Source organism: Fictibacillus sp. UD, from assembly GCF_043558025.1.
Taxonomy (GTDB): domain Bacteria; phylum Bacillota; class Bacilli; order Bacillales; family Fictibacillaceae; genus Fictibacillus.
The window spans coordinates 460,179-513,797 of record NZ_JARUHH010000002.1; the positions used below are offsets into that span (position 1 = coordinate 460,179).

Genomic DNA, 53,619 nt, shown 5'->3' on the forward strand with positions numbered 1-53,619 from the left:
ATTTTAAAAGTGGAACCAAGTGAAGGTCCTGTAAACGCAATCTCCACTTGTGTAAAAGGAAAGTTCGGCTGGGATTTTGTAAATAGCGAAGAGCGACTCACTACCCCGCTCATTCGAAAAGACGGCGTGTTTGTGGAATCCACTTGGGACGAAGCGTTAAATGTAATCGCTGATAAGATGACATCGATAAAAGAAAAGCACGGCAGCAACGCACTTGGTTTTGTTTCTTCATCTAAAATTACAAACGAAGAAAACTATTTGATGCAAAAGTTTGCCCGTCAGATCATTGGAACGAACAACGTGGACAACTGCTCCCGTTATTGCCAGTCTCCTGCAACGGATGGATTGTTCCGCACGGTTGGTATGGGTGGTGATGCTGGTACGATTCAAGATATCGCACAAGCAGGCCTCGTGATCGTAGTTGGTGCGAACCCGACAGAAGGTCATCCCGTTCTAGCCACTCGCGTGAAGCGTGCGCATAAGCTTCATGGACAAAAGTTAATCGTAGCTGATCTTCGCAAACACGAACTTGCTGAACGCTCTGATATTTTCATGAGTCCGAAGCAAGGAACAGATCAAGTTTGGCTTATGGCCGTTACGAAGTATATGATCGATCAAGGCTGGCATGATCAGAAATTTATTGAAGAGAACGTTCATTACTTAGAAGAGTTTAAAGACGTACTCGAGAAATATACGTTAGAATATGCCGAGGAAATTACAGGTCTATCGCAAGAAACGATCATTGATGTTGCGAAAATGATTCGTGATGCAGACGGCACATGTGTCCTCTGGGGTATGGGTGTTACGCAAAACACCGGTGGAAGTGATACGTCTGCTGCAATCTCAAACTTGTTATTAGCAACAGGTAACTATCGCCGTCCTGGTGCTGGCGCTTATCCGCTACGTGGCCACAACAACGTTCAAGGCGCATGTGACATGGGTACCCTTCCCGCTTGGCTGCCAGGTTATCAGCATATAACCGATGATGTTGCTCGTGCTAAGTTTGAAAAAGCGTATGGCGTTACGATTGAAAGCAAACCTGGTAAGGACAACATTCAAATGGTCGAAGGAATCGGTACTGGCGAGATCAAATCGATGTACTTGGTCGGTGAAGATATGGCCTTAGTGGATTCCAACTCCAACCACGTTCATGAAATGCTGAGCCAGCTTGAATTCTTTGTCGTTCAAGACATTTTCTTAACAAAAACAGCACAATACGCAGATGTCGTATTACCTGCAGCTCCTTCTCTTGAAAAAGAAGGAACGTTCACGAATACAGAACGCCGCGTTCAACGCTTGTATCAAGCACTGCCAACAACAGGCGGATCGCGTCCGGACTGGGAAATCATCCAGGCCATCGCAATCAGAATGGGTGCTGATTGGAACTACAGCCATCCAAGTGAAATTTTTGAAGAGATGGCAGGGCTTGCTCCACTTTTTGGTGAAGCAAACTATGACGTGCTAGAAGGCTGGGGCAGCTTCCTATGGGGTGATTTTAGCGGAAAGAGTACGCCGCTTCTTTACACAGAAGGCTTTAACTTCCCTGATAAAAAGGCGCGTTTCGCATTATCTGACTGGATGCATCCAGCTGAGTTTCCGGAAGAGTTCGATCTTCATATCAACAACGGACGTATGCTCGAACATTTTCATGAAGGAAACTTAACGAACAAATCAAAAGGGATCCAGCACAAGGTTCCAGATGTGTTTGTTGAAGTATCACCTGCTCTTGCAGAAGAACGCGGTGTGATCGACGGATCGGTTGTTCGATTGATTTCTCCATTTGGTGCTGTGAAGCTAAACGCACTCGTTACCGATCGTGTGAAAAACAACGAGCTGTATCTGCCGATGAACTCGGTAAACAACGAGACTGCCATTAACTTTTTAACGGGTCCTGCGGTCGATCACCGAACACATACACCCGCTTATAAGCAGACGAAAGTACGTATGGAGATCATCAGCCGTGAAGGTGAAGTGAAGCTTCCTGGCAACAATCCGAGAAATAAAAAACGTTATCCGCAGAACGGTGTAGAAGTTCAGCGAAAATGGAACCGTCCAGGCTATGTTCACCTGACGGATGAAGTGTAAGGGGGCGGATTTCATATGGCACAACCAACGACCGTTGTAAAAAAGAACGTCAAATCCGAGGAGCAGATCCAGCAGGAAAAGCTTGCCGAACTGCAAAAAGCGTTGGCAGAAAAAGATGCTGCGCTCACAAAGGCGCTCGATTTTATTGGGGAGCTTGATAAGATCGGCGCATTGGAAGCTGCCAACTCCATGCTTGTAGCAAAAGACAAGATTGCGAGTATCGCACTCGGCCAAGCAACCCGGGAACCCGTGACGAACATGATCAACAACCTGATGGGTGCTGCAGGCGTACTGACTAAGATGGATCCTGAAGTGACAGGGAAGCTGCTTGATAGTGTCGTTGCCGGGGTGAAATCAGGGGAAGATTTTGTGGAGAGCGATAAGAAAGTCGGCGCGTTCGATCTTGTGAAGTCGCTTAAAGACCCTGATATTAACCGCGCGATTGGCTTTGGTCTTCACTTTTTGAAAGGCATGGGGCAAGAATTGAAGAAGTAATCATGAGAGAAGGTGACGCTCCGGGTGGGGCGTCACCTTTTATTATAATTTGATTGTCGAATGGACAGTATTTTGGTAAAAGTGGACAGTAAATCTCCAGAAGTGGACAGTATTCTTTGGAAACTGGACAGTAAATCTCCAAAAGTGGACAGTATTAAAACCGCAACAGCTTAATCAACCGCTCTTTCCCTACCGAATGAAGAAGTAACGGTATGCGCGGACCGTTGCTGCTGTTCAAAACAAGCTGATAGATGATGCTGAACAACCTTTTTTGGTTGTTTTTCTTCATTTTTTGATCATCTACATGACAAACATCGTATATTTTCCTCATCAGCTCGTCATCTGGCAGTCCAGCTTCATCTTGCAAAACATCCACAAATCCTTTAAGCCACCCTTTCTCCCTATCAGTCAGTGAACCAAAGCATTCTGAATTCTTTTCTTCATTAACATGAAGCACTCTCTCAGGACACCAGTTTCTCAGCCAATACTCCGCCCCCGCACAAACTTCTCCTACCTCCTGCAACGTATACTCCTCACCTGTTCTTCTCAATACGTCACGCACTAATGATACTTCAAAATTCACAAGCGGCAAGATGCTCGCCACATGACTAAACCTTGGCGCTCGTCGTGTTACAGAAGTCATAGATGACAACTCCAGAGCAGCTCCTATCTCTTCTTTCAGCAGCCGTACTTCAGCATGACTATACCTCTCATATTCCGTATAGTTTCGGATCACATCTTCATCCAAGCCGATATGAAAAGGAGCGTTCGGTTGGTATTTTGCAAACATGAAAAGGATCACTTCAGGTGTATAGATTTTCAGCAGCTCCCCTGGTGTAATGTTGTTTCCCGAAGAACTCGACATTTTAGCACCGGTGCCTTTAATGCTGATAAAATCATACGGTTCATACTCTGGCGCTTGATGGTTAAAGATTTCAGAAACAATTTCCTTTGAAACTCTGTAGCTTCCAGTAGCGGACGAATGGTCCCTCCCACCTGGTTCGAAAACCACGTTCTCCATCATCCATCTCATCGGCCAATCCACTTTCCAGTTCAGTTTGATGTTTGCAGCAGCAGAGACTTCAATAGAATTTGAATGACCACATGAACATGTATAATTCAGTGTTTCATTCTGAAAATCTTTAACGTATACCGTATCTTTTCTGCAAACTTCACAATACACATTTATCGGATAAAAACTCTCTCGCTCTTCAACACTCGGTTCACCTGTTTTAAATGCCGTGAGAATATCATATATTTGCTTGCGATTGTGAAGAGTGTGGACAATTTGTACATTGTATCTTCTTGATTGGTACTCCTCGCTTTGATAGATAAACTCAGGAACGATACCGAACTGATCCAAAGACTGTTCAAACTCTTTTTCAAAGTGCTCAGCGTACGAGTTATGGCATCCAAACGGGCAAGGAATTTCAGAGTATGGCATGCCTATATATTTCTCAAAAGACGCGTCCACGTTCTTTGGGACTTTACGAAATCGATCAAAATCGTCCCATGAAAAAATGAAACGTGTTTTCTTTCCCAGCTTTTGCAATGCTCTCACCACAAAATAAGTCGTAACTACTTCACGAAAATTCCCGATATGAACCGAACCAGATGGGCTAATGCCAGACGCACAAACAAAAGTCTCACGATCTGGATTTTTTCTAATTAATTCTTCTGCTATTCGATATGCCCAATGCATAATGTAATCACTCCTCCATTTTTATAAAAAAGAAAAACAAAAAGCCCTCACCCCCAAGATTATTCATCTTGAGGACGAGAGCTTATTTAGCATTCGCGGTACCACCTCAGTTTGTTAACATGTCGCCATATCAACCTCTTCAGGTACGGCAATGAACAACAATCACTTGCGTATACCCTATCTCTGTAACGGGAGATCCCGTTGTAGTATCAGCAATGATAATTTTGCATCCGTACAAAGCTCGGAGTCTTTTTTCATTAAGATGATTATTGCTCTTTCTCACCAACCAAGAGCTCTCTGAAAATAATATGTCTTAATTACTTTTCTCTTCATAGCCATAAATTGTTAAATTTTTATTAGTATAAGCAGTTTTATGGTAGTTGTCAAAACAATTTTTTATTTGTTTTTCTGAATCTCAAAATAAGAAAGATTCCTATACAGACAGAGAAAACTAATAAGCCAACATACAAATACGTATAATCGTTATCGTCATTTTGAACTGCTTCATTACTTGTTTTCACAACAGGCTTTTCTGATTGTTTTTTGAGAAACTCCTCATAATACGCTCTGCTTGTAATATTATGATGTTGCACTTTACCATCGGAAATCTGGATCATTCCATTAGGTCCCCCGACCGGTGTTAAGAAGCTAAATTCCTTATTTTTTTCAAGAAAGAGCAAAAACTCTCCGCCATCTTTTTGAAACTCATCCGCCCAACCTACGTCATATCCATCAATGCCTGCCCTTATTTTTTGGGTCACATCTCCTTTAAACACCTTTTGGACATTGAATTCATAACTCGTAAAAACCATATTTCTTCCTTGTGGTTTACTCGTAAAATCATACTGTCCCATTACAATCACATCAGCTCTTTTATGAACTTCCTCAGGTTCAACTTCCGCCCAGCTTGTTGCATGAGCTTGAGTGTTTATTAACATCATGGATAAAAACATTCCTAATAAAATAACCGCTATAGACTTTTTCATTTTCAACCAATCCCCCTTTATGAATTAGTCGATCGCCATCATTTTTAAGTTTCATGATGGATAAAATGTTTACAAGTCTATACCTTTGGCTTTCCCGACACAATATGCCAATGAAGATGTTTAGAGTCTTGGTAATTTCCTATGTTGGTAATTACTTTACAAGCTCCATGTTCTTTCGTCACTATAGCTGTTACTTCTTTAATCACTTTTATCATTTCGAGTATCAGTTCGTTATCCTCTTCTTTAAGATCAAGAAGAGATGTAATGTGTTTCTTTGGTATCGTTACAATATGTATCGGGTAAAAGGGGCTGGTATGATAATAAGCCAAGACATTTTTCGTTTCTAACACTTTTTCTACCGTAGTCTTTCCACTCAACACTTCTTCACAATAAAAATCATTCATTGATATTTCTCACTCCATTGCTTTCTCTAGTCTACAATGTACAAGGTGAGCACAGATAGCTCACCTTGTTTTAAGAATAATTCACATTATACGTTGGTTTAATAACTCCGTTTTCAAAGTGTTTCAAGTCTGTAAGTTCCAGCTTAATATGTGGTTTCACTTCACCAAACAATAGCAACCCTTCACCAATCATCACTGGATTCACTTTCAAAACTACCTGGTCTATCAATCTTTCATTCAACAACGAACCTGCCAGCATGCCACCACCGCAAAGCCACAGTTTACCCAATTCCTTTTCTTTAAGGTTCTTAACAAATTCCACAGCATCGCCACTAATAAGCTCTACCTTTTCATTGGATTCAAACTGCATAGAGTTAGAAAAGATGTAATGCTTTAAGTCTTTAAAAGCACTTGGCTCTCCTGGTTTCAGACCAAATTGAAATCCATATTCATACGTCTTCGAGCCCATAAGAACAACATCATACCCCTTAACATCTTCCAAAAAGTCCGTTACATGATCGCCATTATACAAAAAGATCGAATCATCCGCTTTTCCATCGATATCCGCGATAAAGTGATCCACTGTAACTGCAATATGATAGATTAACTTCGCCACTAAATCACACCTTTCAAGAAATTATGTGATGGTTCCCGCATTCCTCTCACTATAACTCTATTATTTTAGAAAAGGTCTGATCTTCGGAAAAATCTTAACAGCCGTATTGTAAAATACATCCTCATGATGTTCCTCAGGTATGATTTCTTTTACAAAATCAATGTAAGGCTGAACCGGCACAAGCGGCCAATCCGTTCCAAACAAAAACTTTTTATAGTTATCCGTAAACGTTAACGCGTGTCGCAAATGGTTGAAGAAGCGAGGTGAATCTTTGTATCTTGCAATATCTTCCCGTGTTCCAACGACAAGGCCTGAAAGATCGGCATACATATTGCGATTCTTGTAAACAACTTCTGCTCCGTCCAGAGTCCACGGATCACCGAAATGAGCCATCATAAAATTCACATCACGGTGCATTACCGCTACTTCATCCAGCGTCAACGGATGTGAGTACTTCAACAACCCTCTCTCAGAATACGTATCTCCTGTGTGAAAGACGACTGGCAATTCATACTTGGCAGCTAGCTTGTAAACCGGCTGATACACTTCATCATACGCGTAATACGGATAATATCCGAGGTAGATTTTGATGCCGACAACCTCTGGCTTTTGTACCGTTTCTTCAAGTTCAGCTAACTCTTTTTCACCGAGATGGTACGGATTGATACCTGCACAATACACGACGTTTTCAGGAATCTGTGAACCTAGATCGATTCCCATTGGCGTTGGGGCTAGAGGGTCTGGGAAACCCTCTACCTCTTTTTCCGTTAATCCCATCGCAATGCCTAGTACAACGCCCGCTTCCTCATACTCTTTTACGATTCCGTCATAAGAATAGTCCAGTTTGGACAGATTGGTTGCTGTATGTTTAAAGCTCTCAATATTTGAAAAATGCATGTGCGCATCAATGATTTTCATGGACTCTTCCTTTCTAGCAGAATGTGATCTTCTTTAAATCTTCTAATGCTGTATCTGGAATGACTTTATCATTAAAAACATAGAACGCTGGCGACGTAACATGGGTTGCGCCGTGTTCAAGGTTAAGCTTTTCCGCATATCCAAGCTCAATTACTTCCAAGTTGATATATGAATCTAGAAACGTCGCGTTTTGATTTGCCACAATCTGCATCAGGTTTTCATGATCGTCCGAACCAAAAACAACACTGCGGTCAATTGACATCTCCTGCTCGCCTTTCCCGCCATAAACCATCGCCCACTCACCGCTTTCACTTTGAAAACTTCCCCAGCTCTTCGTAAGCTCTGGTCCAGGTTTTAAGAAACAGCCTGTGTAAAAGTTTTTACCTTGTAGATAGCTTTCCATCTTTTGAACAATTTCCGTCGTATGACACAATACCGGAACGCCTGGCAGCAATAAGAAATATTTATGGATTTCGAGCCCTTTGAACGTCTCATGCTTTTCATATAGAGTGGATACTTTTAAACCCTTCCACACGTTTCCTTTGTTGTCCTCTTTCTCTACAAAATCAACTGTGCTCTTCTCTTTTAATAAAGAATTAAGACTCGTGCCTTCAACAAGACCCGCAATTCCGCCAAACCAGGGGTTCCACCAAGATTTTGGTGCAGGCTTTGGAAACGGCGAATCCATCCATTCGTGATTTTTGTACTGAAGAGAGAATAGTGATGGCGCGAACTGTGCTGAAGCAGAAATGGCAATTTCACCATTATTCACACTTAGCACTTCAAGGTCATTTTTCACCGTCTTTTCAAACTGAACCGGCATATCCTTCATGACGAAAGCCGCTGATTGTCTCGTAATATCGATAGAATCCAAATTCATTTTTGACGTTAAAACATGAACGCCTTTATCGTTTGGCACTTGTATGTCAAACTCGGCACTCGTCATTTCTTCATCTGACGCAAACAGGTGACTTTGAAGAATCTCGTCATTCAGTTTCATTTCAATAAATCCGTTAAAAAAGGAAGACTTGTAATCTTGCGCTACAGCCTTGATCTGATTGCCACTTACAAAAGGATTTCCATTATTAACAGAAAGCGTCATATGATTTGTTAAGCTCAGTGATGGCTTATCATTCTTTTGCGTCGCATATTCTCTGAACGACTGCCACTCTTGAAAGGCACCGATCGTTAACGTAACAGGTTTTGTCTCGACCTTTTGATGAGGAGCAAGCTTTCCAAAATTATGTTCAAAGTACATAAACCAGTTTGAGAATTGTACCTTTTCTTCAATTGGCCATGAAATTCCTCTTGGGTTTTTCTGCCCTCGTAAGAAGATCCAGTTCTCAGATAACTTATTGCTGTTCCAATAAGTTAAAAAGGAACCCATTGAGTCGTTTAGCTCAATATACTTTCCTTCATACGGCAGAACTGCTCGATCAAGCATACGGCACATGATCGGAGAATTTAACCAAACTTCATCCGTAGATTCCGCTTCACTCGTATTGGTGATCTCATAATGCTGTTCAACTAGACCTTCGCTATATAGCTTAACGATAGTTGCTAGCTGGAGACCTGGAAACGCCTGTGACTGAAAGGTTGCTCTAAATCCTGCAAATCCGTCATCTAAAAAGCTTTCAACTTTCTCCGGAAGAAGGCGAGAGATTTCTTCTGAAAACGGCTTACCCAATTTCGGCACCATAAAAGCCATCTTATAATCCACATCGCCTTTTCCTGGCATAATCCAATTGTTGAATTTATCAAGTATTAATTGATATTGTCCGTTGTACACGTGATAATAAGCGTCACACTCACCTGTTAGTTTTGCTCCGATCCCTTTTAGTGCAATGCCTATCTTTTTCGTAAAATGAACAGCACTACCATCCTTCTTTGTTGCTGTTATCGGTAGATCTGCCGAATAAAATCCGTGTTTCAATAAGGTGAATGGTACAGGTACAGACTGTTTCGCTTTTGGTGCTAACGTAACACTTATACCGCGATTGTCGATTTGGACCAACTCTGATGGTGGCAGTTCAAAGCTAAACGTCACTTCTTCATTAAAGTTGTTTTCTAAATTCAAATATAGCGTAGAAGATTTCCCGATAAAACTAAGGGTATCAGGTAACGCAGAATCCAATTTAACCGGATACTTAGGTCGAATTCCTACCTTAAATTGTGCTTTTTTACCGTTGATTGTAAGCTGAGAAGTCACAGCCGGATGCGTCCTCCACACACTTTGATCTTCAGAAATCGGATTCACCATAAAAGGAATCTCAATGCTTTCCTCTTTTTGGACACTGACTTTTGTTGAAGATTCAAATTGAATATTCTTGTCGTTCATCCCATCAATCTCAACAGCTAACGGCTTACCCGATTTATTTACGATGTGGTATTGAATTTTATATTGAGATCCAAAAACCAGATTAAAATTCTCTACCGTAGCTGTGATTTTATAATCGTCAGTTTCGATGGAACGAAGACCTCTTCCAAAGCGCTCAAACTCCATTTTCAAATTTCCAAGGGTATCATGTTTCCACGAATACTCATAAAAATGAAAGTCGTTTTCTTTGTTGCCGTCTGGAACGGTCTCGATCTTTCTAGTGCTGTTTTCGTACCATCGTCCGTCAGCAGCAAAATAATCTTGAACAACTTCAGTCTGTAAAACAGATGGCATAAAATTCATTAAGTGAGTCGTATCATCTCGGTCTTCCCAGAAGAATCCGCATTTTTTATAAAGCGGAACAGCCTTCGTATTTCCTGGCCATGTGTAAAGATCCAAACGCGGCCACTTCATTTCAATCGCCTTTTGAAGTGTCTTTAGTACGAGCTTCTTGCCTATCTTCTTACCATGATAGTCGCCTCTAACGTTCAATAATGGAATGTAGAGTGCTCCTTCATCTTCCCGGTATTCACCCAGACTGCAATAGCCCACTACTTTGTCACCATCGACGGCCAAATATAAATGAAGGTTCGTTGAGTTGGCTTCCTGTTTCAGAACTTGCTCAGCTGTCATGATTGTGTTGCCGCCGCCCCATCCGTCTTGGCTTTTATTCCACATTTCAGCCACTCTAGCCGCATAGCTCGAATCGTATTCTACAATCGTAATTTGATCGGTCGTTTGCGTGTTCAATACTTCCATTTTTCTTGCCTCCAGTCGATTTTAAGAATTCTTCTCGTTAGTTACTCCACCTTTTTTTGCGTGATTTTTTAAATTGAATCATGTTCAAACACTCCTTTTTAAATGTAAAAAAGCCACCCAAAGTTCTTGGGTGACTTTTCGTGATTTGGCTAAATAGCACAAAAAGGCCCCAGAATGCATACACATCCTGAGGCTCTGGTTCACATATCAAATAGTTAGATTGAGATCCCATAAAGAAGGTTGTGTATTGGACAATATGAAATTGTATTCGCAGTTTCAAAAAATTTAATCATGTCCAACGCCTCCTTCACTTGTAATTTTTTCCTTACCTCCATCATTGTAAAACAGATGGATATAAAAGTAAATATAATTTTCAGAATATTTATTTGCCTAATAAAAAGAACAGCATCATTGAAACGCTGTCCTCATTGTATTAACCACGAAACCTATACGCTGGCATTCCCTTCACGCCTGGCTTTATTTTGAATACCCCGCCTGCTTCTGGAAAACGATCTAGGTTTTCTGCACTTGTGTTCTTTCTTGCAGTTGTCACATACAGTTCATCCAAATTTTCTCCTCCAAACGTACACGAGGTAACGTTTAAAGATGGAATAGGTATGGATAAAAGTTGTTCGGCTGTAGCTGGATTCCAGCGAGAAATTTGCGCGCCGCCCCAATGAGCAATCCATAGCATACCGTCTTCATCAATCGTCATGCCATCAGGAGCACCGACACCTTCTGGAAAAGCGATCACTTCAGTCGGATTCTCAATGTGACCCGTTTGTAAGTCATAATCAAATCTTGTAACTTTCTTTGTTGGAGTGTCAATGAGATACATAAACGTTTGATCAGGAGACCACGCCAAACCATTTGAAATAGTAAGGTTGTCCTGTTTTTTTTCAACCTCTAACTCTGTACTTAGACAATATAAGGAGCCCGCTTCTTTTTCTTCACTTAAACTCATCGTTCCTGCCCAAAAGCGTCCGAACGGATCACACTTTCCGTCGTTAAAACGATTTTCAGGTAGATGACTTTCTGGATCAACAATGGGGGTGAGTTCTTCAGTCTCAAGATCTAAGAAATAAAATCCCTTTTGTAGAGCTACGACTAATCCACCGTACTGTCTTGGCGCAACTGTTCCAACCATCTGATCCAGCCGAATCTCTCTATTTTTATGAATGCGCGGATCGTAAACATTTACTTTTTTATCTAGAATATTAACCCAATATAGGACTCCATGATCCGAGTCCCAGCATGGCCCTTCTCCTAAAATAGCTTTTGCGGGAATAATTAGTTCTGCTTCACTATTAAACATGATAACCTCCTACAAACTGTAGTTGTATGGATATGTACATTTACATAATCGGAAAAATTATTAATATCATTATAGCATTTAATAATCATCATACAGCCATAGACATGCCATGATTCATCATACACAATCATATTAAAGAATTAATGAGGTGGTAGCTGTGAAAAAATACAAGCTTCTTTTATTTGATTTAGACGATACACTTTTAAATTCAGATTGGTTTAAGATTGGACTCATTCAAACACTTGGCATACATCCAATCACTAAAGACTTAGATGCTTCTCTTTTTCTAGCACAAAAACTTCAAGTTTCCAGTCACTTAATTGCTCTGTTGAAAAAGCGTTTGATCACACCATTAAATTTCCGAAGAGCCAGGTGGCGTCATGCCTTTTCACATTTTGGACTAACAATAGATGATAAACAAATTGATGAACTAGATACACTCTTTGTAAAAACAGGGTTATTGTGTATTGAACAATCTCCAACTCTCATTACAATGCTTCATGAATTAAAAGCGCACTATGAACTTGCTATTGTAACAAATGCACTTTATGATCCGCGCCAAAAAGTACAGCAAATGGGGCTTTCAGAGGTGTTTTCGCCTGAATCCATTTTCCATGGGGAAGAACTAGGATTAAGAAAGCCTGATCGAGAACTTTATTATGCACCTTTGGAGCAATTTGACCATCGTCCAGAACAAACTCTTTTTATTGGAGATTCCTGGACGCATGACATTGCTGGACCTATTGATTTCGGCATGGATGCGATCTGGATCAATGCACGTGGAAGTAAACCGTTAACAGAACATAAACCCTTTGCTATTGTTTCAGATGTGATGGAAATTAGAGAGATTTTACTTTATGGTGAGCACGCGACACCGTTTAATTCCTGAAATTCAAAGAAAAGTGGCGGATCCCCCGTCACTTTCCGAAATTATTCTCTTATGCGGTTTCCTTCACCCGTTCCATACTTTTAAACTGACTTTCCTTCGTTAACTGGTGAGACAATCTGGATAGTGTTGCCCCAACAAGATAAGCTTGTTTGATTTTCTCATTTTGTTTGATAGATGTAACAGACATCTCTTCTGAACTCGCCAGTGTTTCTTGAGAAATGCTAGAGAACTGAACGGCAGCTGTTTCTATTTCAGGCAGAGCCACTTTTAGTTCTTTTAGAGCGACACTCATATCACTCATTCGCTCATTGTTCTCTACTACAGACTTCATCAAGTATTGAATAAACCCAGTAGTATTCTTAACTTGTTGTAGATGAAATTGGTTCGTCTCACCAAGAATGTGTGATTCCTCGATTGCTTGTAAAGCTGTTTCATTCATTTGATTAACAGTTGCAATAATATCAGAAGCTGCTCTACTCGATTGATCGGCTAACTTTCCAACTTCATCTGCAACTACCGCAAAACCTCTTCCCGCCTCACCTGCTCTAGCCGCTTCAATCCGAGCGTTTAATGCAAGCAGTTTGGTCTGTTCAGATATATCTTTGATGGTAGAGATCACGTTTTGAGAATGGTTCGAATAATTCCCCATCTCATCAATGATTTGGTTTAAATGTGCAAAACGATCATGATTGCTATGAATCTCTTCAACTAGCTTCTCCACTTTTTCTTGACCGGAGACAGCATTTTGATTCATAGAAGAAAACTCCGCCATAACTGACATTACCGTATGGTTCAGCTCATTCACTTTTACTTGCATATCTGTAAAAAGATGTACGCTATGCTCAGAGCTGATGGCTGTTTCTTTTGCGCCAACCATCACGTTTTCAATCCTTTTTACCAATTGTTCATTATAGTGATTCGCCTCACTGTATGTATGTTCGAGCTCAACTCCTTGAGCTGTCAGTTCACTAGAAATATGCTGAATCTGAGCATGCACGTTTCTGATAAACGTCATCATCTGGTTGAAGCTCTCAATTAATCTTTGAATCTCGATATGTCTGGATTGATAGTGCACATTATGTTGAAAATCACCCTTCTGCACACGTTTCATCACTGTACTTAGTGCTAATAACGGGGACGTGATACTTCTGATCAAGAAGATGATTACAGCGGCTGTTAATAGGATGCTCGCGATTACTGCAACAGCGATAAAGTTTCGTAACTCATAGATCGGCTGCATATAGCTTTCGGTTTCGACGGCGATCACATAAATTCCGTTCAACTCTTGAACTTTTTTAAACGCCAGAGTATATTCCTTGCCCATGATGTCTGTGTGTAGCACACCATTTTCAAGCTCACCAATTTGCTTTTTACTAGCTGAGGACAAAGTAATTCCATCTTTTCCGTTCGTTTTATATGGTGTTACCGTTTCATTATTTAATAAAAATAAACTTGCTGTCATATCGTCTTGATGAAGACCGACGTACTGTGTATCGATACTCTCACCCAAACGCTTATTGAACATGTCTTCATCTCGTATGAAGCTGAACTTAAGATTTTTCGCAATGTCATACGTTGTTTCGGTTTCTCGTTCTAAACGGTTTTCAATAATAGTGCGTGTTGTTTCTGATGCCTTATTGTAGCTAAACATTCCAACGATTGAGATGGTTATAACAACAAGTGAAAGCATCATCACTAACAGCTTTGTTTGTAAGTTAAGTCTGACTTTAAACGTAACAGGAAGCTTTTTGTTCTGAAAAACTTGTAACCTTTTAATCTGATGTACTACCTTCTTCAAACTGGCCACCCCTTTTGTCTATGTATAGAAATTATGACAATATTTACTAAGGAGTGGTGTTAAGGTTTGGTAAAGAGTTTGTAAAGGTTTAAAGTAAATGAACAAGGATTTCTATGTAAAACAAAGAATAAACTGTTATGAAGCTGATGAGAGGTTGGTGAGGATGAAAAAGAAACTCATTTTGGCTGTTATTTTATTTGTTGGCTTTGTTTCTGGTTTATCAATCTTCTCCAAAGAGACGGTTCCAACTTCAAATGAAACTTCAATAAAAGCTAGACCAACATCGAAAAGTGACACAATTGTTTATTCAGGAGAAAACGATTTTTGGAAAGCGGCATTCTCTATGAAAAAATCCCAAAACCAATTGATGCTTACACACATAGCAAATGATAACAAACTACCGCAAGAACTTACCTTCACACTAAGTACAGCTTACGAGCAATCAAAAAAGAAAGTGGAGATTGGAACTTACAAATTGTCCTTTAAGAGTTTCCCTAACCAGTTTTCCGTTACTTTTGATGGAAAGAGTGGGATTCCCTCAGAAAACCAGAAACTCGTTTTAAAGATTACAGGTATAGATCATTATCAATTTTTTAATCTTTTTAAGGAAAAGTAAGTGCTACTTATTTTTTATCTCTTCTAAAAGGGATATCATTTTCTCGTTTTGCAAAATAATTGTTTCATTCTGTTTCCTTAATTTCGCTGCGTCAAATAAAAATACAACTAATATAATTAAAATAAAAAATCCCATCGTTTCACCTCTTCATTTTTATATTAAAATGTTAACATAAATATCCAATTCAATTGTAAGGAGAACGAAAAACATGAACCCCACTTTATTCATCTCACCGCCTATTCTAGAAAATGAAGTCATACTGCTGATTCCTATGAAGTATGATCACTCCATTCCACTATATAAAATAAATCACACGGACAATTGGAAGTTTATGCTTAATGTTATCCAATCACAACAGGATATGGATCACTGGGTAATGCAAGCCATCGAACTTCGTGAAAAAGGGCTGGCCTTACCATTTACAGTTGTACTAAAGAAAAACAACCAAATCGTTGGCACGACCCGTTTATACGAAATAAACACTGCTCAACGGTCATGTGAACTAGGCTCTACCTGGTACGGAAAGGATTATCAGCGTACCTTCATAAACTCGGCCTGTAAACAAATTCTACTCACCTATTGTTTTGAAACTTTACATTTTATTCGCGTGCAGTTTAAAACGGATGAGAGAAATATTCGTTCACAAAGAGCTATAGAGCGATTAGGTGCTGTTAAAGAAGGTGTGATGAGGAACGAACGCATTCTTTCAAACGGATATATTCGAAATGCCGTTCTTTATTCAATTACAAAAGAAGATTGGAGCCATGTAAAGCAAGGGTTTATTGATAGGGAAGCGTATTATCTTTCTAATAAAACAGTATAAAACTAAAACGAGCACAACATATTTATATAAAAAAGCCTGCAGTACTCTATCTGCAGGCTTTCGTATTAATCGTTCGTATGACTTGGTTCTTCCGGTATTAAGATATGTCCGTTCTTTTCCTTATTCAACATCACTTGCAGGATGGATGACGTCAACTGGCTTGTCTGATACGGTTTGATCAAGTACCCTGCTGCACCTAAATTAAAGCCTCTTTGCTTTTCATCAAGTGCTGAGGAAATAAAGATTGGAATGTCCTTAGTGATCGGATTACTTTTTAGTGATTCGATCACTTGCCAGCCATCCATTTTACCTTCTAGTAAAATATCAAGAACAATCGCTTCTGGCTTGGTTTCTTCAACCATCTTCACTGCATCTTCACCCGTGTTAAACTGTGCGATATGAAATCCGTGCTCCATTAACTCTTCCGTTATCAGCCCTGCGAGGTGCCTGTCATCCTCAATGATGATGATATCCACCTTTTGTCTCTTCGTCTGAGTAAGAGAGGCATTCACATACACATCATCAATCACCGGGAACATTACGGTAAACGTACTTCCTTCACCTAAGTTAGATTCAACGGAAATATGACCTTGGTGTACTTTAACGATCTCTTTAACGATGGCAAGACCAAGTCCTGTTCCGCCGATCTTCCTGCAGTCAGAGTTATCCACTCTGTAGAATTTCGTAAACAGATTACCAATTGCAGATTTAGGAATTCCGAGGCCTTCATCTTTTATATCTATGATTAGATGATTTTCATTATTGCGTAATGTGACCAGAACTTTTCCGCCTTCAGGTGAATATTTTACAGCGTTTGAGACCAAATTCATGAACACTTGAGAAAGCTTGTCTCGGTCACCGAATACCGATAGCTTTTCCGTTTGTACATCTATTTCAAACACATGTTTATCACTATTCACTCTTTGTATGTCGATCACGTCCTGGATAATCGGCAAGACAGAATGATACTTTTTATCGAACTCTTGGTTTCCGCTCTCCATTTTCTGAACGTCAAGAAAATCGTTTATCAGTGAGGTCAGCCTGAATGCTTCTTTGTGAACGGTCGTCAAATATTTCTTTTGACGTTCTGGCTTTAGTTCACGCGTAAGCATCAATTCTGTAAAACCTAACACACTCGATAAAGGCGTACGCAATTCATGGCTTACCGTAGTAACGAATTCTGACTTCATCTGGTCTACTTCGAACTCTTTTGTAATATCACGATACACAATGACCGTTCCCAGCTTCTTATCATTTTGAACAAGGCTTTCGGAATAGATTTGAATCATTCTTTTCTCTTCCCCGTCCATTTCAAAAATATAAGAAATACCGGTCTCGTTTTTTTCGTGTACAGCATTCTGGATAAAAGAGATCAAGTCATGAGCGGAATGAACCCTTGACTTAAGATGCTTGCTCCACTCTTCATACTCCATACTTGTTAATTGGTCTGGATCGTCACAGCTCATGAGTTCACAAAACTTTTGGTTCGCTTGAATAATAGTGCCATCATTATCAATGAGCTGAATGCCCTCATGTATGCTGTTCATTACATTTTTAATGGTAATTCGTTGCTTTTCACTGTCTTCATACAGATTCAATTTTTCAAGAGAGAGTGCCACTTGTCTTGCAAGACCTTGGTATTCTGCAATCTCATCACACGAATAAGAAGAACCGATTCGTGTGATGACCATTACAGCTAACAATTCACGTTTTCCTGAGAAGATCGGTATATATAGATCACCTGATTTGAACGTTTCTTCAATATATCCTTTTTCTGAAACAAAACTGTCTCTCATTACTTGATAAGATAAAGTTGTATCTTCTATGCGAGCGAGCATTCCCGATTCTGGAAAATGAGATAAAAACTGATTTTGTTCGCTTTGTGATACCCCGACCGAAGCAATATCGTTTTCATTAACAAACCAGATTAATCCTTTGCTCGAATAAGTGATTTCTACCATGTTTTCCACAATGCTTTTTAACAGAGACTTTTTATCCAATGTATTTGAAATGGAATGAATAAACGAATTCATCCTCATCAGCATTTTTTCATTTTGTTCCGTAGTAGATAGAGCATTTCGAAGCTTTTCCTGCTGTTCGTTCAATTCATCCTGCTGAGCAGCAAGCTCTTCGTTCTGTGCGATTAATTCCTGCTCGTTGTCTTGAATGCCTTTGATCATCTTTTCAAACGCTTTAGACAATACACCGATTTCATCGAGCCGGTCGGTGTAAGGAATTTGACTTACATGTTCACCCTTTGTAATCTGTGCTGAAACATCTGCAATTTCTCGCAACGGGCTTCCAAATCGTTTAATCATCATACGAATCAATCCTAAAAAGGCAAGAACCATAAAGATTAGAAACGAAAAATAGATAAGCTGACTCATGCTTGTTTTTTCATCTTTTGTACTGTACGTTCGGTCAATGTCTTGCTGAATATCTTTTTCAAAATTCTCTAAGGATGCGAGCACATCATTCACTTTTTGTGTCCCGCCATCCTCTTGAGACATTTTAATAATTTCATCAATCTGTCCGTTTCTCCTGTATTCAATGGCTTTGGGCAGCAGCTCATTGAAATAGCTGTCTGTAAACGATGTTACATTTATTAAAACTTCTTGGTCTCTAGTAGACTTGTATTCCTTCTCAAACGTTACGAGATCTGCCTTAATTTCATCTTGCTTATCTCCAATGCGTTGAATAAAAGTTTCAGAGCCGAACGCAAAAAAACCTCTAGAGTCAAACATGATTGCGTTTAAGTTCTCTTTCAAGTTAGACACAAAATTTAATTTTTCTTGTTCTTCCGAAATTTCTTGATCAAGGGAGTTCGTTAGGTTTATATGATAAAGTCTAAGCGACACCATTCCAGCAAGAAGCAAGAAGACGAACACCAGATTGATGATAATTACTTGTCTGCCAAGACTTCTTCTAAAGTAGTTACTCACCTAAAATCTCTCCTATCGTTTCAAGGAGCTGCAGAGGACTGAACGGCTTTGACATAAAATAATCGGCACCAGCTTCTTTTATACGGTCACGATCTGATTGCTGATTTTTGGCAGAAAGAATCATTATCTTAATTTCCTTTTTCATCAATACGTTTCTTGTCTTTTCCACCACTTCCAACCCTGTCAGATGGGGCATCATATAATCTAAAATCACCAGATCATAATGATTTCTCTGGATCATTTCGTATGCTTCTCGACCGTCAGATGCTTCATCGATGACGTATCCTTCGTCCTCTAATGTATCAAGAACGAGCATTCTTAAGATTTCCTCATCTTCAGCTAAAAGAATTCTCGTCATACTTTCACTCCCCCGATCCTTTTACATACATTTTCATATGTTTTTTGCATGCTAAGTGAATCATAACCTTTGCTACCGTTTTTTCACCTGGTTGAATTCGCTATCCAACTAACAAACTCAAAGCTTCTTTGCAATCATTAAAATTTTTATGAATCTATTTGATTTCTAAAATCGGTTCGCATATATACATATCGGCTGTCGCGCGTTACATGTAAAGCTATTAAATGATCATTATTAGCAGGACTTAGTTAATAGGGTGACTGATTCTATCACCATTCAGAATCGATTTCATTAACGGCAAATATACTTTCCAATAAAATGTACTTCCCTGTCCGTCATCAAGAGTAATGTGCTGTTTGATCCAACTCAATCCCCAAGTTTGAAAAAGGTTCGGAAGTTCTGCTTGATCTGCATAATCTCCTGCAAAATATGTGGAACTGTATAGAGTGTTTTGATGATGAACGACGGCTGGAAATGTTAATGGAATTTGATACTTGTTTAATTTGTTCTCCCCTGAATCTGTCAGCTTCAGTTGATAATTAGCCATCACTTCTGCCTCATTAAGCGGGCTTATCACATCAAACCAATAATGATAAGGTACAGCCGCATCCAAGCCATACATCTCTTCACCCTTTTTTGAAAATGAAAAAACAGTTCCTTTTTGCTTCATGTCTTTAGAATCTAAAACTAGCATCTTGCCGTTTTCGTGAGCAAACAGTATACCGTCGTCTTTAAAATTCCATTCTCCATATTGTTCCTTGTAATTACTCTTCACCCATGACGGAACTTCCTTACCATTTAAATCTAAAAAATAACGACCGATCCAACCCGTCCATTGAACGTTTAACAGCTTGGAAATCCCTTCACGCGCTTCTTTGCCAGTAGGACTTGCAAACGTGTTAAACTCTGCAATTAAATCGGTGCTTCCTGACATAACCGTACTCCGAACATTCTCCACTTCTTTCGCTGTCAAGCCCCCGTCTACACGGTAGTTGTTTTGATAATCGACAACTTCAACCCCATAACTGTCAGCAACATACAAAAGCTTCGGCAACTCTTTTTTTGTAAAATGGGGTACCGTTCGAGAAAAATCACTCTGCTCATCATACTGCTCACCATTCTGTTTCTGTATTTTCAGATGGTTAAGCGCCCATATTAGACCACTATGTTCTCTATATGATTCGTTTTGTATCGTCTTATCCACGACCAAAACATCCAATGATTTGGATTGCTGAACCTGCCAAACCCAAAATGGAGAAGTTATGAGTGCGGTAAATAGGAAAATATACAGCAAAAGCAGATGTTTCTTTGTTGATTCATTCATTGTGAGATTCCCCCGGATATTCCTTTTCGCTTCATTTCTCCCCACGATTTTTTCCCGCGAATAGCTTGAACTAATCCTTGGCAGCGCCACACAACCGTCAGTGGTCTGTACCATAATGTTTCTGTCAGTGAATAGGCGAACAACTTCACAATATCGGATATTTTAGGGTACTTTCTTAAACTCCACTCTTCTAATATGACTGCTCCCATTGAGGAAAGTGCACTGATCAGAACAGACAGCAGGAAAAATATTATAGCCATTTCAATATAGATTCCCCCTAGGAATAAGGAAAGCATCACAAACAGATAGCCACATAATTCCACAACAGGGCCAGCGAGTTCAATGAGCCAGAAATAAGGCAATGAAACCATACCGATTGAGCCGTACCTTGGATTTAATAGCATTTTCTTGTGAATCCATAAACTATCATACAGCCCTCTATGCCAGCGGTTTCTTTGTCGATGCAAATATTTCAGCTCATCAGGTGCTTCAGTCCAGCAAACGGGGTCTGGTACATAAACAATCTTTTTGTTCTCTTTTTTGTCTTTAATAAGCCGCTGCAGCCGTACGACAAGCTCCATGTCTTCTCCAACCGTATCCCGTTTATAACCGCCTGCTTCAATCACCCACTTTTTCGAGAACACACCAAAAGCACCAGAGATGATGAGCAGCCAGTTATAGCGGCTGAGCCCGATTCTCCCCATTAAGAACGCACGCAGATATTCAATAACCTGCATGATTACAACAGGATTCTTCGATAAACCGATTCTTTCCACCTGACCTTCATGGATGTCGCAGCCATTTGCAATCCTAATGCTTCCTCCTGATGCGATAACCGTTTCATCAGAATCAATAATGGGTTTCATAACTTTTAGAAACGCATCACGTTCTAAGACAGAATCGCCATCTAACGAGCAAAAGTAAGGATAGTTTGAAACATTTAGTCCGGCGTTTAACGCATCCGCTTTCCCGCCGTTCATCTTGTCTACAAGCCATAAATTCTGGTATACAGAAGATTGATAAACACCTTTTACTAACTGGGTTTCGAGCCTTGTTTGAATTACTTTTCTTACTTTCTTCATCTGAAAATGCTCAATAACCGTTTCTACTGTGTTATCACGTGAGCCATCGTTTACCACAATCACTTCATATTCAGGATAATTGATGCTGAGTAACGATCGAACACTGCCTATGATACCCATTTCTTCGTTATAAGCTGGGACGATAATTGATACAGGTTTTGTATAACTAGCATCCATATAATCTTCATATCGCTCAAAGGAATCGATACTTTCTTCTCTTTTTAATTGAAAAGCTGCTAAAACAAATAGCAGTCCGTAAAACAAAACAACTCCAGACATGTAAAACAAAATAAACCAGCCAAAGATTCGAACGATATCGAGCCAAAACTGACTAATAACTGTAACCATCTTCAATTCCTCTCTCGATCCATTCAGATGCCATGTCCCTGGCAAATGGGTCGTCACTTGTAAAACGGATATCATATAACCTTTCAAGCCCGTCCGTATAACTTAAAAAGGCTTTCGCTGCTTGAGCCCTAACCATCCAAGATGAGTCCTTGATCAGGATATCTAGCACGTCGAGTCCGTTGCGTACGCGTGTCTTGCCGATCACTTTAGCTGCCATCAAGCGTTCTTCCCATTGTTGTGATTGAGCGAATCGTTCAACAATCAAGGAATCCGACAGAAAACCGACTTCTCCGATCGCTTTCATAGAACGAATTCTTATCTCAAACTGCTTATCATCTAGCTGCCCTTCTAAAAAATGAACAAAATCTAACTTTTTTTGGATGCCAATGATATCTATAATTGCAAGCTGCAAGTTTTCAGGATAGAGGTGATAATCACTTACAATCTGGCCAAACGCAATGTCATCCATCCGGTTGATAATACTTCTGTACTCCAATACGGAAAAGGGTACTGATATGTATTGAAACAGAGCAGATAAAGAATCATTGTTTGAGTATGCTAAACAACGGAAGATGATTAACTTCTCATCTTTCGTAATTTTATAATCTTTTATCATTTCTTTTAACACTTCATTAAGAACCGTCATTCTAAATCCATCGATCTTATACAATACATTCATTCTGCTGCTCCACTTATTACGGCGAAGAATAGATTCATATCTACTTTTGAATAGCTCATCAGCAAGTTGAGTGATTTTTTCTTTTCCTTCTCCTTCTAGAACCGTCGAATAATTCGTTAAAAGCCGCTCAATTGCAGTGAATTTTACGCTTGAATCTGGAAGAAGGTGTCGCGATTTTTTATCTTGGTACAAATAGCCGTATATTGTGCCGTGTATATGATCCATATATTTTTGAATGTGTTTTTCTTTGCGAATTTCCAAGGCTTTTTTTATCACCAGATAGAGAAACATAATCGTTAATGCACAGAGTAAGATTGCAGCAGCCCACACTAAACGTTCAATTTCTTGTGACAGCATTATTTCACCCTCTGTACGAGTACTTTAATACGAGCCTCAAGTTCACGGATGCTGAACGGTTTTGTAAGATAATCGTCTGCACCTAAGTTAAGCGCACGTACGATATCGGCTTCCGCTTTTCTTGCAGTCAGCATAAGAATGGTGTAGCGGCTTCTGTCTGGATACTGACGGATTTTTTGCAGGATCTCTATCCCGTCCATTTTTGGAAGGACACCGTCCAGAATGATTAGAAACTCGTCATGTGTTTTATGCCAAGTATCTTCAAAAAACGTAACACCATCTTGATAAGTTTGCACTTCGAGTTCGTACTTCTCGACCTCGAACTCTTTAAAAAAGCTTTCAAGCATTTTTCGAATTACATCAGAATCATCTATTACCGCCACTTTAAGTTTGCGCTTTTTCTCTATTTGCCCCTGGGCCGTTTCCACCCTTGCTCTTCCATTTTCTTTTGCTGCATATAGTGCTCTGTCCGCTACATTTATAGCATTGGAAAGGAGCGTCGTATTTGAAATTTCAGAAATCCCAGCAGAAAATGTTATAGAAAAAGAATAGTTATCGTAAGAAAATGGGTACACTTTAACCTGTTCCAATAGACGAGACACAGTTTGTTCAGCCTCTAAACTAGATGTATATGGCATGAGCACGATAAATTCCTCACCGCCGTACCGAATAATTACATCCTGTCTTCTTAACTGCGCACGAAGAAAGACAGCAAAATCAACTAAAACTTGATCTCCTGCTGAGTGGCCATAAGAATCGTTTATCTTTTTAAAATGGTCCAGATCTAATATGGCAAGTGTAAAAGATATCTTTTTCCTTTCATGCTCTGCTGACATTCTCATATAAATGTCATTTAAAAATTTTCGATTAAAGACTTTCGTAAGTTCATCTTTCATGAGTGATTCTTTTAACAACTTCCTTCTTGCCAACTGACGCTTTATCCTCACCAAAAACTCATCATTTTCAACTGTTTTCTCCATGAAGTCATCAGCCCCAAGCTCGTAAGCTTGTAATCTCGCTAATTTGTTGTTAGTGGTACTCATCACAATGACAGGTATCAATTGATGAGAAATAGACTCTCTTATCTGCTTCAAGAATGAATATACTTCTTTTTCATGGAGGGTATGATCGATGACAATACAATCTGGCTGCAAATCATACACCATCGATATTGCTTTATCAGCTGTTTGAGAAATAAAAACAGACCATCCAAGTTTCTCAAGCTCTTCTTTTAGATCAATAAGATATGAAATGTCTGGGTCTACAACTAAAATAAGTGGCTGATCTTCGTTATCATCAACGGTCTGCGGAGATTTTTGCGAAGGTACAGAATTGCTAATAAGCAACTTTTCATCGGTAAGTAAAGCTGTAAGCGGTCGAAGAAAAATCATCACATCGATCGGTTCCCAGTTTTTATCTTCTTCTTTATTCAATTGGTTCATGAGTGCAGCACCTTCCATTGACACTTCATGAAGGGAAATTGTTCCGGCAGTTCCCGTGATCGTGTGGACAAACTGATATAAATCCTTATTTTGAATCACAGTTTTACTATTTTTCCATTCTTCTATTTGACGATTGATTTTCGTTTGCAGCATCAACTGGTATTTTTTAATTTTTGGTTCCATTAGAAAGCTCCTTACAAAGGTGTTAAGATTACTCATTTATAATAATTTTAAATTAAGTGAATGAATAGTATTTTAGAACATTTTTACAAAAAAGTTCCTTCGTTCCCACTTTTGCAACTTGAACTAAATAAAGAAGATATAAATCCTGTCATTTGATGAAAATTGATGGCTAATTGCTTATTTTATTCGCCAGTGCTAACAAGTAACAGGAGAAAAGCCTTAAATATTTAAAAGATTTACCTCTTTCTTTTTCCCCCTTTCACCCGTTATTCTAAAGAAAGAGATTATAAGAGATGGGGTTGAAAATCATGATTATCGAAAAGATATACGACCTTTTGGAAAAAGAACTCGTTGTGGCGCTCGGCTGTACAGAACCTGTTGCGATCGCACTTGCTTCAGCAACTGCTAAACAATATGTTGATGGTGAAGTAACAGGGATCTCAGTTAAAGCGAGCGGAAACGTCATCAAAAATGCTTTATCTGTAGGTATTCCAGGCATGAATCATACCGGAATCGATTTTACAGCGGCTCTTGGTGTGATTGCAGGTGACCCGGCGAAAGAGTTACGTGTACTAGAAGGAGTGACGAAGAAAGACGAAGATCATGCTATATCGCTCGTTCGTGAAGATGTTGTTTCAGTTTCTACAGCTACAGGAACTGAAAAATTATATATAGAAGTTGAACTGAAGTCACAGACCGATCAAGCTGTTGTGATCATATCAGGTGATCATACGAATGTAAGCTACATTTCTCAAAACGGAAAGGTATTGGTTGATCAATCAAAACAAAGTTCATCTTCATCGCCAGCAAATGATCCTTTTCCGGAGCTATCCATTGAAAATCTTTATTCCTTTATTTCTGACGTTCCTCTGGACCGACTGGATCTTGTTAAAAGAAGTGTGGAGTTGAACTCTGCAATCTGTGAAGAAGGCCTTGCTAACGAATACGGATTAAAAGTCGGAAAAACACTGTACGACCAAACAAAGAAAGGCATTCTCTCAGACGACCTTGCCACCTATAGCATGGCGCTATCAGCTGCAGGTTCTGACGCGAGAATGGCTGGCTCCACTATGCCTGTAATGGCGAACTCCGGCAGCGGTAATCAAGGGATTGCTGTTACCATGCCCGTTGTGGCAGCCGCTGAGAAATTAGGTGTATCAGAAGAAAAAATGCTGCGTGCTGTGACGTTAAGTCATCTTCTATCGATCTATATGAAGTCAAAATTCGGACGATTATCTGCGCTTTGCGGTGTAACAGTTGCGGGTGCAAGTGCCTCGGCTGCCATAACCTACTTGCTGGATGATAACCTGGATAAAATGAAAGCTGCCATTCAAAACACATTAGGCAACGTGAGTGGAATGGTATGTGACGGAGCAAAAGCCGGCTGCGCCATGAAGGTGGCGACGTGTTCGAGTGCAGCTGTTCAATCCGCTATCCTTGCGTCAAACGGATTGTGTATCCCCTCAACGAACGGTTTTATTGAAGAAGATGTAGAGCAGACGATTGAAAATTTCTGCCGACTTGGGAATGAAACTTCGAGTACTACCGATTCCGTTCTGTTGGATATGATGGTGAACAAACAGCGCTAAAAATTGAAATAAAGTAAAAAATCAACACAAAGTAGTATGATATCAACAATATCTTGTAGGTATCAACGTAAATTTGTCTGATATCAACAAACTTAGGACATATCTCAACAATCGAAAAAAAAGAGCTGATCAACGCGATCAGCTCTTTTCATTTTACTATTCAGTTGCTAACTTATTAGATGACATTTGCTCATCCTCATTGCCTAGCTCTTCTGAATCAACAGGCTTTTCTTTTACGATGCGGCTCTTCCCTACCGATAACGCCACAACAATTCCAATCGCAATAAAGATCAGCCCTGTTAAGAACACGCTTGAGAAAGATGTTGACCACACGTCTTTGATCGCTGCAATTACAGGTGTTTTTAACTCAGCAGGTAATGGCAATAGTTCCGGATTGATCAAGATTCCAAACATCGCGTCTGTTTTTTTCCCGATTTCTTCGAGCGCTTTTCCGAGAATCGGATTAGATGCACTGCCGGCTGCATCACTCATTTTATCTGTAAGCGAATGGTTCATTACGGCATTTAAAATCGTAATCCCTATCGTACCACCGATCGAACGGAAGAAAGTTGATGCTGATGTTACTTCACCAAGCTGAGATTTTGGAAACTCGTTTTGCACCGCGATCATCAATGTTGGCATAACTAGACCCATACCAAAACCTAGAACGACCATGTACGCGTAAGCTGTAAATTCATTTGAATCCACATTCATTGTACTCATAAGGAAGAATCCAACAGCTGTAATCATCATACCTGCTGTGAGTACAGTTCTAAACTTAAGTTTTAATAGTAGCCGGCCACCGATAATACTTGCTGTGATAAGCGCGATCATCATCGGCGTCATTGTTGATCCTGCTTTTGTCGGGCTAACGCCTAAGATTCCTTGCATGTACATCGGTACGAACATGATGGCACCAAACATACCTAGACCAAGTAAAAATCCTAAGATGTTCGTTGTTGCAAACACTCTGTTTTTAAAGAGTGAAAGATTTAAAATCGGTTCAACAGCTCGTTTTTCAATAAAAATAAACAATGCTAAAAGGACGATAAATCCGCCGAATAATAGGTAGCTTGTTGTTGACTGCCATTCAAATTTATCTCCGCCAAAAGTAAGACCTAAGAGCAGCAAGACAACCGCTGGAATTAATGTGAAGATACCAAAATAATCAATGTTTACTTTTCCTTTTGCAGCTCTAACTGTTTCGTTCTTCATGCCGATTACAATCATAGCTGTAGATATAATTCCAAATGGTACGTTGATTAAGAAGATCCAATGCCAGCTGATGTGATCTACCATAAGTCCACCTATAAAAGGACCGATTACAGAACTTAATCCATAGATTGCACCGAACACTCCTTGCCATTTCGCACGTTGTTCAGCTGTAAAAATGTCTCCAATGATCGTTTGTGATAGAGGCATGATCATTCCTCCACCAATCCCTTGAAGACCACGATAAATAATAAGTTCTTCCATCGTGTATGCTGTTCCACAAAGTGCAGAACCTAAAATGAAAATGAAGTTCCCAAGTAAATAAAGTTTTCTTCGTCCGTAAAGGTCAGAAAGTTTTCCTACGATTGGAACGACAGTTGTAGATGTAATCAAGTATGCGGTCGTCACCCAGGCAAAGATCGAAAATCCGTTCAAATCTGCAATAATCGTCGGCATCGCAGTACCAACAATGGTTTGTTCAAGTGCACTAAAGAACATCCCGATGATCAGACCCGCTAATATGAGTTTTGTGTTTAACGGTTTTTGTGCTGTTTCCATATCTATTCTCCTTATAAAAGCTGAACGTTCAATACTTTTGCGATTCGTTCTCGCTCTTTTTCAATTCGTTTAATTCCTCGTAAATTGGCGAGCATGCCTTGAATGAGCATCTTTTGCGGCTGCTCTTTTTTCATTTCTTGCCCGATGAAATCAAGAACTTGAAAATAATCATTTCTCAAATCTTCGGAGATTAATTCTTGATCTATTAAATCCTTCATATTGTTAAGTAATTCTTTCACTTCTTCTTCAATGACTTCTTTTTCTGTCCATGGCTTTAACTTTCGATCCATGACTTGTTTGTCAATGATAGGAGCTCTTTTCGTTTGTTGAATCCCCTTAATTACATCGTCAAACCTTTCCATTAGATAAGAAGCGAAATTCTCTAAATCAACAGGCTCTTCATTGAACATAAATGCACGGATGAATGACTGCTTCATCCCTTCACAGATCGTGATGATATCCGCTAAGTACGGTTTGATCTCTACACCATAGATTTGTAAAAAGTGGTTCTCATACCACTTTGACATCTCAAAGAAATTCTTGCGAATAAAAAGCTGAATGCCTTTAATAATGGATGCGTTCTGCTCACGAAAATGCATCTGCATAAACGGTTTGTGTGCCATATAATTTTCAAGCTGCACCTTCAACTGCTTTTCCATCCGTTCTTTCGGGCATAAATCTTCACTTACTTGCTGCATGCCGGAACGCATTTTCTCACTATAATAATCAAAAATCTCTATAATTAACTCATCCTTAGATGGAAAATACGTATAAAATCCACCTTTTGAAATATTAAGTGCCGTTGCGATCTCTTGCACGGTAGTTGCATGAAATCCTTTTTCAGCAAACATCTCAATGGCTTTCTCTATGATTTCAACTCGTTTATCTTTTTTCATTTTTCACCTCTTTGACCGACTAGTCATTCAATAACATACGCTAGTATATCCCGTTTATGACCAGTCAGTCAAACAAAATATTTATACATTTATTACTTGGAAATATGTGCTAGAATTATCCATATATAGAAATTGAAATAGAGGAGTTCACTAGACGTGAAACAATTACATGTGATTGGTGAAGGAAGTACTGCGCAAATCGTAGCCCTTTCCCCCGAAAAAGCGGCAAAAGTCTTTTATGACCACGTACCAGGTCATGCTATTGAACATGAATATATAATCGGTAAAATAATCAGCGACTTAGGACTTCCGGTACCCTTTGTATATCACGCCGAACAAATTTCAGAAAAAAGAGCGCTCATTTATGAAAGAATTAATGGTTCCACTGTGACGAGTTTATTCAGCAGTCACCCCTGGCAAGCCATACACCTATTGAGACGTATGGCAAAAATTCAAGTAAGTGTTCATGAAAAAAAGCTTTCTTCCCTACCCGCTCAACGAGACGTCCTATTAAGAAAGATTGAATCTGTTCATGAACTGAATAACGATGGTAAAAGAAAAATATATCAGCACCTAGAAAAACTGCCAGATGGTGAATCTTTATGTCACGGTGATTTTCATCCAGACAATATCCTGCTCTCTAAAAAAGGCCCTATCATAATCGACTGGGCTGATGCTACAAGAGGAAACAGAATAGCTGATTTAGCTCGCACTCTGCTCATCTTACATTTTGGCGGTTTATCCGAGGATCCATCTTCACTAAAATTCAGAACGATTTTATATGTACGCAAACTTTTAGCCAATTACTATAAAAATAGCTATAATAGACATTACGCTTTTTCAGAAGATTCGTTACGAAAGTGGATGCTGCCCATCGCTGCAGCGAGGTTGAGTGAAAAGCTTCCACAACACGAAAAAAAGCAGTTAGTATACCTTGTTCAAACTTTACTTAAAGGATGAATGCTTTGAAAACTAAATATTTGCTGATGCTATTTGTGTTGTTAACAACCGGCTGTAGCGATCCATCTCCATTACGATCAAATATAGAGGTACAAATCAACCAAGCATTCGAAACAAAATTTGGATTGATTGACCAGGTGATTATAAAAGATCTTAAGAAAAAAGAAACCGTAACCGTATTGAATCCTGAACTTTTTTCGAACAGCCTAGGCAAAATGAAAAAGATTGATACACACTCTCTCAAACCTGATTATTCGTTTTTTCTTAAGACCTCAAAAGAATCTGAGAAATACAGCAGAGAACAAACAGAGGCAACACTTCTTTACAATGCTAAAAAAGAAATAATCTGTACTGAAAATAAAAATGTCTGTTATGAAACTTCTGACTCGCTTAGAACGTTTTTAGAAGACAATACTATTAAGTAAAGGAGAATTACATATGATATATGAAATGACTGTTCAAGTTCGTGTTGCTAACATGACTGAAGGACAGCGATATTATGAAACGCTGCTGAACCGTCCACCAGACTTCAATCCACATGATGGATTCGCAGAATGGGAACTGCTTCCTAACTGTTGGCTGCAGGTAGCAGAAGGAACTTCCACAGAAGGAAACGGGCCGATTCGTTTAGGTGTTATGGATCTTGATGGTGAACGAACACGTTTGATTAAGGATTTAAACATTGAACACTTTGAGATTTTTGAACGCGATGAAGTTCCTGTAAGATGGGCTACTTTTTCAGATCCTTGGGGAAACCGCTTAGGATTGTTTGAATACAAAGATGAAGAAGCTACGTATGAAAAGCTTCAACAGGCAGTAAGGAGATAGATTTATGAGAGTCATCGTTTCATCCGTAATATCCGTGCTTTTTGGCGCGTTATTCTTTTTTGCTATTCCTGGTGGAAACCCGCTAGAGCTTAGAACGCAGAGTGTGTTATTCGGTCTATTTTTTGGAATTATTACAGCACTTCCTTTTTTTCTTTTTTGCACACTTCCCGTAGCCTTTATTATCGAATCATCCAAAGATAAAATGAGATTGAAATTTCGATTTCACTTGCTTTTATATATTGCACTTAGTGTCATTTTTCTTCTCATCTATCGTTTCACCATTTTCTATTGGGCAAAGTTTGAAGGACTCAATACGTTTGCCGTCTTTGAATATGGAATCACTTGTTCAATTGGATTTTGTTTGAGTTACGCTTTGTTTAAACCTAGAAAAAGAAGAGAACCAAAGGAACCTAAAGAGCCTACTGATCCATCAAGTCCTAGAAGATACAGAAGTAAAAGTACGGTTTAAGTAAAGGAGCTATGGGGATGAGGAGAATAGCAGTAGTATGTTCTGTTATTATCTTAGTTTTATTGTTGGTTTCAAATTGGTTTTATCCATTTTCATCAATTAGTTTAAATAAGACCTTGGTGTACAATGCGGATAACATAATCGTCGATGATTATCAGAAAGAGCTGAAGCAGTTTAAGAAAGATTATGAATCTGAAACTTCAACAACTAAGAATGATCCCACTTTCAACCGCATGCCATTTATTCTTTCTGTGTACGAACAACCATGGCTGTTAAGCAAAGGAGATACAGCTATTTCAAAAGACTCGCTAGATCGAATGTTAGCTGAAGTAAGAGAGTCGAGAGAAATAATCCTTCTCCTGGCTTTTGAAGAAAATTACAATATAAGTACGAAATCCTACTTAAAAATGCTGTTAGACCAGACGCTCTCACTCGAAGAAGAGATTCAGACCGTTCAACAATCTAATATGAATACCCGAAAAACACTGGACCGACAGTTTCGAAACCTGCATGTACATTATATTTCTAATTTCTAGCTCTTAACGAATTTTCACGAAGAATATAGGAGATCCCAGAAAAAAGCTTGAGCCACCTGCTCAAGCTTTTTACTATTCTGTAATTTTTACTTTGTGCCAGGTTGTTTCCTAATTCTTGTTTTTAACACGTTCTCGATACTTGTTTCTTCTTTCTTCTGTTTGTTTATACATGTCAGTTGGTCTCACTTCCATATGTAAAACATCATGCAGTCCACACGGTGCAGCTAAGATCACTTCATCCTTGTCACCCAGTGTAACCCCGAGAGCCGTCACGGTTTCAGGAAACTTAGAAATAGCATCAACTGTTGATGTATAAGGCTCAAAATCATGATTTACGATATGCATTCTTGCTTCATTTTTAACAGACCATGGTAATCCCGGCATTGCCCTATGAAGCATGCCTTCGTAAACTTTTTCATTCTCTTTCTGAATGTTATTGCGATCAAAATATACGACATCAATATCACCTAATGATGTCCTTTCTTCAAAATCATGCAGCGTGTCCCAAACTTTAGAACGAACAAACCCTGCACATATCCACCAGTCTGGTAAATCTAGTGTTTTGGCAGCTCGTAAAACACTCATCATCCAGTCATCTTTTTCAATTAAATTGATTATGTATTGTTGTTGATCCAACGGTTCATCCACTCTTTTCTCTTTATTAATTAAGGATACTACAACAACCGAAGCAAATAAATTCCACACACTTCATTGATCATATCATTGACAAAATCAAGTACAGCATAATATGATAATAGTAACTTCATAACTCCTAAAGGGGAGTAGCTTTTACAATATGGTCGTCATTTCGGAGCCTAGTGCTCTCGGCTATATTGGCAACTTTACTGTTGTTAGCAAGACCTTTACCGTTCGGCTGGTAAAGGTCACTTTTTATGTAAGACCTTTGCCTGCTATGGGTAAAGGTCTTTTTTATGTTAATAAACAAAAAACCAAAAAAAAAATTAAGGAGGAACTAACATGGATCTATCAATCTTGTTAGAGTATGGCTGGATTTTATTAGTGCTAATCGCATTAGAAGGTTTATTAGCTGCAGACAATGCACTCGTATTAGCGATCATGGTAAAGCACTTACCAGAAGAACAACGGAAGAAAGCTTTATTTTACGGTTTAGTTGGTGCTTTCTTTTTCCGTTTTGCATCGCTCTTTGCCATTTCATTCTTGGTTAATGTGTGGCAGGTCCAAGCGATCGGAGCTGTGTACCTTCTGTTCATCGCGTTTAACCATATCTTTAGAAAAGTTATTGTTCAAAAAGTAGATAACGAGGATAAGCCAAAATCTGAAAAGAAAAAATCTGGGTTCTGGACCACAGTATTAAAAGTTGAACTAGCTGACATTGCATTTGCGGTCGACTCTATATTAGCTGCTGTAGCACTTGCAGTAGCACTTCCTGATACGGGTCTTCCTCCTATCGGTGGACTAGACGGAGGAAAGTTTATGGTAATCTTTGCTGGAGGGTTAATCGGGCTCATCATCATGCGATTTGCTGCTAACTTTTTTGTTAAACTCTTACACTCAAAGCCTGGTCTTGAAATTGCAGCCTTTTTAATCGTAGGCTGGGTAGGTATAAAATTAGCTGTTTATACGCTTGCGCATCCAGACTTAGCTATCCTTTCTGAAGGTTTCGCAAAATCACCTGAATGGAAAATCACCTTCTATATTGTACTGATCTTGATTGCAGCGGGTGGCTGGTTCTTCTCAAAAGAAAAATCACCGCTATCTCAAGCTGAATAGTTGTAAAAAAAAAAGAGGAGCCTCTATGTGCTCCTCTTTCTTGTTTAACGTTTACGAACTGAATCCCCTTCAATCAGGCTGACATTGATTCGCTCATGTTCGTTTTTTTGTTTTTTAATTAAATTCAGCAGCAGCTCTGACGCGAGCGCTCCCCACTTGTGCTTGGAATAATTAATGGTCGCTAGTCTCGGCTGGATATATTGAGACACCTCAATGTTATCAAAACCGATAATATGAACATCTACGCCAACTCGTAAATTCGTTCGGCTGAAGTAGTTATACATACCGATCGCCATCTCATCATTCAAACAGAACACGCCTACTGGCTCGGAAAAATCTTGATGAATTTGTTTCGCAGCATCTTCACCTGATGACTTGTTAAAATCACCATGTAATTCGATGTATTCAATATGTGAATAGCGTTGAACCGCTTTTTGTACGGCCTCCAGTCGCTGCATCGCATCAAATGAAACATCCGGCCCCTTCACAACATAGATCTTTTGATGACCCTTTTCCGCCAGATAATCAATGGCAAGTGTTGCACCCGCTTTGTTATCAAGGAGTACTTGCGAGATGTTCGGATGATCCATTCTTCGGTCCATCACAACTAGTTTATGCCCGCGTTCGGCATGACTTAACAGCTCTTCTGTTTTGTATGTTGCATCTAAAATGATCGCCCCATCGATCATACGTTCAGGCAGAAAACGGTGCGACTCCTTCCCGCTGCAAACGATAAGCTCATAGCCGTTCTCGCTTAACGTTTCCATCATTCCCTGGAGAAGCTGGCCATAAAAAGCACCGCTGTAATCGGTTAAATAAATGCCGATGATTTTTGTTTCTCTTTTTTTCAATGAACGAGCAGCTGCACTCGGAATATAATTTAATTCTTTAGCTATAGCTAAAATACGAGCTGATGTTTCCTTTGTTACTTTCGGACTTCCGTTTAAGGCATAGGAGACCGTGGAAATGGAAACACCTGCTTTTTTTGCAATGTCTTTTATACTTACCAACGAAATTCTCCCCTATCTCTCTTGTTGCAAACGTTTCCTTTATTATACCGAATGGCTATGAATAAATCTCGACGGTATTCACATCTGCTGACAATTTTTTTACAAACTCAGATCGATTTACAACCACTCCACCATCACGGTAAAGGTTTTCGTACATTTCAGACTCTACTTCTTGTCCGTTAACGAAAAGTCTCTTTGTTTCCTTACTACGTTTATGGAAAACAAAAGTTACAGGCTTTTCATCAAGCATATACTGCATCTCTAATCCGTGCATATCTTCTGATAACACAGGGTCGATGATCAGCTGTTCACCATGTGGACGAATTCCTAAACAATTTGAGATTAACTGATTGAAGTAAATTCCAGGACCAGATGAATAGATGCGCCAGCCGCCTTTTACTTTTGCTTTTCCGTCTTTTAATTCCCCAAAACGATCCTGAGCTTCATAGCGTGTTTTAAAATCACCGTCAGAACTAGAGAAGTAGGCATTGCTTTGACGACGCTCTGCATTTGGAACTTTTTCTTGGATCATGACTGGGTTTATTTTTTCTAACCCGCTCCAGACTTCTTCCGACTTTCCGAGCTTCGCCATCGCTTCAACAAAACGAATATGTGCGTGTACATATTGAAGGCCAATCTCACGTCCAAAGTTAGCTGCCTGTTCTGCGCGTTTAAAGTGCGTACTTACACCGCCTTTGTAGTGAGCCGGCTTGTCCATCAATCGAACACCATCCGGGCAATAAAACGTATCCATGATAAGATTCAAATGCGCTTCAGCCTGCTCTGGTGTTAACAGTTCAGCAATCATACTTCTTGTCATCGGAAGCAGTCGGTAGTTGATGCCTGTTGTGTTGTCACTTGGATGAAGCATCAGCTTCGGCTCATCCGCTTTCTCCATATAAACGAATCCAGGAATTACATCTGTACTCAGCATGTACTTCTGATAATCAGACTTGATGTTTTCAGCCAAAGAGCCTAGTTCTGCAGCTTGATCTTTGTCCACCTTTTTTAATAGGCTCGAGAACTGCGTCATCACTTGATAGGTTAGTGCAACCGTCCATGAGCTCACCATAAATTTCTTGAGCTGAGGATTAGCTGGCTGCAGCGTATCATCCCAGTCACCATCACCATAAGAAGACAGGTGTGTATCGTGCAAGAAGTTCCTTTTCATATAGTCAATCTGCTTTTCTATATGCTCTAACAGCGTTGCTTTTTTCTCAGTAAATCCAAAATCACTGTTTGTTGTGTATGGTAATTTCTCTTTTAAAATATCAAAGTCATTTGTTGCTGCGAGATAATCCGTTACTGCTTTTAGCGGCCAGACGATGATATCACCATGAGATTCTTCCTGCTGAATCTTAAAATACTGATCAAACATAAACCATTGCGGCCAGTTGCCTGTCTCTTCATATTGATGAGAGTAAACGGTAAAGAGGATCTCTTTTACCGCATCATAATGCTGTGTTGCTAAGAAATATTCAGCCGGTCCCTGACAAACATCACGAGTTCCCCACGCTGCTCCTCCGTATTGCTCTAAACCATGCGGAACAGAATAGTGAATCAGCATGTTGTGCGTGTACCAATGTGCTAAGGCGTTCATTTTTTGAAGATCATGCGTTTCTTTTCCGTCCTTTGTTAAACGGAAATTGCGGTTCGTATGACGTATAAATTCACGATAAAACTCAATTTCTGTTTCAGCATTTTTTTCTGTAAACGGCAGCTCTTTTCCGTCAATCAGCCCTTGAACAGCTAATGTCCATTCAGTTGTAGGAGCTAAATCACAAACGACAAGTGAAGCCGATCCTGAATCAATATTTTCTCCAAAAATCGTTTCGTCTTTGACAGTCATCTCAGTGCCCGCTACTTTCATGCGGTATTTTAAATTTTCGTATGTTTTTGAGCTGTCTGATGAGTCATCTGCAAAGAATGAAAGAACGTTATCCTCTTTTTCCATTTTAAATGCTACTTCATATTCTTGGTTGTTCATGGATACTTGATTGGTTACGACAAAACGATATTGTTTTCCGCTTACAGCTCTAACTTGAAGCTCAATTTCAGGAGTGTCAACCGTTGTGAAGTTTGTAATGATGAACATCTCATCTTCTGTTTTGTAGTACCAGCGTGTGTAGTTAAAGCCCATCTCAAAAAGAGAAGGCATCGTTAATAGTTGCAGCTTACCTTGAAGCTCAACATAGATTCGCTGTCCAGATGTTTTCATCACATTCAGTGCGTTACGAGCGTTTGTGAGCATCTTATGAAACGATGTGTTTCCGACAACTAACTGTGAATTGAAGATTCCGTACATATACGAAGTTGTTGTAATCGTCTCTTCTTTTAACTTCACGTTGTTCCCCGTTACGAGAATGTGTCCATGCGGCCGTTCTACGATTCTTTCTTTTTCTTTTAATACGATGTGCTCGTATGTGGGGGTGAAGAATGAAAGAAGTGTGTTGCCTTCGTACTCTTCCAAAATTCTTTCTGGGAATAGACTCTTCACTTCTTCTAAAGAAAGATCTGCTGTTTGTAACGTTCCATCAAATTCGTCATTACGCTTTACTTTCTCCAGCTTAGTCGTTTCTTTGTTCGTATGGTTTTGAACTTTATTCCAAGCTTCTTCAATTTCAGTACGAAATTCTACTGAAGAGACAGCTTCTGGATGGTCTTCTTTAAAGCAGCCATAAAATACGAATTGCTGTTTTCCATCTAACTCAATAACTTCTGATTGAAGAGCAATGTATGCAAACTCATATTGATACACTTCGTTCGGAAGGCTTTCCTTAAAAAGAACCTCAGGAATATCCGTTTCTTTATAAGATGTTCCGAAAAATTGAAAGCCATCTGTCGCGTAACCTGCTGCTTTTGTGAGGGATCCTTGCTGCAGATATGGAAAAGCTTTTCCGTTCGGCTGGTTTTGGCGCGAACATACTACGAATCCGAGCGCATCATCTTCAAACACTTTGTGGTCGACATATTGCGCAGTAAACGCCTCATTCGTTCGTACTGCCCCTCTATGTGCTAGACCCACGTCCTGACCATAGATAATATCTGCTTTAACGTCAGATCCGTTTAATTCCACATTCCAAAACCAAATGCCACTTTCACTTAGCGTAAACGTGACTTTATAAGAAACGTCTTTATACGTGCCTTCCCAAAACACTGAGCTGTTATTATGAGAAACCGTGCTTTCTGATTTTGAACCTAAAAGAGGAACCGCTTGAATACCATCCTCTTTAAATAGGCGTAAATATAGATTGTTTAATGACCCATCGATCGGGTTACTCATCCATTGATTGATCATCGTATCGTTATATGAAGCCTCGAAAACATCACCACTGCTTAAAAACGTAAATGTATAGTCACCAGCTTTAATATCAAAGTTACCTTTTGTTATCGTTGTCATTGTTTACCCCTCAATTCTGTATCGTAAGTTTGAATGCTGCAGTTTAAACGTCACGGCTGTTGCCATAGCATCTGTTACCGACGCAAGCTTCCTTGTCGCCTTACTTGCAAAAAGTTACAAAGTGGCTTGCACACTCCACAAACTACACTTAATTTGTTAAGAGTTCCCTCGGAAGGTTTGCCAAAAATAATATTATTTTTATAAGATTTTTTAGAAAAGTCCTTTAAAAGAAAGGATTATTCTCTAAAGACAGAAGCTTTCAAATCTTTTTTTATTTTCTTCTGTGACAGTTGATTGGAGTGTAAGGTGGGAGACTCCTGCGGGACAGGCGGGCAGGTGAGACACTTAAAAGTGAAACGTACAAATGTGGCTCACCGCCTGCCCCGCGGAAAGCGAGCACCTGGAACGGAAATCAAACACTTCCAAATAACAACTAAGATTACAAACCGTAAAAACATAATTCATCGAAACGTTTCAATCAAATCCAAGGCGATTATAAGGTGTATTTTACAATGTGTCAATTTTACTTGATTCTCTCTATATAAAAGGAAAACCCAATAAAATCCTTTGTTTTCAACAAATAATGGAAGCCTATAACTTTTTTGTAATTCCATATTGAAAACGATTACAACTTGAATTATAATGTGCTTATCGAAACGTTTCAACAATAATTTCAAAGAAAATTCGGGAATATTAAAAAAGGAATTGCTAATAAAGCAAATCATAGGGGGAACTCACATGAAAAAACGTTGGTTTAAAAAATCGATGGTAACGTCAATGGTTGGTGCTCTAGTCCTTTCGGGAGTACTGGCAGGATGCTCTTCAGGTTCTGGCGAAGACGGCAAGACAACGATTACGGTTTGGGGTATGGGAGAAGAAGCAAAATCACTTCCTAAAATCGCAGAGGAGTTCGAAAAAGAAAATCCAAAGATTGATGTTAAAGTACAAGCACTTCCTTGGGATCAAGCGCATGACAAACTATTAACAGCAGTTGCTTCTAAAAAAGGTCCTGATGTTCTTCAAATGGGAACAACATGGATTCCGGAATTCGCAGCAGCTGGAGCTTTGAAAGACTTAACACCTCATGTAAAAGATTACCCGGAACTTGATCCAAAGCTTTTCTTTGAAGGTTCTGTTGAAACGACTAAGTTTGAAGACAAAATGGTTGGTGTACCTTGGTACGTTGACACACGTTTATTATACTACCGCACAGATCTGCTTGAAAAAGCAGGCTATAAAGAAGCTCCCAAGACTTGGGAGGAGCTGAAAGAAGCGGCTGACAAATTGGCTGACCGCGGCAAAGGTAAATATGGTCTCTCGATTGACGCGAAAGAACAAAGTCTATCCTTTATGTTCGCTCGCCAAAATGGTGCTGAACTATTAGGACCAAATAACGAGCCGAATTTTAACGATCCTAAGTTTGTTGAAGCAGTAGAATACCTAAACAGCTTCTACGAAAGCGGAGCTGCACCTAAGGAAGAACTAGGAATGGATATCATTCAAGGTTTCCGTGGAGAAGGAATTCTTCCAATGTTCATCAGTGGCCCTTGGATGATCAAGCTGATCAACGACCAAGCACCTGATTTAAAAGGTAAATGGGCAACGGCTGTACTTCCAGCAAAAGAAAACAACATCTCAGCGCTTGGCGGATCGAACCTTTCTGTATTCGAGCACACTAAGCATGAAAAAGAAGCATTGAAGTTTGCAGCGTACATGAGTAAACCTGAAACACAGTTAAAGTGGATGGAAATGACGAACTCCCTCCCTGCAACACAAAAAGCTTGGGAAGATGAGTCACTTACTGGTAACGAATATTACAAAGCTTTCGGTGAACAAATGAAATCTTCACAGCCAATGCCAGTTATTAAGCAATGGGAAGAAATCGCTCAAACGTATTTAAAGAGCTTTGAGAAAATCTACCGCGGCGGAGCAGATGTTCAAAAAGAATTGGACAATTTCGATAAAAAAGCTGAAGAGATTTTAAAGAAATAACATCTGGTTGACGAAGGTTTAACGAGCAGTTCATCCTGCTCGTTACCTTTTTATTGTCAATTGGGTAATGTTGAAGGATGTGAAAAACATGAAAAGCTATTCAAAAACAACTCCTTACCTCTTCATTGGACCAGCTCTTGCTTTATTGGCGTTATTTTCTCTTTTCCCCATTGTTCTTGCATTGGTGATTAGTTTTACTGATATTGATCTAGCTGGACTGGCAGACTATTCAAATATTAGCTTTATTGGCATCGAGAACTATATAAATATCTTTCAAGATCCTATTTTCTTAAAATCAATTGGGAATACCATCTTTTATGTCGTGTTTGGTGTTCCGCTAGTTATCGCATGTTCACTTGGTATCGCACTTTTAATTAACTTTGGTACAGCTCGCATCTTTAAGGCTTTTCGACTTGTATTTTATATGCCTTCCATTACGAACGTTGTTGCGGTAGCTGTCGTGTGGACATACCTCTATAACCCACAGTTCGGTTTGTTTAATTATCTGTTAGGCTTAGTTGGCATTCCTGCTATCCCTTGGCTGCAGGATCCAACAATTGCAAAAGGTTCTCTGATCGCATTAGCCGTTTGGCGTGCAATCGGTGTGAACATGATTATTTTCTTAGCTGCGCTGCAAGGAATACCGAAAACGTATTATGAAGCAGCTCAGCTCGATGGAGCAAATAACTGGAAACAGCTAACGAAGATTACGATCCCACTTCTTCGTTACGCGATTTTCTTCGTATCGATCACAACGATGATCGGATGGGTTCAGTTCTTCGAGGAACCATTTGTTATGACAAACGGCGGACCGCTGGATAGTACGACATCTGTTGCATTATTTATCTACAGAAACGGATTCCAGTTAAGCAACTTCGGTTATGCAGCTGCAGGATCGTTCGTTCTGTTTGTTACCATTATTATCATTACGATGATTCAGTTCCGATTGCAAAAGAAAGATACCGACATTTAAGACGTGAGGTGAGAACATGAAAACAAAAGCATCTGATGCAAAAAAAGCATACAGAATTCAGCAGTGGATCGCAGGAATCATATTAACGCTTGGTGGACTGTTAGTTGCCATCCCGTTTATCTGGATGATTCTTTCTGCGTTCAAACCTGAAAGTGAAGTACTCCAGCTCACTCCAACACTGTGGCCTGAAACCTTTACAGCGGATAACTTCATCTATCTGTTTGAAAACATGAACTTTGCTGTTTATTTGCGCAATACGATCATCATTGTCCTCTGTTCTTTTGTCGGCCTGTTCTTTAATGCGATGGCTGGATATGCGTTCGCTAAGTACAAGTTTAAGGGCAGAGAGAAACTTTTCTATCTCGTACTTGCGACTATGATGATTCCTGGACAAGTAACAATGATACCCGTGTACTTAATTCTGAACCAGATGGGACTAACAAACACAATGGCCGGAATCGTGCTGCCTGGTTTAGTGGGTGCATTCAGTATCTTCCTATTCCGACAGTTTATGTCCACGATTCCGGATGAACTGCTTGAAGCGGCTCGGCTTGACGGCGCTAGCGAGTTCCGCGTGTTTATGCAGCTAGTCCTGCCGATCTCAAAACCGATCATGGCCGTTCAAGGAATATTAACTTTTATTGCTGGTTGGAACAGTTTCTTATGGCCATTGATTATCGCAAATGATGAGAGTTTATATACGTTATCTGTTGGTTTATCCCTATTGAAAGGGCAATACGGAGGAAACTTCGCACTGCAGATGGCTGGTTCTACCTTCATGGTTGTACCGATTGTGATTATCTTTATCATCTTCCAAAAGCACATTATCGAAGGCTATACAATTTCAGGAATGAAGTAAAAAAAGAGAAGCAGACCTATATTCTAGGTCTGCTTCTTTTTTTAGAATGCTCGTTAGGGAATGTGGATTTTTGTCGAAAAGCCTATAAAAAGATTTGAGGGACTATAATTTTTTTTGAAGGACTATAAATTTTTTTGAGTGCCTATAAATATTTCTTAGGGCCTATAAAAGTTAAACTACGGCCTATAAAAACAAAATGCGGACATTATAAACCTCCTTGAAGCACTTCTTCCCTTGCAACCGTCTGATATGCTTTAAAAAACGAATCGCAAAACGCATCCCATTCCTCTGCAGCCTGTATAGATTCCTCACTCACTTCCCCGCATACAGGTCTTTGCAATAGATCGGTCAATTGATCCGAAAACTTGCTGATTGTTTCATCTGTAGCACCTTTGAGAACATTTCTAACAAATTCAGCAGGCGGATACCAATCTGTTACTCGCTCGATGTCACGGTAAATTTGAGTTAACAAAAGATTGCGTGGTCCTTCCCATTGCTCGTTAACGACAACATCACGAAAAATGCGAGGCAGTGATGAGAACTCCTCCATCACCCCGTGACCGCCGAACACAGAAATAGCATCACGTAATATGTCTGCACCCTCATTGGTTACACAAATCTTTTGCAGCAAAATAAGCTCTCTTAAGTTAAAAAGCTGTTTTCGAAGCTCTTCAGGCTGATCCTTTGGAATACCTGCATTCAGCGGTTGATGTAAACTGAGGAAAAGGTCGTATATTTTAAACGCTCCTGCCGTTGTGCGTTCGGCTGCATTCTGTAATCTTAGTAATGTTCTTGCCGAAAGCGGATAGTCTTTCACCTTCTTACCAAAAACCGTTCGGAAATCACCGTAAAGTTTCGCTTCTCTAGCTGCTCGCAGCATAAAACCCGCACAAGCAATACCGATCTCTAGCCTTGATAAGGTCAGCACAATACCCGCTGCAACGGCAACACCTTTCCCGGCCGGTCCTACAGGATACGCGAGTGCGCCCTCATACTGAATTTCACCTGTTGGAAGTTCTGCTGTTCCCATCTTCCATTTAATTCGGTTGATTTGATAGCTGTTTCTTTTTTCCTTTACTTTGTTACCAGGCAGCCATGACGGAACAATGAATGTAGATACCTTATCTGATCCTGTGATTTTCGCTGTTACGACCGAATAATCAGCATGCGCAACAGAACAGAAGAACTTGTTTCCATACAAACGGTAGTTCTTTTCGTCAGGAACAGCTTCAAGAACATTCGCCGGAAGGTCGGATCCGCCTTGGATTTCTGACATGAATTGTGCACCAATCGCAAAATCCCCGTCCGTCCCTTCTTTTGTATGTTGTAAAATTTCATGGAGTTCAGGGTATTTCTCATTCGGATATTGCTCTAGCAGTGCGATCAATCCAATCGTGCATGTTAACGGGCAAGCAACTCCCGCCTCACCTAATTGGTGAATTAACATTCTTTTAACAAAGCTTTCCCACGGTGCCATTTTATTCGAAAAGAGTCCTTCTCCAAACACCTCTTTCTCAAGGAGGTGCATTTCCTGCGGGCGGACAATCCGATCAATGCGGTTATTGAACGCGTCATAATGAAGCATATATGGACGTACTTCCGGTCTTGCGTTCTGCTCCGCCAGGTTGTTCCACTTAGAAGAAACGACAGGGGAAAAAGAAAGGATGGCGTTATGTATGTAGTCAAAATTTGTACCGGTAAACCTTTTAACCGCCTTTTGCAGAAAGTGTTCATCTCGGTACCAATCCAGGTTATCGCGCTTAAGCAAAAACGCATCAAAAGTATAGGGGTTCTTCCCTTTTACAACATGATCTTGGGAAGCAATGTTCATACATATCCACTCCTTTTTTTGGGGATTTAAAACAGCTCCAGTTCGGACAATAATATGCCCTTTTTAGTTAGCAGAATTTCACTTTCTTTCTCAAAACCTGACATCAATTTTATTTTATTTTCTAAAAATGAAAATTGAAATTTCTTATTAAAATCCCTATTGATTGTAAAATAAACTGTATTTTCTTCCGGACAAAAAATAAGAGAGAGCTGAGTAGGGTAATTCCCTTCCTTTTGGGCTATTTTTCTAAGTATGTTTAATCCTTCTTCTGCTGAAAATTCAGCGTCACGGTTCTGAATTTCTGAATAAATCTTTTTATAACGCTCACTTCCTGGCTCATCCAATGTTTCGAGATCTTGATCCAAATGATCTATCACTGAAAAGTTAGTGAGGACCATACAATCAGTTTTTGCAACATTTGAGTCTAGCAATTGTCTGCCGGGCTCAACAATATAAGACATCTGATTCGGAGCAGCTATTAAACTATGAACGCTATAGTCCGGTACATTGACAATCTCTTTTTCCCGAAGATAAGCTGGAAGTGCTGAGGTATCTACTTTTCCTGATAACACTTCATCAAATAGCCTCATTATATGCACACAGTTCTTCCCTCTTCTATATCTGCCCTCCTCATTTGGGTCAACCATTTGCAGATTCATAAACGTACCCTTTTTGTTTAGTCCGAAAGCAGGCAAAAACCGTCTATTTTCCTTTTGTGAGATGATAAGCTGGCCCTCACCTGCTAACGACATTTTAATGGGGCGTGTTGATATATCAAAGTTCATTCCAATGTATGTTTTTTCTCTGTGCAAAACAAAGCTTGTACACATTTTGAAACCACTTCCTCATATTATGTAAAATCTTACAGTTGTTAGTTCGACATAACGAGAGTGAACCCTTTTTGTATGTTGTTAGCCGTTCCCCGATAGACTCCAGGTATGATAGACAGCACTTTGACACATAAAAAAACACCCTCATCCACAAGGATTTTGGGTGCTGAAATACTTTATTGAATGGAAAACACTTCTTTTTTAAGCAATTCTTCAGGTTTCTTACCGATTGGGTCTTGGTGGAAGTAATCTCGAATCACACCATCTTTTAAATAGTTGGCGATCGACACCATAATCATTCCCTGATCGAGTGCAAGGTAAGCTTTTGCGATCTCGCCAGTCTCGACGTTAACAGAATCATAGAATCCATACTTGCTGTACGTGTTTAGCTCTTTCAATGCTTTAATGTTTGTACGAACTGCTTCTGGATCGTAATCTAATGCTAGGAATGAGGCATGCGCAGTAACGGTTGCACCATCTTTGTATCCAGACGTTCCTAGCGGTGTTGCTGCAAATTCGCTGTAACCATCAGGAGTAGCCGCAGGTGAGAAGCCCCACGCTGGGTATCCTTTTTCTCTTGCAAATGCTTGCTGTAATTCAACGTGACGCTTATTGTTAAGCCCAAGTGCGTTCTTGCCTAGATCTTTCTCTTTTAGAACAATTCCTGGCATAAGGCTTTCAAACATGCTGCCGCCCCAGCTTGGAACAAACTTTACGCCATTGTATTCATAGTGGCCTTCAAAAACGGAAACGCCGTCGTATTCATGTGTTTCACCTTCAGGAATTTGACCTTGCCAATCCCATTCTTTTGGCATTGTTCGGTACATCTTCCACCAGTGATCGCTTGGTACATCGCCTTTACCGATGGAGATGTAACTCGTAACACGAGGTTCAGTATTAAACAATCCATAATGGTGATCGGTTAATTTACCTTGAGCTACATCATATCCTCCGCGGAATTGACCGACTTCAGGATCATATAACGTCGTGTAGTTCATGTTTTCAACGATCTTGCTTGTTTGCGGATTTAACTCGTCATATGCTTGTCCAACTACGATCAAGCCTGCAGACAGCCATCCGTTATCAACTTGAGAGATAAATTGCCCCCAGTCTTTCTTAATTGAGCCGTCGTTCGTGTTGTACCAGTTATAAAAAAGACCGTTCCATTTTTCCAGCTTTTCTACTGTATTTAGTGTGACTTGGATGCGTTTAACCGCTTCATTTTTCGTGATGATTCCTAACTGTTGAGCAGATACTGTACTCATCATATACATCCCGATGTTCGTTGGAGATGTGTGAGTTGCGTCTTTCTTACCCTCTGCTGTATATCTAGTTTCATCATATGTCATTCCAGTTTTTGGATCTGTATGATCTTGATAAAACTTATATGTTTTTGCTGCAATCGCTTTCAATTCTGCGTTAAAAGCTATGTCTTTGCCTAAATCAGTTGCTGATGCAGTAGGTGTTACCCACAAGTTTGCAAAGAGACTAAACATTAGCAAAAAGCTTATAATCTTGGCTGCTTTCATGGGGTGCTGCTCCTCTCTGTTTTTAATGAAATATTCTTTCGAAACGTTTCACTAACATTTTATCACTTTTACCATAATGAAATAAGGTTTTTCATCATTTTCGGCCATAAGTTGTATGCGTTTTCATAGATAACAGTATAAAGGTACGAGAAAAATGATAATAACAGGAAGCTGAAGTGTAGGTTTAGGAAAATAAAGGATAAGTATCGTTTTTATAGAAGAATTATTAAAAGGATAAAAATTGGAGGCTATCCCTATGCGAACCAAATCTGGAAACGTCTTAGGGTACAAACAAATGAAAGTGATAGAAGATTGGAGTGCCCTTAAATGAACTTTAAACAAAAAGAAGCTCTCGAAATTTTGGAACGCACACCAGAGATTTTGACACACTTGTTATCTGGTTTGTCACATGACTGGTTAACTGGCAACGAAGGCGATGAGTCGTGGAATTCACTTGAAGTGGTTGCTCATCTGATTGAATGCGAGAAGAATAATTGGATTCCTCGTATACAATTCCCACTTACATATGGAGATGGAGTTGGACAGTCTTTTATTGAAATTTAAGCAGTGCAGACAGGAGAGTCTACTAAGATTAAACACGATCCTTACACATGATTCTGATTTTGAAAAAACAGGATTACACCCTGAGTTTGGGTCTGTTACTTTAAAACAGCTACTTTCAACATGGGTTGTGCATGATTTGACTCACTTGAACCAGATTACGAGAGTGCTCGCTAAACGATATCAAGATGATGTTGGTCCGTGGAAAGCTTATTTAAGCATATTAAAGTAAAACGTTTCCTGTCGGAACGTATTTTTTTTTATAAAAAAAGGGAAATTATGGTTTGAGGCGAATGTATTTAACTTTATTAGATAAAAAAAGAGAGATTAAGAGTTATAGGGGGAAAAATTTCATGTTACTTCTTGCTGTTCGGCGGACGGTTTATTTCTTGCTGCCTATTGTAGGTGTGTTTTTTATCGGGGCACTGCCCTATCTTTTTTTCAGCAACGTTAAAGGTATTGAGGCAGTTGCACGTTTACTTGAATCTGGTGCAATACAAAATGCTTTATTTTTAAATCAAGATCTTGGGCTGTTTTTCAGTCCTTATCTAGACAATATCGGTTCGTTAATGATGAGATTAATCACATTCTCAAATGTGGAGTATTATGAGTATCAGCAGGTCAAACTTCTGTTTCCTACCATACTAACTCCATTCTATTATTCTTTTAGGCTAGTAATCGGGGCATTTTTGCTAGCTATAGCATCCTCCTTAATTTTTGCATTAATTGTGAAAATATTACCTAATAAAATACAAAAAGCATTTCGTTTTCTTTTCTTTTCATTAGAATCACTGCCAGACATCTTTCTTGTCGTGATGATTCAATACGGCATGATTTTATATTTACGAAATACGGGGCATCTCTTATTTCCGATCGTTCACAGCAACCAGAATCCCAGTTATTTCATTCCCATTTTTTGTTTGGCCATTATACCAACTTTGTTCTTAACAAGAACACTTTTATTTTTGCTAGATGATGAGGATTCAAAAACATATGTTGAGTTTGCACGTGCAAAAGGGTTAAGATATGCTCTTGTTCTTTATATTCACATGCTTAGAAACTCACTTCTCAGTCTTTTCTATTATTCTAAGACTGTATATTGGCTTCTTATTTCTACCCTCTTTATGGTTGAAACAATTATGGCGGTACCAGGCATTACAGATTTCATGCTTGACAATGGACCAACAACGCCTGAGGTCATCACGGTAAGTATTTTGTTAATGTTTGTGCCATTCTATTTATTATTTACAGTCACCTCTTTTGTTCTTGAACGTAAATTAGGACGTACAGAAGAGGAGGCGGCTTAAGATGTCCGTTTGGAAAAGCCCACTCTTTTTGACTGGTTTTTTGATTATTATTTCGCTCTTTTTGGGAAGCATCATTTACTCTCATTACGTTCCAAATGATAAGCAGCCCGTTATGCAGATTCGGTACGATGAAAATAGAAATATCATCGATAGTGCACCAATTGCACCTCATAAAGATATGCCATTTGGAACGGATCGTTTCGGCGTTAGTATTTTGCATAAAGTACTGGATGGCGCTAAATACACGCTCGGCATTGCATTTTTCATTGCATTTGCTAGATTATTCTTCGGAACGATCTTAGGCCTGTTAATTAGCCAGATGCCGAAGTTCATTCTAAGGTCTATGAGTAAACTCTTTGAATCGTTTTATTATGCGCCTGCAACTATTATTGCCTATTTGCTTTTGTTTCCTGTACTTCAGATTTTCACATGGGCAGTAACACGAGAAGCACAGACAACATTTGCTATCATCCTATTGGTAATTATCGCGATTCCACCCGTTATGGTGACAGTGGCGAACGAGACTTCAAAGTTTTTAGAAAATGAGTTTATCTCGTCAGTAAAAGTTCTGGGAGGAGGCAGGTTCCACACACTTCGTAAACACGTTTTGCCTTACTTACGGCCGCGTTTAGGAATTTTGTATAGTCAGCAGCTGATTGCTACTCTTTTACTGGCCGCGCATCTTGGAATTTTACAAGTGTTTATTGGTGGAACGGACTTTATTACACTTGATCCGTTAGAAAACAATACTGTACCTGTAGCGATGATCAACGAGTGGTCGAGCATGATCGGTGCAAACTACTATCAGATCCGTGGTGACCGTTGGATTGTTTTCGCTCCACTTGCAGGATTTGCCGTAACGATCCTTGCACTGAACTTCATGGTAGAAGCGATGAAACGCCAATACCTTGAACAAGGTGCTTATAAGAAGAAAAGCCGTCGTGTTCGTAAAGGTAAAACTCCTGTACAGATGAAAAAATTATCTCAAGAGCAGTTTGAAAGAATAATGAAAACGGGGACTGACGGTTAAGCATTTAATAAGACTCGCGAAGGTGAAAGTTGGCCTTTGTGAGTTTTTTTTGTTGCGGAATTTAGGGGGAGATGTCGAAAATCGGATAAAAATTTTTATGCGCGGATATAATCGGTTTATACACGGAATTATTTTTAATTACCGCGGAATTATCTCGAGTTACCGCGGAATTGAGCGCCACATTTATTTAGGTGCATTCTCATTCATCCATTCAATCAATGCTGCTGTCTCTTTTTCCCCGCCTTCAAAAACGTAATAAACGACTCTTCCATTGTCAGTACCCTTCAAAATAATATTACGATGACTCTCTGCTGCTCTAGCCGTTGTATTTGGAATAAACAAATGAATATTTTCATTTTTTTCATAAGGATTGGTGTAATACAAATTCAGATAATGCTTTTCCGAAAATCGACTTATCTGATGTGTAGGTTTTAAGGTTTTTAACCAAGGATCTGATAGTGTTTGAATCTGATCATAGTTTTCCCATTCCACATTCGTATCCTCTGTATCAAATCCAATGGGTTCAGTACCTATCAAGGACTGCACTCTTTCATAAACTGCGTAAGTAGCCTTCCCGTCTATCAGTTCCTTTTTTGCTTCAGCTGACAAACAAGCCGTTAATAAAACGACAAGACTGATGAAAATCAAGTGTACTTTTTTCATATCACACACCCCTTTACTCATTCGACGAAAAAATGATTAATAAAGTTTCATTATGTATACTTCTGAAGAATAACTGTCTGCTTAGATCCTCCAGCGAGGAAACTTGCTGTTCAGCTGCAGAAAGCGAGCAGTGCTTTAAACGGAGATCATCCACGTATATGACACCCTAATAAAAAACAAAGGAATGTTTCTGCTTTACGTGGAATAGAGGAATATAGAGAATAGACTGCTAGAAGGAGTGAGCGTTTTTGAGTGAAGCAGATTACAACGTGATTTTTTACACACTTTACCTTCTGCTAGGATTGCCGATCAGCTATAAATATGCAAAGTTTACCGTCACACATACAGGAATGGTACTTCCTCACTTTTTTGTCAGCTTAATGATTAATTTATGTGTTGGAGCCGTTGGCATCGTTGGCTGGATATTCTTTTCTGTTAAGGTCTCGAGAGCCTTTACACTTGGCGGAATCTATCTTGGTGCCTGGATTACTTCATTCAGCCTTTCTATCCTTTTAACCTTGCTTCTTATCAAACGAAAATCCATGTTACAAACATTCCACTGTAAGTGGCCCGTCTAAAAAACACCTTCCCGCAGTAGAGGAAGGTGTTTTAACTTATTAAGCTTTTACTTTTTCTTTTTCCAAGTCACTTGCTGGTCCAAAGAATTCAAAATGGATATTTTCTTGCGGTACGTTCAACTCTTGTAAAGCTGAGTTAATAACTTTCATAAACGGAACTGGTCCACAGAAGTAGTATTCTGCATCTGCTTTCAGTGGTAATACTTCCTTCAGCCATTCCTGATCCACATATCCTGTTTTCGCATAACCAAAATCCTCTTCTTGCGGCTTTTCATACACAAAATGGATAGTGATGTTATTAGAATCTGCTGCAGCTTCCAACACTTCTTTCTTTAAAGCATGCGTTTGTCCGTTAATAGCTGCATGAATAAAGGTAACTTCACGTTTTGGCTGTTTTTCAGCTGCAGTTTTCAGCATGCTTACCATCGGTGTTAAACCAACACCTCCACTAATCAGTACGACAGGTTTTTCACTGTTTGTATCTAAGTAAAAGTCACCTGCTGGTGCACTTAAGTAAAGAATGTCACCTTCTTTAACTCCTTCGTGCAGGTAGACAGACACGATTCCGTCCTTTGAATGCATACCTGATTCTTTTTTTACAGAAATACGGTAGTGCTCTTTTCCTTTTGTATCTGAAAGACTGTACTGGCGAATATGTGTGTTTCTTTCACCAGGAATATCCATTCTGACACTCACATACTGGCCAGGTTGAAAATCGCTAAGTCGCCCTCCATCTTGTGGTTTTAAATAAAAGGATGTTATGACACTGCTCTCTTCTACTTTTCGCACGACTTCAAATGCTCTGAAACCTTCCCATCCTGCATCTTCATACATGTTACGTTCGACCCCAATAAAGACATCAGCAATAACACCGTATGCTTCAGCCCATGCGTTAATGATGTCGTCCGTTGCCGCGTCACCAAGAACGTCTTTAATTGCGAGCAATAAGTTTTCACCAACAACAGGATAATGTTCAGGTTTCACACCTAAACTTCTATGCTTGTGTGCGATCTGCTTAACGACTGGAATAATCGTTTCAAGCTTATCGATGTTAGCTGCAGCCGCATAGACGGTGTTCGCTAGAGCTGCTTGCTGGCGGCCTTTTTTCTGGTTGGCATGGTTAAAGATATTTAACAGTTCAGGATGCTTCTCAAATAGCATTTAATAAAAACGGGAAGTAATCGCTTCTCCGTGTACTTTCAATACAGGTACGGTTGACTTAATAATTTCAATCGTTCTTGCTTGTAACATGTCAATTCCCCCTTGAGTTCTTTTTACATCTCTATCGTAAAAGAAATACAAAGGGGTATATGTGATTTTAATCACTTTTCCTTTGGACGTTTTGTGAACTTAAATAGAGCTAATTTCTTAGCCACGCTTCTGCTTTCTGCTGCAATTCGTCTTGGAGACCTGCCAAATTCTCTGTATCATTCAAAGCTTGCGCGGCATACTTCCGCGGGAAAATCTTGTATAGCGTGTTTTTAAAGTCATCTCCATCACTAGGCTCTTTGTAATAGGAAACGACATATTTCCCATTCTCATCTTTGAGCTTGATGATAGCAGGAACGGAATGTCCAGACTGTCCTTCCGTTTTTGTTTCCTTATTAAAACCACTGTATAACGAATACAAATAGACGGTTGTTACGTTCCCTATTTTCTTGGCACCATAGATTTTGTGGACTTCAAACTGTTCATCTGTTTTCATATAAGCTTTTTCATAATAATGAATAATATAGTCTGAAATTACCTCGTTCATTTCAGAAGTCACTTCAACAGCTGAAGACCGATCCATCGCGTTGCACCCTGTTAATAAAAGGATGATCAAAATCATTCTTATAAGTCCGAATTGCATTCACTTCCCCACTTTCTTAAGACAAGTCTTTGCCCCACAGTATCTGAAGAAAATTCATGTAAAATGTAAAAAGCACGGAAACAATCAGCAATGAAACTGGAATAAAGCGATATAGGTCCACTCGAAAAATCGTGTAGATGAGTATCCCAAACGAGATAGCTGTTGCACCATAATAAACATAAAACATTGGGTACACTGAAAATGGTCCTAAGAACAAGCCTAATACAGCAAACTGAACGCAAAACATGAGAATAGAAAAAAGAATCCACTTTTCCTTACCTTTTGTTTTGAGAGCACCGGTTAAAGCGAAGACTCCCGCTCCAAAAATAACGAGCATCAGCGCCCATTCATAAAGAAAGAACAGGTTTTCGTGATTAACTGCAAAAAAATAACCTATTAATGAAATTGGAATGACGGCGAACAGAAGGTACGAACTTCTTTTTACATATTGAATTGCCTGCATACTGTATCCCCCTCAACTATGATTTCCACAACTATTTTACCATTTTATGGGTTAAAAAGTTCTATTCTTTCAAACTATTCAAACGATTTTTAAATAATATGATAAAATTGAGTAACACAAAACTTAACTTAGTGAAGGAATAGGATTATAGAAGGATGCTGCAAGGAGTTGAAAGATCGTTGAAAAGATCCTTTCATAAATATAACAATAAAAAAGTCCAGACCTGCAATTGTAGTAGAAGAAGTTAATTCAAAATGGCTAAAAATATAGGAGGTTAACAGATGGCACACTTGCTCGTGTATTTTTACAAATTGAAACTAGAAGTGAAGGAAAAGTTTCTCGAGATTTCCGCTCAAACCAATAAAAAGTTTCAGGAATATGGCGGAGTGACCGAACAAATCTTTAAGTTATCCACTTCCCCTAAGAACTATGGCATTTCCTCCATTTCAGAAAAACTGCATGTCGAGGAAGATGAGGAGCTCTGGATCGGTCTGCTTCGCTTTCAATCTGAAGAACACGCGCGCATGACGATGGAGGATTTTGACCGAGATCCCGAAGTAAATGATCTATTGAACGAATTCGTTGTACATGTTGCTCCACTTGAGAAATTAGTTTTTGGGGAGTTTGTTTCCGGACAAGAAGTGGTAACAGTTTAAAATAAATGAGTATGTCTATTAAAAGACAAATCCTCAATCATTTTTGTTCAAAACCGTAAGATCCTTTATTAAAACCATACTTCGGTGGTATATTTTTTCAGCATATTAGAACTCTAATAATATCGCTTAAAGTGTTATACTATGGTTAAAATTATTGTAAAGGAGGTTCTGTAAGTGGACGATATTTTAAATAAAATTCTTTATGAAGTCAGTGGCATGCGTGGAGAGATGACCGAAATGCGAAGTGACATCGTCGATTTAAAGACTGGACAGAACCGCATTGAAAACACACTTATTCCAGAACTAAAGACCGGACAGGATCGCATTGAAAACACACTCATCCCTGAACTGAAAACTGGACAGGAACGCATCGAGAACACACTTATTCCAGAACTGAAAACTGGACAGGACCGCATTGAAAACACACTCATCCCAGAACTGAAAATTGGACAGGACCGCATTAAGAACAAACTCATCCCAGAACTGAAAACTGGACAGGACCGCATTGAGAATACACTCATTCCAGAACTAAAGACTGGACAGGACCGCATTGAAAACAAACTCATTCCAGAACTAAAAACTGGACAGGATCGCATTGAGAACAAACTCATTCCAGAACTAAAAACTGGACAGGATCGCATTGAGAACAAACTTATCCCAGAACTGAAAACTGGACAGGACCGCATTGAGAATACACTCATTCCAGAACTAAGACTGGACAGGACCGCATTGAAAACAAACTCATTCCAGAACTAAAAACTGGACAGGATCGCATTGAGAACAAACT

General features: G+C 39.5%; 48 protein-coding genes, 1 pseudogene and 1 other annotated feature (1 of these 50 cut by a window edge). Of the genes and pseudogenes, 23 read left to right on the forward strand and 26 right to left on the reverse strand.

All coding sequences use genetic code 11. The features are described 5' to 3' along the window. On the forward strand, nt 1-2,085 hold the 3' portion of the coding sequence (gene fdhF, locus P8610_RS06060) for a formate dehydrogenase subunit alpha (protein ID WP_394603611.1). It extends 843 nt beyond the left edge of the window; only the last 2,085 of its 2,928 coding nucleotides appear in the window; its start codon lies beyond the left edge, outside the window; its stop codon occupies nt 2,083-2,085. A gap of 15 nt (nt 2,086-2,100) precedes the next feature. After that, nucleotides 2,101-2,580: a DUF1641 domain-containing protein gene (locus P8610_RS06065; RefSeq protein WP_394603544.1), complete on the forward strand. Its 480-nt coding sequence runs from the start codon at nt 2,101-2,103 to the stop codon at nt 2,578-2,580. Nucleotides 2,581-2,734: 154 nt separating this feature from the next. Here P8610_RS06065 and lysS read toward each other — a convergent pair whose 3' ends face one another. From lysS to P8610_RS06100, 7 genes are all read right to left on the reverse strand, one after another. Then, on the reverse strand, nt 2,735-4,282 hold the full coding sequence (lysS, locus tag P8610_RS06070) for a lysine--tRNA ligase (protein ID WP_394603545.1): 1,548 nt from the start codon (nt 4,280-4,282) through the stop codon (nt 2,735-2,737). A gap of 67 nt (nt 4,283-4,349) precedes the next feature. Then, nucleotides 4,350-4,624 (reverse strand) — a binding site (T-box leader). Between the two features lie 41 nt (nt 4,625-4,665). Next, a complete protein-coding gene (locus P8610_RS06075; protein ID WP_394603546.1) occupies nt 4,666-5,274 on the reverse strand; it encodes a hypothetical protein in 609 nt (202 codons plus the stop codon). Nucleotides 5,275-5,345: 71 nt separating this feature from the next. Beyond that, a complete protein-coding gene (locus P8610_RS06080; protein ID WP_289496534.1) occupies nt 5,346-5,672 on the reverse strand; it encodes an HIT domain-containing protein in 327 nt (108 codons plus the stop codon). Between the two features lie 70 nt (nt 5,673-5,742). After that, a complete protein-coding gene (locus P8610_RS06085) occupies nt 5,743-6,288 on the reverse strand; it encodes a dihydrofolate reductase family protein (protein ID WP_394603547.1) in 546 nt (181 codons plus the stop codon). Nucleotides 6,289-6,348: 60 nt separating this feature from the next. Further along, the gene (locus tag P8610_RS06090) at nt 6,349-7,206 is read right to left on the reverse strand and encodes an amidohydrolase family protein (RefSeq protein ID WP_394603548.1); all 858 of its coding nucleotides are present in this window, start codon (nt 7,204-7,206) and stop codon (nt 6,349-6,351) included. A gap of 13 nt (nt 7,207-7,219) precedes the next feature. Beyond that, nucleotides 7,220-10,342, reverse strand: coding sequence for a GNAT family N-acetyltransferase (locus P8610_RS06095; RefSeq protein ID WP_394603550.1), 3,123 nt, complete (start codon nt 10,340-10,342; stop codon nt 7,220-7,222). A gap of 433 nt (nt 10,343-10,775) precedes the next feature. Then, entirely contained in the window at nt 10,776-11,657 is an 882-nt protein-coding gene (locus tag P8610_RS06100) for an SMP-30/gluconolactonase/LRE family protein (protein ID WP_394603551.1), read from the reverse strand. A gap of 157 nt (nt 11,658-11,814) precedes the next feature. On the opposite strand from P8610_RS06100, the gene P8610_RS06105 reads away from it, so the two are divergent. Then, complete coding sequence (locus P8610_RS06105; RefSeq protein WP_394603552.1) at nt 11,815-12,546, forward strand: HAD family hydrolase; 732 nt, start codon at nt 11,815-11,817, stop codon at nt 12,544-12,546. A 49-nt stretch (nt 12,547-12,595) separates the two neighbouring features. Here P8610_RS06105 and P8610_RS06110 read toward each other — a convergent pair whose 3' ends face one another. Then, on the reverse strand, nt 12,596-14,344 hold the full coding sequence (locus P8610_RS06110; protein WP_394603553.1) for a methyl-accepting chemotaxis protein: 1,749 nt from the start codon (nt 14,342-14,344) through the stop codon (nt 12,596-12,598). 163 nt (nt 14,345-14,507) lie between these two features. On the opposite strand from P8610_RS06110, the gene P8610_RS06115 reads away from it, so the two are divergent. Together P8610_RS06115 and P8610_RS06120 are read left to right on the forward strand one after the other, a co-directional pair. Then, the gene (locus tag P8610_RS06115) at nt 14,508-14,960 is read left to right on the forward strand and encodes a hypothetical protein (RefSeq protein WP_394603554.1); all 453 of its coding nucleotides are present in this window, start codon (nt 14,508-14,510) and stop codon (nt 14,958-14,960) included. 208 nt (nt 14,961-15,168) lie between these two features. Next, nucleotides 15,169-15,783: a GNAT family N-acetyltransferase gene (locus P8610_RS06120; protein WP_394603555.1), complete on the forward strand. Its 615-nt coding sequence runs from the start codon at nt 15,169-15,171 to the stop codon at nt 15,781-15,783. A 65-nt stretch (nt 15,784-15,848) separates the two neighbouring features. On the opposite strand, the gene P8610_RS06125 is transcribed toward P8610_RS06120, so the two are convergent. From P8610_RS06125 to P8610_RS06150, 6 genes are all read right to left on the reverse strand, one after another. Beyond that, nucleotides 15,849-18,725: an ATP-binding protein gene (locus tag P8610_RS06125; protein WP_394603557.1), complete on the reverse strand. Its 2,877-nt coding sequence runs from the start codon at nt 18,723-18,725 to the stop codon at nt 15,849-15,851. Beyond that, nucleotides 18,718-19,083, reverse strand: a complete 366-nt coding sequence (locus P8610_RS06130; RefSeq protein WP_394603558.1) for a response regulator — start codon at nt 19,081-19,083, stop codon at nt 18,718-18,720. The genes P8610_RS06125 and P8610_RS06130 overlap by 8 nt, the downstream gene beginning before the upstream one ends. A 244-nt stretch (nt 19,084-19,327) precedes the next feature. Then, nucleotides 19,328-20,407: a hypothetical protein gene (locus P8610_RS06135; RefSeq protein WP_394603559.1), complete on the reverse strand. Its 1,080-nt coding sequence runs from the start codon at nt 20,405-20,407 to the stop codon at nt 19,328-19,330. After that, nucleotides 20,404-21,837 (reverse strand): glycosyltransferase family 2 protein, encoded by a 1,434-nt coding sequence (locus tag P8610_RS06140; RefSeq protein WP_394603560.1) that lies wholly within the window; start codon nt 21,835-21,837, stop codon nt 20,404-20,406. The genes P8610_RS06135 and P8610_RS06140 overlap by 4 nt, the downstream gene beginning before the upstream one ends. After that, nucleotides 21,821-22,873, reverse strand: a complete 1,053-nt coding sequence (locus tag P8610_RS06145) for a HEAT repeat domain-containing protein (RefSeq protein ID WP_394603561.1) — start codon at nt 22,871-22,873, stop codon at nt 21,821-21,823. Before P8610_RS06145 ends, P8610_RS06140 begins: the two co-directional genes overlap by 17 nt. Next, on the reverse strand, nt 22,873-24,498 hold the full coding sequence (locus P8610_RS06150) for a GGDEF domain-containing response regulator (RefSeq protein ID WP_394603562.1): 1,626 nt from the start codon (nt 24,496-24,498) through the stop codon (nt 22,873-22,875). Before P8610_RS06150 ends, P8610_RS06145 begins: the two co-directional genes overlap by 1 nt. Nucleotides 24,499-24,806: 308 nt before the next feature. Between P8610_RS06150 and P8610_RS06155 the strand changes: the two genes are divergently transcribed. Then, nucleotides 24,807-26,087 carry a serine dehydratase subunit alpha family protein gene (locus P8610_RS06155; RefSeq protein ID WP_394603563.1) on the forward strand — a complete coding sequence of 427 codons (1,281 nt, stop codon included), beginning with the start codon at nt 24,807-24,809 and terminating at the stop codon, nt 26,085-26,087. A 156-nt stretch (nt 26,088-26,243) separates the two neighbouring features. Here P8610_RS06155 and P8610_RS06160 read toward each other — a convergent pair whose 3' ends face one another. Then, nucleotides 26,244-27,857: an MDR family MFS transporter gene (locus P8610_RS06160; protein WP_394603565.1), complete on the reverse strand. Its 1,614-nt coding sequence runs from the start codon at nt 27,855-27,857 to the stop codon at nt 26,244-26,246. A gap of 11 nt (nt 27,858-27,868) precedes the next feature. Further along, nucleotides 27,869-28,753, reverse strand: a complete 885-nt coding sequence (locus tag P8610_RS06165; protein WP_394603566.1) for a TetR/AcrR family transcriptional regulator — start codon at nt 28,751-28,753, stop codon at nt 27,869-27,871. Nucleotides 28,754-28,909: 156 nt separating this feature from the next. Here P8610_RS06165 and P8610_RS06170 point away from each other — a divergent pair, with 156 nt between their 5' ends. Genes P8610_RS06170 through P8610_RS06190 form a run of 5 tightly spaced genes read left to right on the forward strand, consistent with a single transcriptional unit; the run spans nt 28,910 to nt 31,546 of the window. Beyond that, the gene (locus P8610_RS06170; protein ID WP_394603567.1) at nt 28,910-29,713 is read left to right on the forward strand and encodes a phosphotransferase family protein; all 804 of its coding nucleotides are present in this window, start codon (nt 28,910-28,912) and stop codon (nt 29,711-29,713) included. Between the two features lie 5 nt (nt 29,714-29,718). Beyond that, nucleotides 29,719-30,138 carry a hypothetical protein gene (locus tag P8610_RS06175; RefSeq protein WP_394603568.1) on the forward strand — a complete coding sequence of 140 codons (420 nt, stop codon included), beginning with the start codon at nt 29,719-29,721 and terminating at the stop codon, nt 30,136-30,138. Nucleotides 30,139-30,151: 13 nt separating this feature from the next. Beyond that, a complete protein-coding gene (locus tag P8610_RS06180; protein ID WP_394603569.1) occupies nt 30,152-30,541 on the forward strand; it encodes a VOC family protein in 390 nt (129 codons plus the stop codon). 4 nt (nt 30,542-30,545) lie between these two features. Further along, the gene (locus P8610_RS06185) at nt 30,546-31,010 is read left to right on the forward strand and encodes a hypothetical protein (protein ID WP_394603570.1); all 465 of its coding nucleotides are present in this window, start codon (nt 30,546-30,548) and stop codon (nt 31,008-31,010) included. A gap of 17 nt (nt 31,011-31,027) precedes the next feature. Beyond that, nucleotides 31,028-31,546, forward strand: a complete 519-nt coding sequence (locus tag P8610_RS06190; protein ID WP_394603572.1) for a hypothetical protein — start codon at nt 31,028-31,030, stop codon at nt 31,544-31,546. Nucleotides 31,547-31,654: 108 nt separating this feature from the next. On the opposite strand, the gene P8610_RS06195 is transcribed toward P8610_RS06190, so the two are convergent. Further along, entirely contained in the window at nt 31,655-32,134 is a 480-nt protein-coding gene (locus P8610_RS06195) for a nucleotidyltransferase family protein (protein ID WP_394603612.1), read from the reverse strand. A 390-nt stretch (nt 32,135-32,524) separates the two neighbouring features. Between P8610_RS06195 and P8610_RS06200 the strand changes: the two genes are divergently transcribed. Continuing rightward, nucleotides 32,525-33,298: a TerC family protein gene (locus P8610_RS06200; protein ID WP_394603573.1), complete on the forward strand. Its 774-nt coding sequence runs from the start codon at nt 32,525-32,527 to the stop codon at nt 33,296-33,298. A 44-nt stretch (nt 33,299-33,342) separates the two neighbouring features. Here P8610_RS06200 and P8610_RS06205 read toward each other — a convergent pair whose 3' ends face one another. After that, nucleotides 33,343-34,308: a LacI family DNA-binding transcriptional regulator gene (locus P8610_RS06205; RefSeq protein WP_394603574.1), complete on the reverse strand. Its 966-nt coding sequence runs from the start codon at nt 34,306-34,308 to the stop codon at nt 33,343-33,345. 55 nt (nt 34,309-34,363) lie between these two features. Beyond that, entirely contained in the window at nt 34,364-37,708 is a 3,345-nt protein-coding gene (locus tag P8610_RS06210) for a GH36-type glycosyl hydrolase domain-containing protein (protein WP_394603575.1), read from the reverse strand. A 306-nt stretch (nt 37,709-38,014) separates the two neighbouring features. Here P8610_RS06210 and P8610_RS06215 point away from each other — a divergent pair, with 306 nt between their 5' ends. From P8610_RS06215 to P8610_RS06230, 4 genes are all read left to right on the forward strand, one after another. Further along, complete coding sequence (locus P8610_RS06215; protein ID WP_394603576.1) at nt 38,015-38,239, forward strand: hypothetical protein; 225 nt, start codon at nt 38,015-38,017, stop codon at nt 38,237-38,239. A gap of 207 nt (nt 38,240-38,446) precedes the next feature. Further along, the gene (locus P8610_RS06220; protein WP_394603577.1) at nt 38,447-39,700 is read left to right on the forward strand and encodes a sugar ABC transporter substrate-binding protein; all 1,254 of its coding nucleotides are present in this window, start codon (nt 38,447-38,449) and stop codon (nt 39,698-39,700) included. 88 nt (nt 39,701-39,788) lie between these two features. Next, nucleotides 39,789-40,673 (forward strand): carbohydrate ABC transporter permease, encoded by an 885-nt coding sequence (locus P8610_RS06225; RefSeq protein WP_066236285.1) that lies wholly within the window; start codon nt 39,789-39,791, stop codon nt 40,671-40,673. A gap of 16 nt (nt 40,674-40,689) precedes the next feature. Further along, nucleotides 40,690-41,532: a carbohydrate ABC transporter permease gene (locus P8610_RS06230; protein WP_289496568.1), complete on the forward strand. Its 843-nt coding sequence runs from the start codon at nt 40,690-40,692 to the stop codon at nt 41,530-41,532. Nucleotides 41,533-41,737: 205 nt separating this feature from the next. Here the strand turns inward: P8610_RS06230 and P8610_RS06235 are convergent, their stop codons facing one another. The 3 genes from P8610_RS06235 to P8610_RS06245 all read right to left on the reverse strand — a co-directional run bounded on the left by P8610_RS06235 (nt 41,738) and on the right by P8610_RS06245 (nt 45,722). Then, nucleotides 41,738-43,363: an acyl-CoA dehydrogenase family protein gene (locus P8610_RS06235; protein WP_394603578.1), complete on the reverse strand. Its 1,626-nt coding sequence runs from the start codon at nt 43,361-43,363 to the stop codon at nt 41,738-41,740. A 26-nt stretch (nt 43,364-43,389) separates the two neighbouring features. Next, nucleotides 43,390-44,022 (reverse strand): hypothetical protein, encoded by a 633-nt coding sequence (locus P8610_RS06240; RefSeq protein ID WP_394603579.1) that lies wholly within the window; start codon nt 44,020-44,022, stop codon nt 43,390-43,392. Between the two features lie 347 nt (nt 44,023-44,369). Then, a complete protein-coding gene (locus P8610_RS06245; RefSeq protein ID WP_394603580.1) occupies nt 44,370-45,722 on the reverse strand; it encodes a glucoamylase family protein in 1,353 nt (450 codons plus the stop codon). A gap of 327 nt (nt 45,723-46,049) precedes the next feature. On the opposite strand from P8610_RS06245, the gene P8610_RS06250 reads away from it, so the two are divergent. The 4 genes from P8610_RS06250 (at nt 46,050) to P8610_RS06265 (ending at nt 48,620) form a co-directional block, all read left to right on the forward strand. Continuing rightward, nucleotides 46,050-46,286 (forward strand): hypothetical protein, encoded by a 237-nt coding sequence (locus P8610_RS06250; protein WP_394603581.1) that lies wholly within the window; start codon nt 46,050-46,052, stop codon nt 46,284-46,286. Then, a complete protein-coding gene (locus tag P8610_RS06255) occupies nt 46,276-46,515 on the forward strand; it encodes a hypothetical protein (protein WP_394603582.1) in 240 nt (79 codons plus the stop codon). Before P8610_RS06250 ends, P8610_RS06255 begins: the two co-directional genes overlap by 11 nt. Before the next feature lie 121 nt (nt 46,516-46,636). Further along, a complete protein-coding gene (locus P8610_RS06260; RefSeq protein WP_394603583.1) occupies nt 46,637-47,590 on the forward strand; it encodes an ABC transporter permease subunit in 954 nt (317 codons plus the stop codon). A gap of 1 nt (nt 47,591) precedes the next feature. Further along, nucleotides 47,592-48,620: a hypothetical protein gene (locus P8610_RS06265; protein ID WP_394603584.1), complete on the forward strand. Its 1,029-nt coding sequence runs from the start codon at nt 47,592-47,594 to the stop codon at nt 48,618-48,620. A 183-nt stretch (nt 48,621-48,803) separates the two neighbouring features. Here P8610_RS06265 and P8610_RS06270 read toward each other — a convergent pair whose 3' ends face one another. Continuing rightward, nucleotides 48,804-49,283: a hypothetical protein gene (locus P8610_RS06270; RefSeq protein WP_394603585.1), complete on the reverse strand. Its 480-nt coding sequence runs from the start codon at nt 49,281-49,283 to the stop codon at nt 48,804-48,806. Between the two features lie 248 nt (nt 49,284-49,531). Here P8610_RS06270 and P8610_RS06275 point away from each other — a divergent pair, with 248 nt between their 5' ends. Beyond that, nucleotides 49,532-49,861, forward strand: a complete 330-nt coding sequence (locus P8610_RS06275; protein WP_394603586.1) for a hypothetical protein — start codon at nt 49,532-49,534, stop codon at nt 49,859-49,861. A 39-nt stretch (nt 49,862-49,900) separates the two neighbouring features. Here the strand turns inward: P8610_RS06275 and hmpA are convergent. The 3 genes and pseudogenes from hmpA to P8610_RS06290 form a co-directional block, all read right to left on the reverse strand. Beyond that, a pseudogene (hmpA, locus tag P8610_RS06280) lies at nt 49,901-51,112 on the reverse strand (NO-inducible flavohemoprotein). 109 nt (nt 51,113-51,221) lie between these two features. After that, nucleotides 51,222-51,713 (reverse strand): hypothetical protein, encoded by a 492-nt coding sequence (locus tag P8610_RS06285; RefSeq protein WP_394603587.1) that lies wholly within the window; start codon nt 51,711-51,713, stop codon nt 51,222-51,224. A 16-nt stretch (nt 51,714-51,729) separates the two neighbouring features. After that, entirely contained in the window at nt 51,730-52,176 is a 447-nt protein-coding gene (locus P8610_RS06290; RefSeq protein WP_394603588.1) for a hypothetical protein, read from the reverse strand. A 281-nt stretch (nt 52,177-52,457) separates the two neighbouring features. Between P8610_RS06290 and P8610_RS06295 the strand changes: the two genes are divergently transcribed. Continuing rightward, entirely contained in the window at nt 52,458-52,832 is a 375-nt protein-coding gene (locus P8610_RS06295) for a hypothetical protein (RefSeq protein ID WP_394603589.1), read from the forward strand. 174 nt (nt 52,833-53,006) lie between these two features. Then, the gene (locus tag P8610_RS06300) at nt 53,007-53,588 is read left to right on the forward strand and encodes a hypothetical protein (RefSeq protein ID WP_394603590.1); all 582 of its coding nucleotides are present in this window, start codon (nt 53,007-53,009) and stop codon (nt 53,586-53,588) included. The last annotated feature ends 31 nt before the right edge of the window (nt 53,589-53,619 follow it).

Coding starts and splice junctions, on each gene's coding strand:
- P8610_RS06065 (WP_394603544.1), top strand. CDS start 2,101: ATGGCACAACCAACGACCGTTGTAAAAAAGAACGTCAAATCCGAGGAG.
- lysS (WP_394603545.1), bottom strand. CDS start 4,282: ATGCATTGGGCATATCGAATAGCAGAAGAATTAATTAGAAAAAATCCA.
- P8610_RS06080 (WP_289496534.1), bottom strand. CDS start 5,672: ATGAATGATTTTTATTGTGAAGAAGTGTTGAGTGGAAAGACTACGGTA.
- P8610_RS06090 (WP_394603548.1), bottom strand. CDS start 7,206: ATGAAAATCATTGATGCGCACATGCATTTTTCAAATATTGAGAGCTTT.
- P8610_RS06095 (WP_394603550.1), bottom strand. CDS start 10,342: ATGGAAGTATTGAACACGCAAACGACCGATCAAATTACGATTGTAGAA.
- P8610_RS06100 (WP_394603551.1), bottom strand. CDS start 11,657: ATGTTTAATAGTGAAGCAGAACTAATTATTCCCGCAAAAGCTATTTTA.
- P8610_RS06115 (WP_394603554.1), top strand. CDS start 14,508: ATGAAAAAGAAACTCATTTTGGCTGTTATTTTATTTGTTGGCTTTGTT.
- P8610_RS06120 (WP_394603555.1), top strand. CDS start 15,169: ATGAACCCCACTTTATTCATCTCACCGCCTATTCTAGAAAATGAAGTC.
- P8610_RS06130 (WP_394603558.1), bottom strand. CDS start 19,083: ATGACGAGAATTCTTTTAGCTGAAGATGAGGAAATCTTAAGAATGCTC.
- P8610_RS06135 (WP_394603559.1), bottom strand. CDS start 20,407: ATGAATGAATCAACAAAGAAACATCTGCTTTTGCTGTATATTTTCCTA.
- P8610_RS06140 (WP_394603560.1), bottom strand. CDS start 21,837: ATGGTTACAGTTATTAGTCAGTTTTGGCTCGATATCGTTCGAATCTTT.
- P8610_RS06145 (WP_394603561.1), bottom strand. CDS start 22,873: ATGCTGTCACAAGAAATTGAACGTTTAGTGTGGGCTGCTGCAATCTTA.
- P8610_RS06150 (WP_394603562.1), bottom strand. CDS start 24,498: ATGGAACCAAAAATTAAAAAATACCAGTTGATGCTGCAAACGAAAATC.
- P8610_RS06155 (WP_394603563.1), top strand. CDS start 24,807: ATGATTATCGAAAAGATATACGACCTTTTGGAAAAAGAACTCGTTGTG.
- P8610_RS06160 (WP_394603565.1), bottom strand. CDS start 27,857: ATGGAAACAGCACAAAAACCGTTAAACACAAAACTCATATTAGCGGGT.
- P8610_RS06165 (WP_394603566.1), bottom strand. CDS start 28,753: ATGAAAAAAGATAAACGAGTTGAAATCATAGAGAAAGCCATTGAGATG.
- P8610_RS06180 (WP_394603569.1), top strand. CDS start 30,152: ATGATATATGAAATGACTGTTCAAGTTCGTGTTGCTAACATGACTGAA.
- P8610_RS06185 (WP_394603570.1), top strand. CDS start 30,546: ATGAGAGTCATCGTTTCATCCGTAATATCCGTGCTTTTTGGCGCGTTA.
- P8610_RS06190 (WP_394603572.1), top strand. CDS start 31,028: ATGAGGAGAATAGCAGTAGTATGTTCTGTTATTATCTTAGTTTTATTG.
- P8610_RS06195 (WP_394603612.1), bottom strand. CDS start 32,134: ATGATGAGTGTTTTACGAGCTGCCAAAACACTAGATTTACCAGACTGG.
- P8610_RS06200 (WP_394603573.1), top strand. CDS start 32,525: ATGGATCTATCAATCTTGTTAGAGTATGGCTGGATTTTATTAGTGCTA.
- P8610_RS06210 (WP_394603575.1), bottom strand. CDS start 37,708: ATGACAACGATAACAAAAGGTAACTTTGATATTAAAGCTGGTGACTAT.
- P8610_RS06220 (WP_394603577.1), top strand. CDS start 38,447: ATGAAAAAACGTTGGTTTAAAAAATCGATGGTAACGTCAATGGTTGGT.
- P8610_RS06225 (WP_066236285.1), top strand. CDS start 39,789: ATGAAAAGCTATTCAAAAACAACTCCTTACCTCTTCATTGGACCAGCT.
- P8610_RS06230 (WP_289496568.1), top strand. CDS start 40,690: ATGAAAACAAAAGCATCTGATGCAAAAAAAGCATACAGAATTCAGCAG.
- P8610_RS06235 (WP_394603578.1), bottom strand. CDS start 43,363: ATGAACATTGCTTCCCAAGATCATGTTGTAAAAGGGAAGAACCCCTAT.
- P8610_RS06240 (WP_394603579.1), bottom strand. CDS start 44,022: ATGAATCTGCAAATGGTTGACCCAAATGAGGAGGGCAGATATAGAAGA.
- P8610_RS06245 (WP_394603580.1), bottom strand. CDS start 45,722: ATGAAAGCAGCCAAGATTATAAGCTTTTTGCTAATGTTTAGTCTCTTT.
- P8610_RS06250 (WP_394603581.1), top strand. CDS start 46,050: ATGAACTTTAAACAAAAAGAAGCTCTCGAAATTTTGGAACGCACACCA.
- P8610_RS06260 (WP_394603583.1), top strand. CDS start 46,637: ATGTTACTTCTTGCTGTTCGGCGGACGGTTTATTTCTTGCTGCCTATT.
- P8610_RS06265 (WP_394603584.1), top strand. CDS start 47,592: ATGTCCGTTTGGAAAAGCCCACTCTTTTTGACTGGTTTTTTGATTATT.
- P8610_RS06270 (WP_394603585.1), bottom strand. CDS start 49,283: ATGAAAAAAGTACACTTGATTTTCATCAGTCTTGTCGTTTTATTAACG.
- P8610_RS06285 (WP_394603587.1), bottom strand. CDS start 51,713: ATGCAATTCGGACTTATAAGAATGATTTTGATCATCCTTTTATTAACA.
- P8610_RS06290 (WP_394603588.1), bottom strand. CDS start 52,176: ATGCAGGCAATTCAATATGTAAAAAGAAGTTCGTACCTTCTGTTCGCC.
- P8610_RS06295 (WP_394603589.1), top strand. CDS start 52,458: ATGGCACACTTGCTCGTGTATTTTTACAAATTGAAACTAGAAGTGAAG.